General features: G+C 68.2%; 59 protein-coding genes (2 of these 59 running past the window's edge). 24 read left to right on the forward strand and 35 right to left on the reverse strand.

Annotated elements, in window-relative coordinates; genetic code table 11:
* The 4 genes from EV191_RS19390 to EV191_RS19405 all read right to left on the reverse strand — a co-directional run.
* Nucleotides 1–247, reverse strand: partial view of an SIS domain-containing protein gene (locus EV191_RS19390; protein WP_132878707.1) — the 5' end (the start) only. It extends 845 nt beyond the left edge of the window; the window shows 247 of its 1092 coding nt (coding positions 1–247); its start codon is at nucleotides 245–247; its stop codon lies off the left edge, out of view.
* A gap of 2 nt (nucleotides 248–249) precedes the next feature.
* Nucleotides 250–486, reverse strand: a complete 237-nt coding sequence (locus EV191_RS19395; protein WP_132878542.1) for a Trm112 family protein — start codon at nucleotides 484–486, stop codon at nucleotides 250–252.
* 122 nt (nucleotides 487–608) lie between these two features.
* Nucleotides 609–1982, reverse strand: a complete 1374-nt coding sequence (locus EV191_RS19400; protein ID WP_132878543.1) for a phosphomannomutase/phosphoglucomutase — start codon at nucleotides 1980–1982, stop codon at nucleotides 609–611.
* An 89-nt stretch (nucleotides 1983–2071) separates the two neighbouring features.
* Nucleotides 2072–2419 carry a DUF3499 domain-containing protein gene (locus EV191_RS19405; RefSeq protein ID WP_132878544.1) on the reverse strand — a complete coding sequence of 116 codons (348 nt, stop codon included), beginning with the start codon at nucleotides 2417–2419 and terminating at the stop codon, nucleotides 2072–2074.
* Between the two features lie 251 nt (nucleotides 2420–2670).
* Between EV191_RS19405 and EV191_RS19410 the strand changes: the two genes are divergently transcribed.
* Nucleotides 2671–3057, forward strand: a complete 387-nt coding sequence (locus tag EV191_RS19410) for a metallopeptidase family protein (protein ID WP_132878708.1) — start codon at nucleotides 2671–2673, stop codon at nucleotides 3055–3057.
* Nucleotides 3058–3087: 30 nt separating this feature from the next.
* On the opposite strand, the gene EV191_RS30370 is transcribed toward EV191_RS19410, so the two are convergent.
* Nucleotides 3088–6807 (reverse strand): glycosyltransferase family 2 protein, encoded by a 3720-nt coding sequence (locus tag EV191_RS30370; RefSeq protein WP_207894589.1) that lies wholly within the window; start codon nucleotides 6805–6807, stop codon nucleotides 3088–3090.
* A gap of 259 nt (nucleotides 6808–7066) precedes the next feature.
* Nucleotides 7067–7315, reverse strand: coding sequence for a WhiB family transcriptional regulator (locus tag EV191_RS19420; protein WP_165913025.1), 249 nt, complete (start codon nucleotides 7313–7315; stop codon nucleotides 7067–7069).
* Nucleotides 7316–7746: 431 nt separating this feature from the next.
* Between EV191_RS19420 and EV191_RS19425 the strand changes: the two genes are divergently transcribed.
* From EV191_RS19425 to EV191_RS19445, 5 genes are all read left to right on the forward strand, one after another.
* Complete coding sequence (locus EV191_RS19425) at nucleotides 7747–8523, forward strand: site-2 protease family protein (protein WP_132878546.1); 777 nt, start codon at nucleotides 7747–7749, stop codon at nucleotides 8521–8523.
* A gap of 73 nt (nucleotides 8524–8596) precedes the next feature.
* Nucleotides 8597–9586 carry a 2-phospho-L-lactate transferase gene (cofD, locus tag EV191_RS19430; RefSeq protein WP_132878547.1) on the forward strand — a complete coding sequence of 330 codons (990 nt, stop codon included), beginning with the start codon at nucleotides 8597–8599 and terminating at the stop codon, nucleotides 9584–9586.
* Nucleotides 9579–10922: a coenzyme F420-0:L-glutamate ligase gene (locus EV191_RS19435; protein ID WP_132878548.1), complete on the forward strand. Its 1344-nt coding sequence runs from the start codon at nucleotides 9579–9581 to the stop codon at nucleotides 10920–10922. Before cofD ends, EV191_RS19435 begins: the two co-directional genes overlap by 8 nt.
* A complete protein-coding gene (locus tag EV191_RS19440) occupies nucleotides 10919–11470 on the forward strand; it encodes an NUDIX hydrolase (protein ID WP_132878549.1) in 552 nt (183 codons plus the stop codon). The genes EV191_RS19435 and EV191_RS19440 overlap by 4 nt, the downstream gene beginning before the upstream one ends.
* Complete coding sequence (locus EV191_RS19445) at nucleotides 11470–11841, forward strand: GntR family transcriptional regulator (protein ID WP_132878550.1); 372 nt, start codon at nucleotides 11470–11472, stop codon at nucleotides 11839–11841. Before EV191_RS19440 ends, EV191_RS19445 begins: the two co-directional genes overlap by 1 nt.
* A gap of 21 nt (nucleotides 11842–11862) precedes the next feature.
* Here EV191_RS19445 and EV191_RS19450 read toward each other — a convergent pair whose 3' ends face one another.
* On the reverse strand, nucleotides 11863–12798 hold the full coding sequence (locus tag EV191_RS19450) for a DNA-3-methyladenine glycosylase family protein (RefSeq protein ID WP_207894590.1): 936 nt from the start codon (nucleotides 12796–12798) through the stop codon (nucleotides 11863–11865).
* Nucleotides 12791–13906 (reverse strand): mannose-1-phosphate guanylyltransferase, encoded by a 1116-nt coding sequence (gene manB / locus EV191_RS19455; protein WP_132878551.1) that lies wholly within the window; start codon nucleotides 13904–13906, stop codon nucleotides 12791–12793. Before manB ends, EV191_RS19450 begins: the two co-directional genes overlap by 8 nt.
* Nucleotides 13907–14210: 304 nt before the next feature.
* Between manB and EV191_RS19460 the strand changes: the two genes are divergently transcribed.
* Nucleotides 14211–14636 (forward strand): hypothetical protein, encoded by a 426-nt coding sequence (locus EV191_RS19460; RefSeq protein ID WP_132878552.1) that lies wholly within the window; start codon nucleotides 14211–14213, stop codon nucleotides 14634–14636.
* Between the two features lie 5 nt (nucleotides 14637–14641).
* On the opposite strand, the gene EV191_RS19465 is transcribed toward EV191_RS19460, so the two are convergent.
* The 7 genes from EV191_RS19465 to EV191_RS19495 form a co-directional block, all read right to left on the reverse strand.
* On the reverse strand, nucleotides 14642–15964 hold the full coding sequence (locus tag EV191_RS19465; RefSeq protein ID WP_165913014.1) for a heparan-alpha-glucosaminide N-acetyltransferase domain-containing protein: 1323 nt from the start codon (nucleotides 15962–15964) through the stop codon (nucleotides 14642–14644).
* 107 nt (nucleotides 15965–16071) lie between these two features.
* Complete coding sequence (locus EV191_RS19470; RefSeq protein WP_243659069.1) at nucleotides 16072–16959, reverse strand: glycosyltransferase family 2 protein; 888 nt, start codon at nucleotides 16957–16959, stop codon at nucleotides 16072–16074.
* Nucleotides 16960–17016: 57 nt separating this feature from the next.
* On the reverse strand, nucleotides 17017–17586 hold the full coding sequence (locus tag EV191_RS19475; protein WP_132878555.1) for a TetR/AcrR family transcriptional regulator: 570 nt from the start codon (nucleotides 17584–17586) through the stop codon (nucleotides 17017–17019).
* Nucleotides 17583–17957, reverse strand: a complete 375-nt coding sequence (locus EV191_RS19480; RefSeq protein ID WP_132878556.1) for a DUF4267 domain-containing protein — start codon at nucleotides 17955–17957, stop codon at nucleotides 17583–17585. Before EV191_RS19480 ends, EV191_RS19475 begins: the two co-directional genes overlap by 4 nt.
* Nucleotides 17958–17995: 38 nt before the next feature.
* Nucleotides 17996–18748 (reverse strand): ABC transporter permease, encoded by a 753-nt coding sequence (locus tag EV191_RS19485; RefSeq protein ID WP_132878557.1) that lies wholly within the window; start codon nucleotides 18746–18748, stop codon nucleotides 17996–17998.
* A gap of 224 nt (nucleotides 18749–18972) precedes the next feature.
* Nucleotides 18973–20103, reverse strand: a complete 1131-nt coding sequence (locus EV191_RS19490) for a glycosyltransferase family 4 protein (RefSeq protein ID WP_132878710.1) — start codon at nucleotides 20101–20103, stop codon at nucleotides 18973–18975.
* Between the two features lie 141 nt (nucleotides 20104–20244).
* Complete coding sequence (locus EV191_RS19495) at nucleotides 20245–21369, reverse strand: glycosyltransferase family 4 protein (protein WP_132878558.1); 1125 nt, start codon at nucleotides 21367–21369, stop codon at nucleotides 20245–20247.
* Between the two features lie 59 nt (nucleotides 21370–21428).
* Between EV191_RS19495 and EV191_RS19500 the strand changes: the two genes are divergently transcribed.
* From EV191_RS19500 to EV191_RS19515, 4 genes are all read left to right on the forward strand, one after another.
* The gene (locus tag EV191_RS19500; protein ID WP_132878559.1) at nucleotides 21429–22382 is read left to right on the forward strand and encodes a glycosyltransferase family 2 protein; all 954 of its coding nucleotides are present in this window, start codon (nucleotides 21429–21431) and stop codon (nucleotides 22380–22382) included.
* 31 nt (nucleotides 22383–22413) lie between these two features.
* Complete coding sequence (locus EV191_RS19505) at nucleotides 22414–24954, forward strand: glycosyltransferase (RefSeq protein ID WP_132878560.1); 2541 nt, start codon at nucleotides 22414–22416, stop codon at nucleotides 24952–24954.
* Nucleotides 24947–26029, forward strand: coding sequence for a glycosyltransferase family 4 protein (locus tag EV191_RS19510; RefSeq protein WP_132878561.1), 1083 nt, complete (start codon nucleotides 24947–24949; stop codon nucleotides 26027–26029). Before EV191_RS19505 ends, EV191_RS19510 begins: the two co-directional genes overlap by 8 nt.
* 78 nt (nucleotides 26030–26107) lie before the next feature.
* Complete coding sequence (locus EV191_RS19515) at nucleotides 26108–26980, forward strand: siderophore-interacting protein (RefSeq protein WP_132878562.1); 873 nt, start codon at nucleotides 26108–26110, stop codon at nucleotides 26978–26980.
* Here EV191_RS19515 and EV191_RS19520 read toward each other — a convergent pair.
* Nucleotides 26973–27785 carry a uroporphyrinogen-III synthase gene (locus EV191_RS19520; protein ID WP_132878563.1) on the reverse strand — a complete coding sequence of 271 codons (813 nt, stop codon included), beginning with the start codon at nucleotides 27783–27785 and terminating at the stop codon, nucleotides 26973–26975. The genes EV191_RS19515 and EV191_RS19520 overlap by 8 nt on opposite strands.
* Nucleotides 27786–27788: 3 nt before the next feature.
* Entirely contained in the window at nucleotides 27789–28775 is a 987-nt protein-coding gene (locus EV191_RS19525; RefSeq protein ID WP_132878564.1) for a helix-turn-helix transcriptional regulator, read from the reverse strand.
* 91 nt (nucleotides 28776–28866) lie between these two features.
* Here EV191_RS19525 and EV191_RS19530 point away from each other — a divergent pair, with 91 nt between their 5' ends.
* A complete protein-coding gene (locus EV191_RS19530; RefSeq protein WP_132878565.1) occupies nucleotides 28867–29289 on the forward strand; it encodes a DUF3224 domain-containing protein in 423 nt (140 codons plus the stop codon).
* A 47-nt stretch (nucleotides 29290–29336) separates the two neighbouring features.
* On the opposite strand, the gene EV191_RS19535 is transcribed toward EV191_RS19530, so the two are convergent.
* Both EV191_RS19535 and EV191_RS19540 read right to left on the reverse strand, forming a co-directional pair.
* On the reverse strand, nucleotides 29337–30863 hold the full coding sequence (locus tag EV191_RS19535; RefSeq protein ID WP_132878566.1) for a flavin-containing monooxygenase: 1527 nt from the start codon (nucleotides 30861–30863) through the stop codon (nucleotides 29337–29339).
* Between the two features lie 51 nt (nucleotides 30864–30914).
* On the reverse strand, nucleotides 30915–31466 hold the full coding sequence (locus tag EV191_RS19540; RefSeq protein ID WP_243659070.1) for a TetR/AcrR family transcriptional regulator: 552 nt from the start codon (nucleotides 31464–31466) through the stop codon (nucleotides 30915–30917).
* A gap of 107 nt (nucleotides 31467–31573) precedes the next feature.
* Between EV191_RS19540 and EV191_RS19545 the strand changes: the two genes are divergently transcribed.
* Nucleotides 31574–32494, forward strand: a complete 921-nt coding sequence (locus tag EV191_RS19545) for an alpha/beta hydrolase (RefSeq protein ID WP_132878568.1) — start codon at nucleotides 31574–31576, stop codon at nucleotides 32492–32494.
* A gap of 35 nt (nucleotides 32495–32529) precedes the next feature.
* Here the strand turns inward: EV191_RS19545 and EV191_RS19550 are convergent, their stop codons facing one another.
* The 4 genes from EV191_RS19550 to EV191_RS19565 form a co-directional block, all read right to left on the reverse strand.
* Nucleotides 32530–33327, reverse strand: a complete 798-nt coding sequence (locus EV191_RS19550) for a TIGR02569 family protein (protein WP_132878569.1) — start codon at nucleotides 33325–33327, stop codon at nucleotides 32530–32532.
* Nucleotides 33328–33474: 147 nt separating this feature from the next.
* Nucleotides 33475–34659, reverse strand: a complete 1185-nt coding sequence (gene moeZ, locus EV191_RS19555; RefSeq protein WP_132878570.1) for an adenylyltransferase/sulfurtransferase MoeZ — start codon at nucleotides 34657–34659, stop codon at nucleotides 33475–33477.
* Nucleotides 34660–34797: 138 nt separating this feature from the next.
* Nucleotides 34798–35805 (reverse strand): DUF3152 domain-containing protein, encoded by a 1008-nt coding sequence (locus EV191_RS19560; RefSeq protein WP_243659071.1) that lies wholly within the window; start codon nucleotides 35803–35805, stop codon nucleotides 34798–34800.
* A 244-nt stretch (nucleotides 35806–36049) separates the two neighbouring features.
* A complete protein-coding gene (locus EV191_RS19565; protein WP_341539626.1) occupies nucleotides 36050–37102 on the reverse strand; it encodes an alpha/beta fold hydrolase in 1053 nt (350 codons plus the stop codon).
* Nucleotides 37103–37262: 160 nt separating this feature from the next.
* On the opposite strand from EV191_RS19565, the gene EV191_RS19570 reads away from it, so the two are divergent.
* Entirely contained in the window at nucleotides 37263–37904 is a 642-nt protein-coding gene (locus tag EV191_RS19570; RefSeq protein ID WP_132878572.1) for a TetR/AcrR family transcriptional regulator, read from the forward strand.
* Nucleotides 37905–37985: 81 nt separating this feature from the next.
* Here EV191_RS19570 and EV191_RS19575 read toward each other — a convergent pair whose 3' ends face one another.
* On the reverse strand, nucleotides 37986–38933 hold the full coding sequence (locus EV191_RS19575) for an alpha/beta fold hydrolase (RefSeq protein WP_132878573.1): 948 nt from the start codon (nucleotides 38931–38933) through the stop codon (nucleotides 37986–37988).
* The gene (locus EV191_RS19580; RefSeq protein ID WP_132878574.1) at nucleotides 38906–39838 is read right to left on the reverse strand and encodes an AurF N-oxygenase family protein; all 933 of its coding nucleotides are present in this window, start codon (nucleotides 39836–39838) and stop codon (nucleotides 38906–38908) included. Before EV191_RS19580 ends, EV191_RS19575 begins: the two co-directional genes overlap by 28 nt.
* A gap of 63 nt (nucleotides 39839–39901) precedes the next feature.
* On the opposite strand from EV191_RS19580, the gene EV191_RS19585 reads away from it, so the two are divergent.
* Complete coding sequence (locus EV191_RS19585) at nucleotides 39902–40678, forward strand: TetR/AcrR family transcriptional regulator (protein ID WP_424565484.1); 777 nt, start codon at nucleotides 39902–39904, stop codon at nucleotides 40676–40678.
* Nucleotides 40675–40992 carry a DUF4873 domain-containing protein gene (locus tag EV191_RS19590; protein ID WP_132878576.1) on the forward strand — a complete coding sequence of 106 codons (318 nt, stop codon included), beginning with the start codon at nucleotides 40675–40677 and terminating at the stop codon, nucleotides 40990–40992. The genes EV191_RS19585 and EV191_RS19590 overlap by 4 nt, the downstream gene beginning before the upstream one ends.
* A 37-nt stretch (nucleotides 40993–41029) precedes the next feature.
* Here EV191_RS19590 and EV191_RS19595 read toward each other — a convergent pair whose 3' ends face one another.
* Both EV191_RS19595 and EV191_RS19600 read right to left on the reverse strand, forming a co-directional pair.
* Nucleotides 41030–41260: a DUF3107 domain-containing protein gene (locus tag EV191_RS19595; RefSeq protein ID WP_132878712.1), complete on the reverse strand. Its 231-nt coding sequence runs from the start codon at nucleotides 41258–41260 to the stop codon at nucleotides 41030–41032.
* A gap of 83 nt (nucleotides 41261–41343) precedes the next feature.
* A complete protein-coding gene (locus tag EV191_RS19600; RefSeq protein WP_132878577.1) occupies nucleotides 41344–42048 on the reverse strand; it encodes a ferritin-like fold-containing protein in 705 nt (234 codons plus the stop codon).
* 258 nt (nucleotides 42049–42306) lie between these two features.
* On the opposite strand from EV191_RS19600, the gene EV191_RS19605 reads away from it, so the two are divergent.
* The 3 genes from EV191_RS19605 to EV191_RS19615 all read left to right on the forward strand — a co-directional run bounded on the left by EV191_RS19605 (nucleotide 42307) and on the right by EV191_RS19615 (nucleotide 46351).
* Nucleotides 42307–44106 (forward strand): DEAD/DEAH box helicase, encoded by a 1800-nt coding sequence (locus EV191_RS19605; RefSeq protein ID WP_424565487.1) that lies wholly within the window; start codon nucleotides 42307–42309, stop codon nucleotides 44104–44106.
* 40 nt (nucleotides 44107–44146) lie between these two features.
* On the forward strand, nucleotides 44147–45394 hold the full coding sequence (locus tag EV191_RS19610) for an Rv3212 family protein (protein ID WP_165913015.1): 1248 nt from the start codon (nucleotides 44147–44149) through the stop codon (nucleotides 45392–45394).
* Between the two features lie 69 nt (nucleotides 45395–45463).
* On the forward strand, nucleotides 45464–46351 hold the full coding sequence (locus EV191_RS19615) for an alpha/beta fold hydrolase (protein ID WP_132878579.1): 888 nt from the start codon (nucleotides 45464–45466) through the stop codon (nucleotides 46349–46351).
* 43 nt (nucleotides 46352–46394) lie between these two features.
* Here EV191_RS19615 and EV191_RS19620 read toward each other — a convergent pair whose 3' ends face one another.
* The 6 genes from EV191_RS19620 to EV191_RS30135 all read right to left on the reverse strand — a co-directional run bounded on the left by EV191_RS19620 (nucleotide 46395) and on the right by EV191_RS30135 (nucleotide 50137).
* Complete coding sequence (locus tag EV191_RS19620) at nucleotides 46395–46760, reverse strand: hypothetical protein (RefSeq protein ID WP_132878580.1); 366 nt, start codon at nucleotides 46758–46760, stop codon at nucleotides 46395–46397.
* Complete coding sequence (locus EV191_RS19625) at nucleotides 46757–47563, reverse strand: RecB family exonuclease (protein WP_132878714.1); 807 nt, start codon at nucleotides 47561–47563, stop codon at nucleotides 46757–46759. The genes EV191_RS19620 and EV191_RS19625 overlap by 4 nt, the downstream gene beginning before the upstream one ends.
* 80 nt (nucleotides 47564–47643) lie before the next feature.
* On the reverse strand, nucleotides 47644–48264 hold the full coding sequence (locus tag EV191_RS19630) for a MarC family protein (RefSeq protein WP_279388446.1): 621 nt from the start codon (nucleotides 48262–48264) through the stop codon (nucleotides 47644–47646).
* A gap of 252 nt (nucleotides 48265–48516) precedes the next feature.
* Nucleotides 48517–49386: a PHP domain-containing protein gene (locus EV191_RS19635; protein ID WP_132878581.1), complete on the reverse strand. Its 870-nt coding sequence runs from the start codon at nucleotides 49384–49386 to the stop codon at nucleotides 48517–48519.
* 25 nt (nucleotides 49387–49411) lie between these two features.
* A complete protein-coding gene (locus tag EV191_RS19640; RefSeq protein ID WP_132878582.1) occupies nucleotides 49412–49975 on the reverse strand; it encodes a PH domain-containing protein in 564 nt (187 codons plus the stop codon).
* 18 nt (nucleotides 49976–49993) lie between these two features.
* Nucleotides 49994–50137 (reverse strand): hypothetical protein, encoded by a 144-nt coding sequence (locus EV191_RS30135; protein ID WP_165913011.1) that lies wholly within the window; start codon nucleotides 50135–50137, stop codon nucleotides 49994–49996.
* Between the two features lie 164 nt (nucleotides 50138–50301).
* Between EV191_RS30135 and EV191_RS19645 the strand changes: the two genes are divergently transcribed.
* Complete coding sequence (locus EV191_RS19645; RefSeq protein WP_132878583.1) at nucleotides 50302–50724, forward strand: NUDIX hydrolase; 423 nt, start codon at nucleotides 50302–50304, stop codon at nucleotides 50722–50724.
* Between the two features lie 136 nt (nucleotides 50725–50860).
* On the opposite strand, the gene EV191_RS19650 is transcribed toward EV191_RS19645, so the two are convergent.
* A complete protein-coding gene (locus EV191_RS19650; RefSeq protein WP_132878716.1) occupies nucleotides 50861–51952 on the reverse strand; it encodes a DUF2332 domain-containing protein in 1092 nt (363 codons plus the stop codon).
* A gap of 10 nt (nucleotides 51953–51962) precedes the next feature.
* Nucleotides 51963–52469: a MaoC family dehydratase gene (locus tag EV191_RS19655; protein ID WP_132878584.1), complete on the reverse strand. Its 507-nt coding sequence runs from the start codon at nucleotides 52467–52469 to the stop codon at nucleotides 51963–51965.
* Between the two features lie 125 nt (nucleotides 52470–52594).
* Here EV191_RS19655 and corA point away from each other — a divergent pair, with 125 nt between their 5' ends.
* The 4 genes from corA to EV191_RS19675 form a co-directional block, all read left to right on the forward strand.
* Nucleotides 52595–53671 carry a magnesium/cobalt transporter CorA gene (corA, locus tag EV191_RS19660; protein ID WP_132878585.1) on the forward strand — a complete coding sequence of 359 codons (1077 nt, stop codon included), beginning with the start codon at nucleotides 52595–52597 and terminating at the stop codon, nucleotides 53669–53671.
* A 61-nt stretch (nucleotides 53672–53732) separates the two neighbouring features.
* Nucleotides 53733–54419 (forward strand): metallophosphoesterase family protein, encoded by a 687-nt coding sequence (locus tag EV191_RS19665; RefSeq protein WP_132878586.1) that lies wholly within the window; start codon nucleotides 53733–53735, stop codon nucleotides 54417–54419.
* Nucleotides 54409–55257, forward strand: a complete 849-nt coding sequence (locus EV191_RS19670; RefSeq protein ID WP_132878587.1) for a ParB N-terminal domain-containing protein — start codon at nucleotides 54409–54411, stop codon at nucleotides 55255–55257. Before EV191_RS19665 ends, EV191_RS19670 begins: the two co-directional genes overlap by 11 nt.
* Before the next feature lie 252 nt (nucleotides 55258–55509).
* Nucleotides 55510–56841 carry the 5' end (the start) of an AfsR/SARP family transcriptional regulator gene (locus EV191_RS19675; protein ID WP_132878588.1) on the forward strand. Its footprint extends 1491 nt past the window's final position, so the window shows 1332 of its 2823 coding nt (coding positions 1–1332); the start codon lies at nucleotides 55510–55512; its stop codon lies beyond the right edge, outside the window.

Genomic DNA, 56841 nt, shown 5'->3' on the forward strand with positions numbered 1-56841 from the left:
GAACCGGGCAGCCAGGGCCGAGCAGCGCGGCGAGTATCCGGTGCACCGCGGGGGCTACTCCTGGCCGCCCGAGTAGCACCAGCGCGCGGGGCTTGCTGCCCTCCAGCGCGGCGGTGAGTCCCAGCCGCTCGGCCGTCTCCATGGTGGAGCGCACCTGGGCCCCGGCTCGCGCGACCGCGAGTAGCAGCCCTTCGGTGTCGGCCTCGGTGAGACCGGTCGGATCATCCAGTAGCGCGTCGTCGAACACGGTCAATCCTGCTCGTCACCGGATTCCGCGGCCGCCGGCTGCTCGTCGCTCGGACCGCCCGTGGCCTCGTCGAGCAACAACACCGGGATACCGTCTTGCACTGGAAAGATCCTGCCACAGGAGGTGCAGGTCAGCGCGTCCGCCTCGGCGTCAGTCGGGCTGCCGACGGCGAGCGGCGCGTGCTCCGGACACGGGCAGGCCAGGATCTCCAGCAGCTGCTGATCGAGCTGGACGGCCACGGTTCCTCCTCGTTGTGCGTTCCTTCGGCCTATCGGGTCTGTCCCCAATATGGCACCTATCGGCTACCCGTGGGCGGCCACCAACCGCAATATCGTTCAGGAATGCGGTTGCTCAGCGTGCCTCAGCCACGCACGATCGCCAGCACTTCATCGGTCAACGCCCGCACCGCCGGCACGTCGGCCGCCTCAACGTTGAGCCGCAGCAGCGGTTCGGTATTCGACGGACGCAGATTGAACCACGCGCCCTCCGGAAGCTGCACGGTGAGCCCATCGAGCTCGTCCACCTGGACGCCGGGCCGGGTGGCGAACGCCTCGCGTACCGCGCGCATCCGGTCCCGCTGATCGGTGACCGTCGAGTTGATCTCGCCCGATGCGGCGTAGCGGTCGTATCCGCCGGTGAGCTCCGACAGCGGGGTGGCCTGGGTGCCGAGCGCGGCGAGTACGTGGAGCGCGGCGAGCATTCCGGTGTCTGCCCGCCAGAAATCGCGGAAGTAGTAGTGCGCCGAGTGTTCCCCGCCGAAGATCGCCCCGGTTTCGGCCATCGCCTCTTTGATGAACGAATGCCCAACGCGCGTGCGCACCGGGGTACCACCGTGCTCGGCGACGATCTCCGGCACGGCCTTCGAGGTGATCAGGTTGTGGATGACGGTGGGCGACTGCTCACCGGCCGCGGTGGCCTTGGCCAGCTCGCGGGTGGCTACCAGCGCGGTGATCGCGCTTGGTGACACCGGCTCGCCGCGCTCGTCGACCACGAAGCAGCGGTCCGCGTCGCCGTCGAAGGCAAGCCCCGCGTCCGCGCCGAGCTCACGGACCTTTGCCTGTAGGTCGACGATGTTCTTCGGGTCGAGCGGATTGGCTTCGTGGTTCGGGAACGTGCCGTCCAGCTCGAAGTACATCGGCCGGACGTCCACCGGTAGCCCGTCGAAAACGGAAGGCACGGTGTGTCCGCCCATCCCGTTGCCGGCGTCCACCACGACGCTCAGCGGCCGGCTTCGCGCCAGCTCCGGCACCATGCCGCGCAGGTGCGCGGCGTAGTCGGCAAGCATGTCCCGCTCGGTCAGCGTGCCTTGCTCGCCCTCGTGGTCAGGGACGCCGGCGGTGACCTCGGCGGCGATCGTGTCCAGCCCGCTGTCCTGGCCGATCGGCGCGGCGCCGGCACGGCAGAGCTTGATGCCGTTGTACCGCGCGGGGTTGTGGCTCGCCGTGAACATCGCGCCGGGCAGGGATAGCTTGCCGGAAGCGAAGTACAGCATGTCGGTGCTCGCCAGGCCGATGCTGATCACGTCAACGCCCTGCGCGCGCACGCCGTCCGCGAACGCGGTGGCCAGCCCCGGCGAGGAGTCGCGCATATCCATGCCGATCACCACGGCGGGCGAGTCCGCGCGGACCAGTCTCGCGAACGCGGCGCCGAAGGCGGTAACGAGCTCCTCGTCGAGCTCCGTGCCTACCAAACCGCGAATGTCGTAGGCCTTGACGATGCTGGACAGCTCACGCACGTACGTCTCCCTGGGGTCACCTCGAGCAGTACGGGCAGAGCCTACTGAACCAGCCGCGCCGCGCTGGACTGGCGTACGCGCGGGTGAACTCAGTCGGAAGGGGTGGGCAGCACGCGAAGGTGGCCGCGCCGCCCGGAGCTGGCCTCCGGTTCGGGCTGCTCGACCGGGCTGTGCAGGCTGCCCGCTTCCCGGACCGCTTCGGCGAGCGCGGTCAGATCGTCGTTCGAGGGGTCTTCCGGTCCGAATTCCCCTTCGTAGCGGACTACTTCCCAGCCCTTGGGGACGGTAAGCCGGCCGGCATGCTGCGCACACAGGTCGTAGCTGTGTGGCTCACTGGAAGTAGCGAGCGGACCTACGACCGCGGTTGAGTCTGCGTAGGCGTAGGTCAGCGTCGCGACCGCCGCGTTCTGACAGCCGGTTCGAGAGCACTTCCGCACGCACCGCACAATCGCAGACGATAGCGCGTCACGCACGGCGGGCGTGGCAGGCACGCGGGAGTGCCCCGCGCGTAGTCTCTTCGCAGGGGATTCGTCGGCGGTATCGGCGAGCCGCCCGACCAGGGACCCGTCCAATCCTGGAACTGCTGTTGCCGAGGTGGAGATTGCCAAGGACCCGACGGAAGCGCTGGCCGCGCAGGGAGCGGCACGGCCGGGGGCCACGCGGCCCGTTGTACCCGGCGACGGTACCGATGGCCAGCACTCGCGCGGAGCGGTTCGACACCCTGGTGCTCGACGCGCTCGAGCCGATCGAGCTGCGCTGGCGCGATCAGTTGAACGCGCTGGACGTGGCGGTGGACGAGGTTCCGGAGGGCAAGCCGGGACGGTCGCGTTCGAGCTCGGACGATGCCGCCGCGGATGGGGTGCTTCGCGATGGCGCCGTACCGCTGGCGAAGCTGGTCCCGGCCGGCGTGGACAGCGCGGGTAGTCCGACCCGCGCGCGGATCGTGCTCTACCGCCGCCCGCTCGAACTGCGCGCCAAGGATGCCGCCGACCTGACCGAGCTGGTGCACGAGGTGCTGGTCGAACAGGTGGCGAACTACCTCGGCCTCGACCCCGACGTCATCGAGGGCAACTAGTCACCACCGCACGATCCCGCAAGATCGCGATCACGGGCGCGCGGGAGTTCGTCGCCTGCTTGGCACCATCGTGAGCACGGTGAACAGCACCGCGGCCGCCTGCGCCAGCAGGAAGACGGCTCGCAACGCCGAGGGCAGCTCGACGTGCACCTCCGCGCCCCTTGTCGGTACCTCGACCGCGACCTGGTTCCCCCAGGCCCGCACGATCGGCGCCTCCTCACCGTCGACGCTTGCCCGCCAGCCGGGCTCCTCGGCGGCGGCCAACACCAGCAGCCGCCCGCCGGCGCCATCCGAGGTGCGGACGGCGACATCCGGCGGCTCCGCGTCCACCGGCGCGACGGCGGTACCGGAGGTTTCCATCGATGGCGCGCCCCCGCGTACCGCGCGCTGTGCGAGCTCAGGGGAAATCAACACCGCGTTGCCGCTCACCGGCAGCAACCGCACCACGCCTCGGCCGTCCGAAGTAGCTGGAGCGTCGGCGGTGAGCTCGCCGGTCACGGCGCGCAGCCGCGCGGCATCGGCCTCGGTAGGCAGCACCACGTAGCTCACCCCGGATGCCGCCGCGAACGCGACCGCGTTTCGCGCTGCCTGCTCGTCCGTACCGCGCAGTCCCGCGTCCAGCTCGCGCAACCGCTGCGCGGAACCACCCGCTGGCGCGAGATCGTCATCGCCGAATGCGGGCAGCCGCGCCGCGACCTGTCGCACCGGCTCCTCATCCGCTGGCAACACCAGCACCGAACGCCCCGATTCGGCCAGTTCGGCGCGCAGCGGCTCGGCCAGCGTGTACCCGCCATCGCCGCGCAGTGCCCCACCACTTCCGGCGATCACGGTGTTCGCCGCGAGTCCGACTACCGCGAGGCCAGCAAGCGCCATGGCGATTCGGGGCAGCGACGGGGTAATCCGCCGCTGTGCCACGCCTGGCCGACAGCTGGCCACGACCGTCCACAGTAGACCTGTGCTGATCAGCAGCAGCGCCGGTCCTGTCCAGCCGTACGCGCTATCCCCGCCAACCACCGGCGGCACGGCGACCAGCACCAGTACCGCGAGCGCGAGCGCACCGAGCAGGACCAGCCCGAGTGCCGGCAGTGCCGCGCGGGTCGGCCGCAACACCAGCGCGGCCACGGCGGCGAGCAGTACCACTAGGCCGATGCCTTGCCAGCTACCCGCCCCGCCCGGATGCAGGCTCAACAGGTCGAACACCGATTGCCCTGTCTCCGGCTGATAAGCGCCGGGACCGTGCAGCACCAGACCTGGATCGCTGAGCAGCGCGACGGGCCATGGCAACAGCAACACGATGGGCAGCAATACCGCGATGCACAGCCCGGCGATCCGCCGCCCGGCATGTTCAGCGGGCGCCGGAACCACCACAAAACCGAGCAATATCCCGACAACCAGCACCACGTAGATCAGCGGCGAGAAGGCACCGAGCAGCGCCAGACCGGCCGCGCACAGCACCGCGTTCGACAACCAGGCGGCCGACCGGCGCGGCCGCAGCACGGCCGCGACTCCGGCAAGCACCAGCGGTAGCAACAAATGCGCGAACACCACGTCCGGCCGGCCCTGGGCCACCGCCGCGGTCGCCGTGGGCAGCAAGGCGTACGCCGCGGCGGCCAATGCGCGGATCCAGCGGTTGGCAAGCACCCGGCGCGCCGCCGCGTACGCCGCGAGACCCGCAAGCGGCGCGGCAAACAGCATCAGCACGGCTAGCGCGGTGGCTGGGCCACCAACCGGCGCGAACACCGCCCCGAGCACACCGAGCACGGCAAGTGACACCGGGGCGTTCGCCGAGGTGCCGCCAGCGACCGAATGCCACCCGGCCAGGTACTGCGACCACACCTCGGACAGGCCACCAACGGGCAACACCCGACCGCCCACGAGGTCCATCCCGAGCCGATCCAGGTTGGCGAGGACGGCGATCACCGTCAACCCGAGGAACATCAGCACTGGCGGGGAGAACAGCGTGGCGGCGAGCACCCGGCGCGCGCCCAGTTCGACGAACACCAGATCCGAGCTCGGCGACTGCACGCCGGGCGTGGGCCGCCGGACCTGGTGATCCGGACCGCCGCTCGACTCCGCGTCGGTTCCCGGCCGATCCGTTCCAGGCGAGTCCGTTCCAGCCCTGTCCGTTCCGGCCCTGTCCGGTACAGCCCTGTCCGGTACGGCGCCGTCCACGCCGGACGTGTGGGTGTCAGCCTCGTCCAGCTCGATCGCTCCCGCGGTTCGGGCCCGTTGCGCGGCAACCGGAACCGAGACGGTGATCGCCTGACTGTTCGGCCTCCGCAGCCCGATCCCGGTACCGCGTGCGGCCGTTCCGCGCAGTGCGCCGGCCGGTAGCGCGCTGGTCCCCACCTGCCGGCGGACCACGCCCTGTTCGGACTCCGGCAGTGTCCACACCGCACTCGCGCCGGCGGGTTCGGGAAGCCGGCCGAGTTCGTCACCGCGCTCCAGATTGCGCCGCACGAGTATCCGGACGCCGTTGCGAATGCCGTTGCGCAACCGGGTAAGCCGCGAGACGAACAGCCCGCTCACGGTTCCCGGTCGACTACTCACCCGACGCTGCTGGCGTCCGGCTCGCAACCATGCCCGGCCACTACACAGGTAGCGCAGCGCGTACAGTTCCGCACCCGCCCGATCCCGGTTGCCCACGAGGCCAAACCCGATCGCGCGCAGCAGCAGGAGTACGACCAATCTCGGCAGACCGAACACGAACGACATCCGGCCACAGTTGACCAGGAAGTTCCGCAAGCCATGCGCGCGACTGGCCGCAAGGGCGGTGGCGTTGGTGCCGGCAAGCGCGCCGGGCCGCCGGCGACCGGTACTCGTCGCGCGTGCGTGCCGCACCCGCGCGGTCGGCACGCACAGCACCAGGCTGCCAGCCTGGTTGGCCCGCCAGCCGAAGTCGATGTCCTCACCGAAAACCGGCAACCCTCGGTCAAAACCGCCGAGCTCATGCCAGAGCTCAGCGCGGATCAGCATGCCCGCGCTGGATACCGCGAGTACCTCGGTGCTGCGCTCGAAGTCCGCTCGATCGGCCGCGTCACCAGCGGTTTTCACTGACTCGGCGGCTGCCCCATCCGGTTCCGAGTCGACTGGTTTCCCGTCGTCAGCCGTGCCCCGCGCGGAGTCGTCTCGTCCAGGATTTTCTCCCTTGGGATCTTCGCCCTTGGGGACCTCCGGGGTATCGGTGCCGCGCAACAACCGCCAGTCCAGCGTCGGCGCGCTGATCCCGGTCTGCCGGTGCCCAGAGGAATCGGTGGACAGTCCGGCCTCCACGACGAGCCGACGATCAGTCCAGTCCAGCGCCAGCGGGCCAAGCACACCTGCAGAGGGGGCCAGTTCGGCGGTGGTCAGCAGCGCGGCAAGGCATTGCGGCTCGGGCGCGCAGTCATCGTGCAGCACCCAGATCCAGCTGTCGCTGTCTCCCCAGCGCTCGGTCGCCTGTGCCACGCCGGTGGCAACGGCGTCAGCGAAACCAGTGTCACGTTCGAGCTCGTGCACTCCGGCGAGCGTGCCGTCGGCTACCGCATCGGCGAGCAAGGTTCCGGTGTGATCACTGGAACCGTTGTCCACCGCGAGCACATGGCGGGGCCGCACGGCGAGCCGGCGCAGCGCACTCAGCACCCCACCTAGCCATGGCGCGCCGTCGTGACAGACCAGGATGGCCAACACCGGAACGGTCCGCACGGGTACGGCACCAACCGAACGGGCCGCACCGGCAAGTCGAGCTTCGGACGGATCGGCTGAGGGCAACGACCCCTCCCCGGGTTCAGATTCGTTGGTTCACCGAACGAGTCGCCCGGCAAGTTTCCGTGTCGTGACCGGGCTCTAGCTCAGCCGCGCCTAGCGCAACTGCCGCTGTAGCCCAGATCACTACGACACCTTAGAACCAACCGATCGTCACCGTGACCCGACCCGGGGCAACCACCGATACGAGTGATTGCCGGGGCCCGCTCGGCTGGTCGCGGCTTTCGCGCACACCACGACCAGGCAAGCGGCCTTCGCGAAACGATCAGACGGCGCGCTTTTTCAGCTTCCGTCGCTCCCGCTCGGAAAGACCGCCCCAGATGCCGAAGCGCTCGTCATGTGCCAGGGCATATTCAAGGCACTCGCCCCGAACCTCACAACCCTGACAAATTCGCTTCGCCTCGCGTGTCGATCCACCCTTTTCAGGGAAGAACGCTTCAGGATCGGTTTGCGCACACAGTGCGCGCTCCTGCCACTCCTGCTCATCTGGCGACTCGAACAGGTCCGTCAGCAGATCGAACTCTTTGCCGAGGTGCTCCCCCCACTCAGTCACTTTTCCGACGTCACTCCCTTGGGGTCCCGGTGACCCCTGCCAACTGTTTGCCACGTCCGCCTCCTCGCCTTCCGCACTCCCCGGTTGGCGGACACCACCCGCCGCCCCCTGTAGCAGCGAATGACACCACTGTGATTACACCCGCGTAAGCCGCTGCGGTCAAGCGCGGTACACGCGTATGGGGGACTTTGGACTCGCGACAGACCTGCGAATTCCCCGGTATGACTTGACTTTTCGATTTGCGATGGCCACACCGGATCGAAAAAGTCGAACTGTGACACCGCTTCTGGATCAGCAGACGATTTTCAAGATCCACTAGGGACGGTGCGCACGTCGGCGGGCCAACCCGGAGGCATACGGCGCCCACACGCACTGTCCGTAGAATATGCCGGGTGCACCGCTCCGCAGTTCGCCCGAGCCCGCTGTTCCTCGCGATTCTCGCGGTTGCCGTAGTCGGTGGCGTACTCGCCGCGTTCGGCGACATCAACAGCGTCTTCGCCCAAGAGTCCGACCCGCTGCTGATCGGCGGCATCGTGCTGCTCGTGCTCGGCGGCTGGGGCGTCTCGCTGTGTCTGCACGAGTTCGGCCATGCGATCTTCGCCTATCGCGGCGGGGACCGCGAGGTACGGCTGAAGGGTTATCTCACGCTGGACCCGCGCCGGTACACCGATCCGGTGCTGAGCCTGCTGCTGCCGCTACTCCTGCTCGCCGTCGGCGGCATCCCGTTGCCGGGCGGCGCGGTGTGGATCAACCACCACGCCCTGCACTCCCGGCGGGTCGAGTCCATGGTCTCGCTCGCCGGCCCGCTGATGAACTTGCTCATCGGCCTTCTGCTGACCACCTCGGTCGCGGTGCTGCCAATGCCTGCCGGCCTCGCCGCAGGGTTGTCCTACCTCGCGCTGCTGCAGGTACTCGCCTTCGTGCTGAACATCCTGCCGGTGCCCGGCCTGGACGGCTGGGGTGCGCTCGAACCACATCTGCCGTATGAGGCGCGCCGGTTCGGCGCCAAGGCACGGCCATGGGCACCGTTGATCCTGTTCGCCGTGCTCATCGGGATCCGCCCGGTCGGCGAGGTGTTCTTCGGGATCTCCGAAGCGGTATTCGGCGCCATCGGCGGCGAGGAACTGTTCTATCTCATCGGCGCGAACCAGTTCATGTTCTGGCGCTGAGTTCGCCAGTGCCGCGGAGCGGGAAGGATCTCACGACGCACCGCGCTGGTGGGCGACATGCGAGGATCAGCCCGTGAAGATCGTTGTCATGGTCGGCGGGGTAGGCGGCGCCCGCTTCTTACTTGGCGTCAAAGCCGCGCTTGGCCTACCGCCAGTCGGCGCGGGCGAATCCACCCACGAGGTCACCGCGGTGGTCAACACCGGAGACGACGTGTGGCTGCACGGGCTGCGGATCTGCCCCGACCTGGATACCTGTATGTACACCCTCGGCGGCGGAATCGATCCGGAACGCGGCTGGGGCCAGCGAGACGAAACCTGGACCGTTTCCGAACAGCTGGCCGCCTATGGCGCGGAGCCAACCTGGTTCGGGCTCGGCGACCGGGATATCGCCACGCATCTGGTGCGCAGCCGGATGCTGCGCGCCGATTACCCGCTCTCCGCGGTCACCGAGGCGTTGTGCCACCGCTGGCAACCCGGGGTAAGCCTGCTGCCGATGTCCGACGATCGCGTGGAGACCCACGTGGTGGTCGAGGAATCCGACGGTGGTCAGCGGGCGCTGCATTTTCAGGAATGGTGGGTCCGGCACCGGGCTGGCTTGCCGGCACGCGAGATCGTCCCGATCGGCGCGGCCGAGGCTACCCCCGGTCCTGGCGTGCTTGCGGCGATCGCCGGGGCCGATGCGATCCTGCTCGCTCCATCCAATCCGGTGGTGAGCATCGGCACGGTACTGGCCGTACCGGGGATCCGCGCGGCGCTGCGCGCGAGCACCGCCAAAGTGGTCGGTATCTCGCCGATCATCAACGACAAACCCGTACGCGGGATGGCCGATGCCTGCCTGACCGCGATCGGCGTGGACACCACCGCCGCGGCGGTAGGCGAGCACTACGGGGCCCGCACAAGCACGGAGAACGGCATCCTGGATGGATGGCTGGTGCACACCGGCGATCCCGCCGAGGTGCCAGGAGTGGCGGTGCGTTCCGTACCGCTGCTGATGTCCGATGTCCAGGTAACCGCCGAGATGGCGCGCGCCGCACTCGACCTTGCCGGAGTTGACCTTGGCTAATCATGCCGCGGAACGGCCACTGGAGATATTTCCGATCAACGGGCTGCCGGAATTCCGGCCTGGCGATGACCTTACCGGCACGATCGCCTCGGCGGCGCCATGGCTGCGCTCTGGCGATATTCTCGTGGTCACCAGCAAGATCGTGTCCAAAGTAGAGGGAAGGCTGATCAAGGTACCGGCCGACCCTGAGGCGCGGGCCGCCGCGCGACGCTGGCTGGTCAGCGAGGAGTCGGTACGCACCGTCGCACGGATCAAGCAGACCCTCATCACACAGAACAAGCTCGGCATCGTGCAAGCTGCCGCCGGCGTCGACACCTCCAATGTGGCCTCGGACGAGATCGCCATGCTGCCGGCCGACCCGGATGCCTCGGCGCTCGCGCTGCGCAACGGTCTGCGGGAACGGCTCGGCATCGAGGTAGCGGTGCTGATCACCGACACCATGGGGCGGACATGGCGAATCGGGCAAACCGACGCCGCGATCGGTTCCTCCGGCCTGCGGGTGCTGCACGGCTACGCGGGACAGTCCGACGCGCAGGGCAACGAACTGCAGGTAACCGAGATCGCGGTCGCCGACGAGCTCGCCGCGGCCGCCGATCTGGTCAAGGGTAAAACCGGCAACGCGCCGGTTGCCGTGGTCCGTGGCATGACCATCAGCGATGACGGCTCCGTGGCAAAGGACCTGATCCGCCCGCTGGACGAGGACCTGTTCCGGTTGGGCACCGCGGAGGCAACCGAACAGGGCCGCCGGGAAGCGGTGCTGCTGCGCCGATCGGTGCGCTATTTCGCGGACACCGAGGTGGACCCGGATGCGATGCGCAGGGCCGTTGGCGCGGCGCTCACCGCTCCCGCGCCACACCACACCCGTCCGGTGCGGTTCGTCTGGCTGCGCGATCAGGCGCTGCGCAAACGCCTACTCGCGGAGATGGAACACGCCTGGCGGGCGGATCTGCGCGCGGACGGCTGGGACGAGCAGCGGGTGGATCGCCGGATCAGGCGCGGCGGCCTGTTGCACGAAGCCACCGAACTCGTGGTGCCGTTCCTGGTGCGGACCGGTTCGCACGAGTACCCGGACGAGCGGCGCGCGACCGCCGAGCGGGATATGTTCACCATCGCCAGTGGCGCCGCGGTGCAGGGGCTGCTGATCGCGCTCGCCGCCGAGCAGCTCGGCTCCTGCTGGGTATCGTCCACTCTGTTCTGTCCGGATGTGGTTCGGGAAGTACTGGATATCGATCCGTCCTGGGAGCCACTTGGCGCCGTCGCGGTCGGTCATCCCGCCGACGGTGAGCTCAGCCCTCGGCCACCGAGGGAGTTGACCGAAGGGTTGGTTGAACTGTGAGTCTGCATGCTGATGCGCGGGCAAGGCTGACGAGCTGGGCGCCAACCCGGCGCGAACAGGAAGCACTGCGGCAGGCGTTTCTCGGTTTCCTTGCCGCGCGCCCGGATGCCTGCGCGCGGTCCTGCGAGCCCGGGCACATCACGGCCTCGGCGCTGGTGCTCGACGATTCGGCCGAGCGGGTGTTGCTCACCCTGCATCCGAGGGTTGGCAAGTGGATCCAGCTCGGCGGGCACTGCGAGCAGGAGGACCCCGGCCTGGTCGAAGCGGCGCTGCGCGAGGCTCGCGAGGAGTCCGGGATCGACGGGCTGCGGATCGATCCAGAGCCGCTGCACGTGGACGTGCATCCGGTGACCTGCTCGCTCGGGGTGCCCACCCGGCATTTCGACGTGCGATTCCTGGTGCGCGCGGCCGCCGGCGCCGAGCCGGTGCGCAGCGCCGAGTCCACTGATCTGCGCTGGTGGCCGGTGACGGAGCTGCCGGCGGATGCGGACACCGTGGCCGAACAGCTCGACCACGCGTGGGCGCGACTGGCCACGGCGGTGGCGTGATGCGGCTGCATATCGACAGCACGGACAGCACGCCACCGTATGAGCAGCTACGCCGCCAGCTCGCCAAGCAGATCAACGACGCGGAACTGGTGGCCGGCACCCGGTTGCCGCCGGTGCGCCAGCTGGCGACCGAGTTGGGGCTGGCGGCGAACACGGTCGCCAGAACGTATCGGGAGTTGGAGGAAGCTGGCCTGCTGGAGACCAAGGGCAGGGCGGGCACCTTCGTCAGTGCGGCCGGTTCGCAGAGCAGGCAGCGGGCGCGGCAAGCCGCCGAAGAATACGCGGCTACGGTGCGGGACCTCGGCATCGACGAGGACGAAGCCCGGCGCATCGTCGAATCCGCACTCACCCACGGTCGCCGCAATGTTTAGCGATCTTGTGGGCACGGGGCGCTAGATCGCGCGGTAGTCGCGGGGCGCGAAACGCGGACCGTACCGGGGTGGCGTGAACCCGCTCGCCTCGATGTAGCGCACGGCCCGCTGCCGCTGCGGCGCGTACGGCTCGAGCGCCTCGAGCATGCCCGCATCGTCCAGCCGCCGGCCAACCAGTGCATGCCCCACGGTGCTCGGCAAATGGAAATCCCCCACGCTCACCGCATCCGGATCACCCCAGACCCGCTGGGCGATCTCCGCAGCTGTCCACGGGCCAATCCCAGGCACCTTGCGCAACAGCGCGCGCCCCTGCGCGCCACCCAGATTCGCGGCCCGCTCCAGCCGGTGCGCGACCTGAGCCGCCGCGATCAGCGTGCGTCGTCGCGCACCGTCCACACCGGCCCGATGCCACTGCCAGTCGGTGATCCGCAGTAGTTCCACCGGTTTCGGCGGCACCCGCATACCGGCTGGTGCCGGCCCTGGCGCCGCGCAGCCGAACCGCCGGCACAGTTCCCGCCAGGAGCGTCGCGCCTCGGAGCCGGTGACCTTCTGCTCGAGCACGCTCGGTATCAGGACATCCCAGACCCTGCCGGTCGCGCCAAGGCGTAGCCCCGGCATCCGGCGGCGTGCTTCGGCAACAACCGGGTGCACCGGGGCAAAACCCGCGTCATCGTCGAAGGCGCCAAGCAGTCGCGGCACGTCGTCCACAACGGACTGCGCGCCGGCACCCCAGGCGCTGGCGCGTACCTCGGCACCATCCCGCCGCAGGGCGATCGTTGCCGCCCCTTCGGTCGTATTCGCGGTCAACCAGCAGGTCCCGCCGGCGGCACGCTGAAACGCCGGGTCCGCCCCTCCCCTGCGCAACGGCGCGAGCACGCTCGACAGGTCGAGTGGGAACGGCGGCGTCCAGACCAGCCGCGCATCCGGTTGATCGAGTTCGCGGCCGGCCTCAAACATCGGTGGAGAACCGGATACCGCCATCCGGTACCCGCACTCCCGGCCAGACCCGGGCACCAGCAAGCAGTTCACATCCCGAACCGAGTACGGCACTGTCCCCGAGCACCGCGTCACGGACCACCGAGCCAGCACCGACGGCGGCGCCGAACCCGAGTACCGAACGCTCGATCACCGCCCCCGCACCCACGTGTACGTCGTCGAACAACACCGCGCCGGTCAACCGCGCGCCGGAATCGACGGCACACCGAGCGCCCACGGTGCTACCCGCTTCGAGTACCGCGTCCTCGGCCACTCGGGCACTCGGCTCCACGAGCGATTCCCCCTGCGGGCCGGGTAGCGCCGCGCTCGGCGCCTGCCCGCGAACCAGGTCGGCCGAGCCACGTACGAAGGCTGCCGGGGTACCGAGGTCGAGCCAGTAGGCGCTGTCCACATAGCCTTGGACGCGCGCGCCAGCCTCGAGTAGCCCCGGGAAGGTTTCCCTTTCCACCGATACCCGGCGCCCTGCTGGGATCGAGTCGATCACCGAACGTCGGAACACGTAGCAGCCCGCGTTGATCTGGTCGGTTGGCGGTTGCTCGCTCTTTTCCAGGAACGCGGTGACCCTGCCGCCCGCATCCGTTGGCACACAACCAAATGCCCGTGCGTCGTCGACCTTCACCAGGTGCAGCGTGACATCGGCCTCGGCGCCGAGGTGCGTATCGTAAACGGCGCGCAGGTCCACACCGGAAAGAATATCGCCGTTGAAGACCATCGCGTGCGAACCGCGCAGCCGATCGGCCACGTTGCGGATCGCCCCACCGGTGTCCAGCGGCTCGTCTTCCACCACGTATTCCAGATCGAGCCCGAAGGCACTGCCATCGCCGAAATAGTCGACGAACACCTCGGCCTGGTAGGAGGTCCCGAGCACCACGTGGGTAATGCCCGCCGCGCGGATCCGGGAGAACAGGTGCGTGAGAAACGGCACGCCGGCGGTGGGCAACATCGGTTTGGGCGCGGAGAGCGTCAGCGGCCGCAGTCTGGTCCCCTTGCCGCCGACCAGTACCACGGCATCGAGCTCAGTGGCTATCGGATCGACCGCTGCGGGGTAACCATCCGGTGGCTGCGACATGCCGATTCGTCCTTTCAGATGACGGCTGGGCCCGGAAGGAATACTCTGGCAGATACCACACCATGGTGTGGCAGCGGACCCAACGAGGTTCGTGGGATGATCATTTGACCGAGCGTTCGACAATCGGACTCGGAAACTGGTTGTCGGCCGGTCGGCCAGCACAGCATGAATCGAGTTTCGGTCAACTGATGGTCGGATGGGATCGCCACGGCCGCGGCTAGCGCGGTCGAGACAGCCTCGGGTAAGAACAGGGTTGCGGGCAGGCCTCGAGCTACGACTCGAGCTGGACATGGGGAGGCCGGGGATGGACCCCCGACAGAGAGCGGACGCGGCGCTCGCTCGAGCACGTGCGCGCGGCGGCTTCGTCGTCACCCCGGACAACGCGGTTTCGCCGATGGACGCGGCGAATACCCAGAAGATCCCCCGGGCCGTCGTCGCGGCCGCTGAGGTGCGCGAGGATCCCGAACCCACCGTGGTGCTTCGCGATGGCGAGGAAGCCACCCAGCCGCGCGCGCTGTTCGACGAAGGCACTACCGAGCGGCGGCAGCATCCGATGGCTGGCACCTCGACCACCGTCGAACTGCCGACACCGCAGGAGCCGGTGATCGAGGAGCAGGACGGGCTGATTCCCACGGTCACTCGCGCGGAGGGCACCCGGCCGAACGTCGCGCAGCGGTTGGACGGCGCCACGGACACCCGTTCCAGGATGACCCGCCGCCTGGATGGTTGAGCGGTTCAGCCGCGAGCGGCACGGTCCACGGGGCCACGCAGCAACGCCCAGCTGGTCGCCTTGCCGGCATAGGTGAGCACGGCCTCGAACGGCCCGCGCCGGATGAGCAACCGGTACAGCCAGCACAGCGCCACGGCGCCAATCAGGAACCACCACATCGCCGTCCAGTCGTCCTCCGGTCGACCGACGAAGGCCAGCACCAGGTGATGTCCGGCGTAGGCGGTGAGCGCCAGCGCGCCGACCGAGGCGATCGGTGCCAGCAGCGGCCGCACCCAGCGGGCGATCAGCAGGCAGAGCGCGATGACCACGAAGGCGACGCCGATCCCGCCGAGGATTTCGAAGGTCGTGCCGGAATGCGGCGAGGAGGTCATCAGCCAGGTGTAGTCCGAGGTCGGCACCTTGCCCGCGGTGTACAACCGGGCGCTGCCGATAATCGCGTCGGTGGACCAGCCGAGGCTTTCCGCTGCCCGCGCGATGTCCTCGTCCAGCCTGCCCCGGAAACCGAACCCGTCCAGCAGCAGCCGCGAACCGCCATAACCCGCGACCACCAGCGCCGCACCCGTCGCGAGCAACCGGTACTGGTTGCGTACCGGGGTCCAGTCGATCCGGCCGATCGCCATTCCCGCGAAGACGAACGGCATCCAGGTGATCGCCGGGAAAGCCCCGGTGACCAGCAGCGCGGGCAACGTGTCGGAAAGTCCGGTGAGCGAGTTGAACGAGGCGACCTCGAAGGCCCGCGCCTCCCCGGGCGGATCAAGTGGCCACACCTGAGCGCGCCACAGGAACGAAACGACCGGCCCAAGCAACGCGGTGCCCACCGCGAGCCAGGCCAACGCCTTGGCGCGCAACCGCAGGAACGGGATGGCCAGCAGGAAGAAGAGGCCGTAGTAGACGAGGATCATCATCAGCGGCTGGGTGAGCACGATCAGCGCCACGCCGAGCGCGCTGACCAGCACCGCCCGCACCGTGATGCGAATCGTGACGTCCACCTGACGCCGGCCGGAAACCGGGCGGGTACGCCCGGACATCAGCGCGAGCGAGACACCGGCGAGTACCGCGAACAGGATCGAGGAACGTCCGTAGAAGGCGATCAACCAGTTGCTTGCCGGGTCGTCGTCGCCGGGATTCGGGCCGACGTGCGCGATGTACATGCCGAGCACGGCAAGGCCTCGCGCGACATCCATCGCGATCAACCTGCCGGTCGCGCCCGCGACACTGGCGACGGTTTCCGGTTTCTGCTGGCCTTCCTTGGCAACGGGAGTGCCCTCGGCCGCCGCCGCACGTTCGGACGACGGTGTGGCCGCGCCCGCCTGCTCGTCAACACTCATGACCCGCACACTCCTGGCATCCAATGCGGGCATTGGCCAGGCGCCCGGATTTTTCCGATTCCGCCGGGGTCCCTCAATGCGGCCGGCGCGTTCCGTGCGGTCGACTACTAGGCACGGTGGGAGAGCTTCAAGCGCGCGGCCAAACCCGCTTTGACCGAAAAGCGTACCGGTGCCCATTTCCATCCGGTATGCCGGTCCGCCAGATAGCGGTATGCGCTGCGATGATGCTCGGCGAGCATCCGGCGCGGTGCCTTAGCCGTGGACATCCCGCCAACGTGCATCACCGTGGCGGTCGGCACATAGATGTTCTGCCAGCCGGCTTTACCCAACCGATCGCCAAGATCCACGTCCTCGAAGTACATGAAGTATCGCGAATCGAAGCCCTGTACCGAATCGAACGCGGACCGGCGTAGCAACTGGCAGGAGCCGGACAGCCATTCCGAGCGACGTTCGATGACCGCGTTGTCGGACTGGCGGTATGCCCTTGTCCACGGGTTCGCCGGCCAGACCTTGCCGAAGACCGCGTGTCCCGCTCCCCTGCCGAGCGAGGGCAGCAGCCGCGCGGATGGGTAGGTGCTGCCATCCGGCTCACTGATCAGCGGTCCGAACGCGCCGCCACGCGGCCAGCGTTCGGCCGCTTCGCGCAGTTCGTCGAGCGAGCCGGCGGCGAACTCGAGGTCCGCGTTGGCGATCACGATCCAGCCGACTTCGGGGCCGAGTTCGGCTACGCCGCGGTTGATTCCGGCGCCGTAGCCAACGTTTTCCCGGTTCGTGACCAGCTTCGCGCCCGTGCGGCTGGCCGCCTCGGCCGCGGAGGGGTCGTCTGGCGTGTTGTCCGAAAGGACAACCCGTACCGGGCGGTTACTTGCCGGGCCCAGTGAATCGAGACAGGCGCCCAGTGTTTCGCCGCTGTGGTAGGTCACGATCACCACGGCGAGTTCATCGCCGTAGTTGGGTCCGTTCGAGGCTTGCTCGTCGGGGGTCGGTTCGCTCACGACCGGCCATTGTGCCCGGCCACGCACCGTTCGCATGGCCCACCCACCAGGTCCCGCTCAGGACCACAGGTGGGCGACGCGAGCGAGGTGCTCGTCGACACGGTCCGCCGGAATCCGTCCAGCCAGACGCAGCGTGGCGATTCCGTGGCAGCAGGCCCACAGCAGTTCGGTCGCGGAATCCGCGCGGTCTTCGGGGACAACGGTTGCCACCACGGCGCGGATCGCGGCGAACGAAGCGCGCAACTCGGCTGGCGTATCCGCGGAAGCGAACGGCAGCGTGCTCGGCAGCGTGAACATGGCCTCGTAGCGGCGTGGCTGCTCGGCGCCGAAGGCGATGTAGCGGTGACACAGCTGTTCCAGCGCCGCCGGACCGGTCGCGCTGGCCAGTGCGTTGATCTCCGCGGTAAGTGCCACGAAGCCGGCGATCGCGATCGCTTTGATCAACTCGTCCCTGCCGGTGAAGTGCTGGTAGATCACCGGCTGCCGGTAGTCGACGGCCGCGGCGACGCGACGGGTGGTCACCGCGGCCCAGCCATCCTCCTCCGCGATCCGCAGTGCGGCGTCCAGGATGGCCTGCCGCTGGGCAAGCTTCCTGCGCTGCCGGGGACTGTCCGGTCCGGTGGTCATGCGGCCGCCAGCAGTAGCGCGGCGCCGAACGTCATGACCACGGCGGTTGCCCCATGGATACCCAGTGCCGCCCAGCGCGGCCCGCCGGCCCGCAAGATCATCAGCGCGTCACCACCGGGAATGATCGCGAAGGCCAGCACCACGGCGCCAATTACCTCCACCGGTGCGATACCGAGTAGCACGCCGGCGACGACGCCGCTTGCCAGATCCCGCACGCCCTTGAGACGCAACCACGGCGTCGCCTCGCGCGCGGGCAGCACCGGAAGCCCGAAGCTCGCGGCGAACGAGCGCGGCGCGATCAGGTATCCGAGTCCGATCGCGAATATCCCCGCACCCGCGACGCCCACGATCAGCAGACCAACGGTTGTCATCGCCTCCACCTCGGTTTCTGTCAGTGAAAGAAATAATATCACTGATAGGACATCTGGCGGCGAAGCAGTGACCTCGCCACCAGTTCGATCACCACGGCGATGGCGAGGGCTTCGACGAGCAGCAGGGCGAGCAACACCACGAGTTGAACGACGCCCGCCTGCCAGGCGGGTGCGCCGGCGAGCAACATCCCGACGAACGCGCCGGGCAGTGTCACCAACCCGACGGTGCGGGTTTGATCGAGCGCGGGGAGCAGGGCGTCAGCGGCAGGGCCACGGACGAGTTCGCGGACCGCGGCCGGTTCGGCGAAGCCGAGCGCGAGTGCCGCCTCGAATTCACCGTGCCGATCGTGCAGCACGGCGAGCACCCGGCGGGCGGCAAGCGTCGTAGCGGTCATCGCCCCGCCGATGAGGATGCCGCCCATTGGCACCAGCGCGCTCCCGGCGAGTGGCACCGCGCCGGTTCCGAGCAGGATCGCGAGCGCCGGTACCGTTCCGGCGAGAATCGCGGTACACAGCCAGGTTCCTCGGCGGCCGGCCGCGGCGCGGGATGCGCAGGTCGCCGTTGCCACGATGGCCATAACGGCGAGGAAAGCGAAGGAAAGCGGCAGCGAGCCGAGGGCGAGCGCGAGTACGGCGGAGACCACGCCGAGCTGGATTACCGCCCGCAGCGCCGCGGTACCCAGCCGGCGGGGCGGCAACAGCCCGATCCGCCAGACCACCAGCGCCGCGAGCGAGATGAATACCAGGCAGACCACCGCCAGCGGCAGCCAGCCGTGGCTGACATCGACCATGTCGAGCAGTACACACCAGATCCGGCAGCCTCTGCCGCCACGATCACCCCAACCCAACGTTTAGCCCGCGAAACGCGTCCCACGGTCAACGGTTAGCCCGCTGAACGCGAGTACTTGCAGACGCTAAGCACTCAACGGTTAGCCCGCTGAACATGGCGCCATGTCAACGGTCAGCCTGCTAAACGTGGAGAGTGTGGGGGTGGGTGGTCTCGGCGCGCGGGTGTTCAGTGGCCGCGGCGGTGGATGATCGCGGCGCGCTCGTAGGCTGCGCGGTGCCCTTCCGCGCTGGCCGCCCAGGAAAACTCCTTCGCCCGCCGCAGCGCCGCACTGGCCAGCTCGGCCCGGCGGCCCGGGTTGTCCAGTAGGTCGGCGATCGCTTCCGCCACATCGCCCGCGCCCACTCCGCAGTAAGCCACCGCGTCCCCGCCGACCTCGGGCAACGCGAGCCGGCTCGTGGTGAGCACGCTCGCCCCGCAGGCCATCGCCTCGAGCACCGGCAACCCGAACCCCTCGCCAAGGCTCGGATACGCCACCAGCTCGGCGCCGCCGAGGAAGCCGGCAAGGTGCTCGAACGGCAGATACCCCGCGCGCAGCACCCGCAGCCGGTGCGAAACGGCATCCAGCGCCCGCTCCACCTGACTGTCCCAGCCAGGCTGTCCGGCGAGCACCAGCGCGGGCGGATCAGCTCGCCCAGCGCATGCCCGCGCGAACCCGCGAATCAGCGCGGGCACGTTCTTGCGCGGTTCGAGCGCGCCGAGGAACGCGACGTAGGGCATGCCACCGATCCCCAGCGCCGCCCGCGCCTCGGTGATCTCCGCCGGCGAGGGCGGATGAAACCGCTCGGTATCCACGCCATGCCGGACGATCTGCAACCCGTACGGGCGAGCGCCAGCCACCCGGCCGAGTTCCCGCGCGGTGGCCTCGCTCGGCACCAAACACAGCTCAGCCCTGGCCAAGGCCGTACGCGTCCACGTCCGGAAGAACCGCGCCTTCACCGAGGAGTGCAATACGGCATCGGTGAAAAACGTCGCGTCGTGCAGCGTGACCACCGAAGCCGCCGGATTCGCCAGCGGCAGCGTGTAGTGCGGGGAATGCACCACGTCGACACCCGTCCGGCGCGCCACCCTGGGCAGGGTCACCTGTTCCCAGGTCAACCGGGCGGTACGGGTAGCCACGGATTCCGGGGTGGGCACGATTTCCGCCCTCGGGGCCAACCGCTCGTAGAGTTCCGCATCCCGCGGCTGGCAGGCGACGGCCAGTCGCGCACCATCCGCGTCCAGCGCGCTGACCAGCGAGTCCACATAGCGGCCGACGCCACCACGATCCGCGGGAACCGCGGTGGCATCGATCAGCACCTTGGGCTCGATAATCGGCACCCCAGCAGGGTACGACCGCGGGCGACGCCGCTCACCCCAAACGATCGAACTCACCCCCTGCGTATTCCTGCAACCCACCGAAGGCTAGTGACTCACGCCACACCGCTACGGGATCCCGCATCAGCCGGCACGGGCTTCGTACAGCTCGCGGTGGACCTCCCAGACCGCACGAGCCGCGCCACGCCAGGTGTACTCCGCGGCCCTACGTTGACCTGCCCGAACCCGCTCGGCGGTACGGGCTGGCGCCTCCAGCACGCCGCGCAACCCGGCGGCTAGCCTAGCTGGCTCGCCGATCGGCACCGCCACGCCGTGGCCGCCGGCCACTTCCAGCAACGCCGGAACCGCGGAGTGCACCACCGGCACACCCACCGCCATCGCCTCGAGCAGCGGCAGCCCGAAACCTTCGGCGCGGCTCGGCACGGCAAGCACACTCGCCGCGCGCAGCACCACCGCCAACTCCGCGTCCGGCAGCGCGCCGAGCGGCCGCAGCCGGTCGGCGGCCAAGCCGTGCGCGGCGGCGAGCGCGCCGAGTTCGACGCCACCCCAGCCAGCCGGACCGACCACAACCAGCGGCAGCTCCGGCGCCTCCGGCAGGGCAAGCGCCGCGAGCAGCACGTCCAGGCCCTTGCGGGGTTCCACCGTGCCCACGGCAAGCACGAAACGTTCCGGCAATCCCAGCTTGCTGAGCACCGCCGCCCGTCGCTGTTCCGGAATCGGCGCACGCAGTGCCGCCGAAACCCCGTGCCCGACCACCCGCACCGGCGAGTCACCCGCCGCGTGCTTGGCAAGATCGGCGGCTACCGCCTCGGTAGGCACGACGACGGCGCTCGCACGCGCGGTCGCGCGGCCGATCATCCGCCGGTGCCACACAACGCCGTGCGGCGTCAAGGTCTCCGGATGCGTCCAGGGCACCGTGTCGTGCACGGTCACCACCAGTCCACGCCCCGCGCGCGGCGGCGGAGCGAGCGGCGTGGGGGCGTGCACGCTGTCCCCGCCTGGCCACCACGGTAGGCCACGTTGCCAGGCCGCGGCGAGCAACCGGCGCGGCAACGGCAGCACGCTCGGGCCAGACACCCCAGGGATCGTCGCCGGACCAAGATCGGCGTGCCTGGCAACCACAGAGCGCACCGTCCAGCCGGGCGGCGCGCATTCGGCAAGCTCGGCGAGCAGTTCCCCGGTGTATCGCCCGGTGCCACCAGGCACCTCGGCGAGTAGCTGCTCCGCGAGCACCACGAGCTCCGGCACCACTGCAGCGTAGCCCGCACCGCGACCAGCCACGGCGGCTGCCGGTAAATTCAGCCGCCATGACGGCCGGTACCCAGCAGAGCACCGTGATTGTGGTGACCTGGCGCGGCCGCAACCAGCTCACCGCGTGCCTGGACGCGCTCGCCAGGCAGAGTCGTCCACATCGGATCCTCGTGGTGGACAACGCGTCCACCGACGGCACCGCGCGGCTCATCGCCGAGCATCCGAGCAGGCCGGCGGTACTACGCACGCAGCGCAACCTCGGCTATGCCGGCGCGCTCGCCCGCGTACTGCCGACCGTGCGCACCAGATACGTGGCCTGGCTCAACGACGACGCGGTGCCGAGCACGGACTGGTTGGCGCGACTCGAGGACGCCCTGGACGAACACCCCTGCCTGGCCGCCACGAGCTCGCTGCTGCGCCGGCCGGACGGCGCGGTGCAGTCCGCGGGGGTACGGCTGACCGCCGACGGCCACGGCGCCGATGCCACGCAGGCACCGCCCGATGGCGACGTCTTCGGGTTCTGCGGTGGCGCGGTACTGCTGCGTACCGCCGCGCTCGCGGACGTACCAGGGGTTGCCGGCGAGTTCTTCTGCTACTACGAGGACACCGACCTATCCTGGCAGCTGCGCCTAGCCGGCTGGGCGATCCGCGCGGTACCGGCCGAGGTGGTGCACGCACACGGCAGCACGACCGCGATCGGCTCGCGCCAGTTTCATCGCTGGAACGAGCGCAACCGGTTGCTCACCCTGCTGCGCTGCGCGCCGGCCGGAGTCGCCGTGACGCAGCTGGTCCGCTTCATCGCGGTGACCGCCCTGCTGCCGATCAAACGGGTTCCGCCGGCGGCCAACTTCAGCGCGCGGCTGCGCCTTCGGGTACTTGCCGAGGTGTTCGGAGGTCTCGGCCGCGCGCTACGTACCCGTCGCCGGATCGGGTATCGGGCACGGCAACGGCGCGCCGAGGTATGGGCTACCTGGGCCGGGCGGGCCGTACCGGGACGAACGCTAGAGTGAGCGCACCGTGCACGCAGGAAGGGGAGGCTCCGTGACCCAGGGCGACGCGTTACCGACCGTGTCGGTGATCGTGGTCAACTTTCGCCGACCGGACGACACGATCGCTTGCTTGCACGCGCTGGGTGAGCAGCTTGACTACCCGTCCGAACTGCTGGACATCATCTGCGTGGACAACGATTCGGGCGACGGCAGCGCGGAGCGGATCAAGGCGCGGCTACCGGCTGGCGCGCGGCTGCTGAGCGCCCCGCGCAACCTTGGTTTCGCCGGCGGCTGCAATCTGGGCGCCAAGCAGGCCAAGGGCAGCGTGCTCGCCTTGCTGAACAACGACGCCCGACCCGACCGCGACTGGGTACGTGCCGCCGTGGCCGAGCTGCGTACCGACCCCACGGTCGCGGCCGTGGCGAGCAAGGTGCTCGACTGGGACGGCGCCAGGGTCGACTTCGTGGACGGCGGACTCACCTGGTTCGGCATGGGCTACAAGCGGCACGCGGAGACGCCGATCGCCGAACTGCCCTCGGCCGAACACGACCAAGCCAAGGATGTGCTCTTCGGTAGCGGCTCGGCGCTGTTCGTCCGCGCGGGAGCCTTCGCCGAACTGGGTGGGTTCGACGAACGGTTCTTCATGTTCTACGAGGACGTCGACCTTGGCTGGCGGCTCAACCTGCGCGGCTGGCGCGTCCGGTACGTGCCGGAGTCGGTGACCTATCACCGGCACCACGCGACGATGTCCGACGTGGACTCCGCCGCCTCCGGGCGGGAGACTTTCCTGCTGGAACGAAACGCGCTCGCCGCGCTGTACAAGAACCTTGGCCAGGACACATTGGACAAGGTGCTGCCCTCGGCACTGGCGCTGACCATCCGCCGTGCGACGGCTCGCGGCGAGCTGGACGCGCGGCAACTGGATCTGGAACGGCACACCGGGGCACCGGATTCGACGCCGGTCGAGCTACCACGCGAAGCACTTGCCGGGGTGCTCGCGATCGACCAGTTCGTGCAGCAACTGCCAGATCTGCGCGAGGCGCGGGACGTCGAGCAGGCGGCGCGCACCCGGACCGATGCCGATCTGCTTCCGTTGTTGCGCAACGCATTGGAACCCGCCTACCCACTCCCCCGATACCTCGAGGGGCACGACATCCTGGTCGAGGCGTTCGGGATCGCCGAGGCCTTCGGCAGCCGCCGCAAGGTACTGGTGATCACCGGCGACGCGCTCACCCAGCGGATGGCCGGTCCGGCGATTCGCGCCTGGAACATCGCCGAGGTGCTTTCCGCCGAGCACGAGGTCCAGCTGCTCACGGTCAACCCTTCGTGCGCGCCGCAGCCAGCGGCGTTCCCGGTGCGCGCCGCCGCGCGCAGGGAACTGGACGCGCCCATCGAATGGGCGGATATCGTGCTGCTGCAAGGGCATGTGCTGGAAATGGCGCCGGCGCTGAAAGCGGAACACTCGAACAAGATCGTAATCTGCGATCTGTACGACCCGATGCATCTGGAACTTCTCGAGCAGGGCAAGGGCGCGCCCGAGGATCGGCGCCACGCCGACCTGATCGGGGTGACCAAGGTGATCGACGCGCAGCTGGAGCGCGGCGATTTCTTCCTGTGCGCTTCGGAACGCCAACGGCATTTCTGGCTGGGCCATCTCGCCGCGCTCGGCCGGATAACCCCACAGCTCTACGATGCCGACCCTTCGATGCAATCACTGCTCGCGGTGGCCCCGTTCGGGCTGTCCAGCACGCCGCCGGCGCAAACCGGTCCCGGCATCAGGGGGAACATCGACGGCATCACCGACACCGACCACCTGGTCCTCTGGGCAGGCGGGGTGTACAGCTGGTTCGACCCGCTGACGCTGGTGCGGGCGATCGGCAAACTCGGCGCGCGCCGGCCGGACGCGAAGCTGGTGTTCCTCGGGATGCGGCACCCCAACCCCGAGGTGGCCACAATGGACATCGGCACCCGAACGAGAGAGCTCGCCGACTCGCTCGGGCTGACCGGCAAGCAGGTGTTCTTCAACGAGAACTGGGTCCCGTACGCGGAGCGGCAGAACTGGCTGCTGGACGCGGACTGTGGGGTGACCACGCATTTCGAGCATGTGGAGACGACCTTCGCGTTCCGCACCAGGGTGTTGGACTACCTGTGGGCCGGACTGCCGATCGTGACCACCGATGGGGACGCCTTCGCCGAAGTCGTGGCGCGCGAGCGGCTTGGTGTGGTGGTACCCGCCGAAGACGCCGATGCGCTCGCCGCGGCGTTGGAGAAAGTCCTTTACGACACCGAGTTCGCCAACGGTTGCCGGGAGCGGATGGTCGCGGTCGCCGAACGTTACGCGTGGCCGGCGGCCCTGGCGCCACTCGTGGAGTTCTGCCGGAACCCGCGACCGGCAGCCGACCGGCTGCCCGGCGTGACTCCGCTTACCGCGAGCAAACCACTGCGTGGCAAGGAAATGCTCCGCAGGGATATCGCGCTGGTACGCGAGTACCTCGGCGACGGCGGCCCGAGGGAACTCGCCAGGCGAGTGGGTGGACGGCTGCGCAAGCTTGGCGGCAGGACACTGCGGGCACGCGGGCGCGCCGATGGCTAGGCGCGGGCGACTCAAGGTGCTACTGGATGGCACCCCGCTGCTCGGCAGCCGCACCGGCGTAGGGCGCTACACCGCCTCGCTCGCCGAGGAACTCGCCGCGATGTCCGATGTAGACATGCGTGCGGTCGCGTTCACGTTGCGCGGCTGGCGAGCACTGCGCAAGGTCCTGCCACACGGCGCAAGAGCGCGCGGCGCGCCGGTATCCGCGCGGATGCTCCGGAAGAGCTGGCTACGCTCCCAGCTGCCGCCGGTCGAGATGTTCGCCGGGCTGACGGATGTGGTGCACGGGACGAACTTCGTGCTGCCGGGCAGGTTGCGCGCGGCCGGCGTGCTGACCATTCACGACCTCGCGTTCCTCGACGCCCCGGACGAGTTGCCGCCGAGCGATCACGAGCTGCCCACGCTGGTCGGCATTTGCGCGAAACGGGCGGATGCGATCTGCGCCCCGACGCACAGCGTTGCCGAGTCCATCGTGGACCGGCTAGCGGTACCACGGGAGAAGGTCGTGGTCACGCCGCTCGGCGTCGACCCAGCGTGGTTTACCGCGCGTGCGGCCGACCCGGTGCGCCGCCGGCTGCGGCTGCCGAAGGAGTACCTGCTCTTCGTCGGCGCGAGTGGCCCGCGCAAGAGTATCGACTGGCTGCTACGCGCCCACGAGTCCGATCCCGAGCTGCCGCCACTGGTGTTCACCGGGCCGGGCAGGTTCACCCCGAGCGAGCGCAGCATCAGCACCGGTTACCTGTCCGAAGTGGAACTGCGCAGCGTGGTCGCGGGCGCCTCGGCACTGGTACTGCCGTCAAGGGACGAGGGTTTCGGACTTCCCGTACTCGAAGCGATGGCCTGCGACGTACCCGTGGTGTGCTCGGATGTGCCCGCGTTACGCGAGACCTCGGGTGGCTACGCGACGCTGGTACCGCACGGTGACGTGCCGGCGCTCGCCGAGGGTTTGCGGGCGGCGGCACAGAGCGATCCGGCGCCGGCCGAGCTGACCGAACACCGAGCGCATGCGGCCGGTTTCACCTGGCGACGATGCGCCCAGGCCACTGTGGATGCTTACCGGAAGGCCCTCGGTTAAGACCACAGAGCCCCTTCCCACGAACGGCTGACTTTAGTTAGGCTTACCTAATCCAGCCGAGCAGGGAGGAGCTTGACGATGGCTGATGCAGATTCGACCTCCGTGGATACCGCGACGCGCAACCAGTACAAGTACCAGGTTGTCCGGGTGACCACGGTGCGCAGGCTGAGTCCGCATATGACCCGCATCACGTTCAGCTCACCCGAGCTGCGCGAGTTCCCGGCGAGCCTGCCGGACCAGTCGATCAAACTGTTCTTCCCGCTCGCCCACCAGTCGGTTCCCGAGGTACCCGAGCTCACCGACGATGACGTGCTCTCCTGGTACAAGCGATACCTGGCGATGCCGGACGAGATCCGCCCTTCAATGCGCACCTACACCGTGCGCTATCACCGTCCGGCGGTCGGCGAGCTCGACGTGGACTTCGTGTTGCATGGGGACACCGGGCCAGCGAGCAGGTTCGCGCTGGCCGCCCAGCCTGGTCAGCGGATTGGGTTGCTCGGGCCGAGTGGGCTGTACCAGCCGCCGCGGGACTGCGGCTGGCAATTGATCGCTGGCGATGAGACCGCGTTGCCGGCGATCGGCGCGATCGTGGAATCCCTTGGCCCCGAAGCAAAAGCATTGGTGTACGTGGAGATCGGGGACGAGCGCGATCGGCAGTGGTTCGACACCGCCGGGGATGTGCAGGTCACCTGGGTGAACCGGGGCACGGAGCCGGCTGGGCACAGCGATCGGCTGGTGAACGCGATCCGCGCCGCGCGTTTTCCTGGTGGCACGCCGTACCTGTGGCTGTCCGGCGAAGCCGGCATGGTGAAGTCACTGCGCAGGCATCTGGTGAACGAGCGAGGGATCGACAAACGACTGATCTCGTTCACCGGCTACTGGCGGGTGGGGCGCAGCGAGGAGCAGACCGCGCGGGAGAACGTGGCCGCGGCCTCGAACGGCGTCAGCTGAAGCTCGCCTCGAGCTCGTTGACCAGTGCGCCCAGCCGCCAGCGTGCCGGTTGCACGACCGCCATCCCCTCGGCGATCAGCGGCGCGGCGGTGATTGGCCCGACGCAGGCGGCGACCATTCCATCGCGGACCGCGCTCAGCAAGCCGTCGAGCCGCCCGGAGGTCCGCGCGATGTCGAGTAGACCGCTCGCCGCCGCGGCACTGGTGAAGGTCAGCGCGTCTACCCGACGATCGCGCACGCCATCAAGCAAAGCGTGCACCAACTCCGGCTGCCGCGGTGGTTCCCAGCGATACGGCAGTACCTGGAGCACCTCGGCGCCCGCGGCGCGCAGCGCGTCCACGTACTCCGGCAGCGCCACGCCGTGCAGTTGCACGACGACTCGCTTGCCGGCGAGGTCATCGGCCTGCACCAGTTCGAACAGCTCGGCGTTGCTCTCCGACTCGGCCGAGGCGTGCTCCCGGAGCCCAGCGCCACGCACCGCTCCCTTGGCCTTGGGCCCCCGTACGTAGATATCCGCTCGTTCCAGCGTGGCGAGCAACGCCTCGTCCTGCCCCCATTGGTGCGCCGCGTCCACCCAACCCCGCATACCCATGCCCGTGGTGAACACGACCAGGTCGACCGGTTCGGCAAGCACCCGCTCGGTGGTCGCACGCAGCCGAGGATCGTCCGGCAAGGGCACGGTGTGCATCGCGGGCGCATGCCACACGCTGGCGCCCCTGCGCTCCAGCGAGGTACACAGGTCGGCTGCCCGACGTTCCGCGGTCACACCGATCATGCGACCCGCAAGCGAACTGGTCTCCACCATCCGCTACCCCTTTCCACCAGCGGCACCGTACACAGTGGCCAGCGAGCCAATCCGGTCCGCCAATAGTGCCCGCAACTCCTCGGGTTCGAGCACTTCGGCGTCCATACCGAAGCGCAGGAACTCACCCACCGCATGCCGCACGGACTCAACGGGCAGCGTGCACCGCACCCAACCTGCCGCATCCGGTTCCGTCGCGGTCTCGGCCAGCGCCCTTGCCGCGATCGGTCCCAGGTAGAAGCCTACGAGGGACTGACCGAAGGGCGACAGCCGGACAACCGCATGTGCCGGGTAAAGCCGCCGCGCGAACCGTTCCGACCAGTCTGCCCAGTAACCAGCCAGGTCGAACTCGGCCGGGCGCTCGAATCCTTCGTCGAGCGATTCGAGCGACAGCACCCTGGCGACTCGATATGTCCTCGCCGTCCCCGCGGAATCGGCGACGAGATACCAGGAGCCGCCGTTGAGTACCAGCCCGAGCGGGCAAACCTCCCTGGTGACTTCGCTGTCGTCCCAACGTCGGTAGTACAAGCGCAGCCGCCGCTGTCCCCACACCGCATCGGCGATCGGCGCCAGCCGCGCTGGCCGCTCAATCTCCCGGAACCAGCCGGGTGCGTGCAGGTGGAATCGCTCCTGGATCCGGCCGGCCCCTTCGCGCAGCGGTTCCGGCAATGCGGCGAGCAACTTCAACTGGGCAGCGCCGAGTACCGCGCCAAGCCCGAGCTCCGCCGCCGGTCCAGGAAGTCCCGCGAGGAAAAGGGATTCGGCCTCAGCGCTGGTCAATCCGGTCAGCCGGGTGCGGTAGCCGCCGAGGATCCGGTACCCGCCGTGCGGCCCGCGCTCCGCGTAAACCGGGACTCCTGCCGAGCTGAGTGCCTCGATATCGCGGTACACCGTGCGCACGGACACCTCCAGCTCCGCGGCCAGCTCCTCAGCGGTCACCCGACCGCGGGTCTGGAGCAGTAACAGGGTCGAGACCAGTCTGCTCGCGCGCATACCGGAAAGATTATGTCACGTACCTGACATGATCTGACAGGTATATCCGTTGTACTGCGCCTTGATCGAAGGAACAAGCAAGGAGCAGCAGATGAACACCGAGGCCAGCACCAGCATCGACATCACCAGCTGGGACGAACACAACTACGACTCCGGCGACGAAGCCACACCACTGGCCCGGGCCGTAGTGACCGGCAATTACACCGGCGATCTCGTCGGCGCGGGCAGGCTCGAACTACTACTCGTGTACTTGGCGGACGGCACCGCGAGCTACGTCGGACACGAGCGAGTGGTCGGCATACTGCACGGCAGGCAAGGAAGCTTCGTACTCCGGCACACCGGCACATTCCACGCGGGCGCGGCTCATACGGACTGGGAAATCGTGCCGGGCTCAGGCACCGGCGAACTCACCGGTCTCGCCGGCTCCGGCGGTTACCAGGCGAACGAGGGCAGCACGATCCCCACAGCGCGCCTCACCTACGCACTCACCTCCAGCACCCCGCACGATTCCTAAAGGTTGCGATTCAGCGGAGGCCTACGACCGCGACATACTCGCGAACCTTAAAGAACGCGGTCACCGAGGGTATCGGAAGTGGCTGGGACGGTTCGGTAGGCGGTGAAGTCCGGAACTTTGGTTCGCCGGTTGTACTCGGATACCAACCCCGGCCAGTTCGCGGAAACCCGCCCATTCTCCTCGCGATACCAACTGGCACAGGACGCCCAAACGGTATCGGTAAGCCGGCGCTGCATCTCCCGGTCGAACCGTTCGGCCACCTCCGGCGAAACCTCCACATAGGACCTTGGTCGCGCGGCGAGGCGGTGCACCAGTTGCCGGATATAGCGGGCCTGTCGCTCCAACATGTACAGAATCGAACCCGAACCGAGGTTCGTGTTGGGGCCATACATCAGAAACAGGTTCGGGAACTCCGGCACGGCCATACCCAGGTACGCCCGCGCGCCCCCTGCCCAGACCTCCCGCAACGAACGCCCGCCGCACCCGTAAACCTCCATCGGCGCGAGAAACTCGTGGCTGGCGAAACCCGTGCCGTAGATCAGCACATCCGCCGGATGCTCGACGCCATCGGCGGTACGCACGCCACCAGGGGTGATCTCCGCGATCGGCTCGGTGCGCACCGCCACGTTCGGCTGCCGCAGCGCGGGATAGTAGTCGTTGGCGAACAGCACCCGTTTACAACCGAACACATAGTCCGGCGCGAGCTTCGCCCGCAGCAGCGGATCGGCGACCTCCCTTGCCAGGTGCCGCAAGGCCCGTCGCTTGAGTAGCGCGGCAACCATCTTGTTGCCGGCCACCGCCGACGCGCCCAGCTCGAGGAAAGCCCAGAAGTACAGCCGCTCGGCCAGTTGGGTCACCGGCAGCCGGGCGTAGAGCTTCTGCTGCCATGCGGAGTACCGCAGCTCCGACTTCGGCAGCACATACGGCGCGGATCGCTGGTACAACGTCAGGTGCGCGACGTGGGGCTGGATCCGCGGCACGAACTGGATCGCGCTCGCCCCGGTACCGATCACCGCGACCCGCTGCCCGGCCAGCTGACATTCGTGGTCCCATTGGGCGGAGTGAAACGCGGGGCCGGCGAAATCACCCACGCCAGGGATATTCGGCCACGCCGGCCTGGACAGCTGCCCGGTCGCCGCGACCAGTACGTCCGCCCGAAGGCGCGCGCCGTCCGCCGTTTCCAGCCACCAGCAAGCTTCCTGCTCGGCGAACCGTGCCACGGACACCTCGGTATTGAGCCGGATATGCCGGTCGAGCCCATACTTTGCGACGAGGCCACGCATATAACCATGGATCTCCGCGCCTCCCGCGAAACGGTCCGTCCAGTACGGCTCTGGCGCGAACGAGAACGAGTAGCACGGCGCGGGCACGTCGCAGGCCGCACCGGGGTAGGTGTTTTCCCGCCACACACCGCCAAGTTCAGCGGCACGCTCCAGGATGGTGAATTTCTCGAATCCGGCGCGCAGCAGCTCGAGGGCCATCGCGATGCCACCGAAACCGGCACCGACGATCACGACGGATGGTTGCGCGCGCACCGCACCGCGCGCGGTGCGGTGGTTCGCGATTGGCGTCATCGCGGTCCCCAATCGGCGTCGATCGGCTACCGGAAGCGTAGTTGCCGCGAGTCAGCTTTCCAAGCGCTCGACAGGTAGCGCGCTCCATAGCGCGAGCAGCGTCTCGGCCGCGTGGTCCTGGTCATCGGCCGCGAGCACCACCCGATGCACCTGCGCGTCCAGCCCGTGTACCAGCAGCGCCGCGGTCAGCTGGTGGTCCGGCCCACCCACCCGGAAGCGGCGTAGTTGCGCGGCAAGCAGTTCGGCCGCGCGGTCGAGTAACCGGCGCAACCGGTCCGCGCCATCGGGCGTACGCGGGGTGTACTCGTAAAGCAGGGTATGCGTACTCGGATGCTCGGCATGCCCGGCAAGCACCGTGCGGATCACCGCTCGCGCGGTATCCGGCCAGGACGCCGCGGCATCGGTGAGCCCGGCGAAGAAACCTTCCAGCCGTTCGGTCAGATGCTCGAGGTGCCATTCGGCGAGCCCGTAGAGCACCGCCTGCTTGTTCGGAAAGTACTGGTAGAGCGAGCCGACCGAAACACCAGCCCGTTCGGCGATCCGATTGGTGGTCGCGTCCAGGCCCTCGCGGTCGAAAACCTGAGCAGCCGCTTCCAGGATCACCTCGTAGGTGTACCGGGAGCGCTGCTGGCGGGGCTTCTTCCGTGGGGTACTGATAGGTCGTCCAAACGCGAGTTGCCAGCGGGTTCACCAAGCCCAAGACTAGCAGGATGACCAGCGATTACCTGCGATTCCTGCCGGCCGACGCATTGCCGAACCCGTTGCCGGAGCCGACGTCGACCAGCTGGCACTGGCGGGATATGCGCGCGCACGTGCTGCGCGCGGGTGACCCGGCGGCACCGTGCCAGGCGATCCTGCTGCACGGCGCCGGTGGTCATGCCGGCGCGCTGTGGCCGGCCGCGGCGATCCTGGCCGGCGCCGGTTTCCGCGTGGCCATGCCTGATCTGCCAGGGTTCGGGCGTACCTCCGTGCCCGATCGCGGCGCGCTCCGCTACCCGGACTGGACGGCGTTCGCCACGGACTTCGTCCGAGCCGAACAGCGCTCGGGTACGCCCATGCTGGTGGTCGGGGCGAGTATGGGCGGCATGCTTGCCTACGAGGCGGCATGCCGTACCGGCGCCGTGCACACCGTGCTCGCCACCTGCCTGCTCGATCCGCGCGGCCGCGAGGTTCACGCGCGGATCGCCCGGTTCCCGGTGCTCGGCAGGTACGCCGGACCGCTGCTCCGGCTGCTCGCCGGTCCGCTGGCCGCGGCCCAGATCCCGCTGCGCGCGCTGGTGAAAATGCGGGCGATCAGTAACGACCGCGGCCTTGTCGACACCGTGGTGGCGGACAAGCTCGGTGGCGGCAACGCGATGCCACTCGGCTTCCTACGTTCCTATTTGGACTCCAAGCCGGCGGTGGAGCCGGAACAGGCGACCGGAACGCGATTCGTCCTGGCGCATCCCACCGAGGACCACTGGACCCCACTCGAGTTGTCCACGAGCTTCCTCGATCGGATCAATGGCAAGACGGAACTGGTGTTGCTCGAGGGAACTGGTCACTTCCCCATCGAGTCTCCTGGTATCTACCAGCTCAGGGACACCATCCGGCGACTGTTCGCCGATATGACACCGTCATCAAAGTCGTGAATGGACAGAAGCGAGCACTGCGGACGAGACCTGGCTCAGAGTCTGGCGGTAACCAGATGCGCGGCGTTGTCCAGGCCACGCAACGAATCCTCGGTCGCGGAAGGATGCAGCGCGTTCACCGCGAGCCGGAACAGCAGCGCCCGTAGCAGGCACTGTGGCCATTCCGGCAGGTGGTCCCAGCGGTCGGCGAGGCTCGCATCGGCTCCGCCCCAGGCAACCGCGTCGACCACGACCACCGCGGCGGCCCACTCCACTGGGCGCCAGTACGGGGTGAAGTCCACGATCGCGGGTGGCGCGTTACCAGCGAAGAGCACGTTCCCGAACAGATCGCCGTGTACTACCTGCTGCGGCAGTACGATGGTGCGCCGGGAGGCGGCGAGTACATCGAACAGTCGACCACCGCGTGCGGTGTCCAGCGCGACATCCTCCTCGCCGAAGGCGGCCCGGTCCGCGCGGGAGAACACATCGTTCCGGTTGTCCAGAAAGGCCGGCCGGGCAAGCCGGGAGGCCGCCTCGTGCAACCGCAGGGACACCGCGACGACATCGTCGTAGCGCGGTTCGAAGCGGCCAGCGACGTAGCGCATCGCGGTCCAGCCACCGATCACCCACCGGCCGTCGGTGGAGCGCAGCGGTTGCGCGATCCGTACCCCGGGAGCATCAAGCGAATCCAGCGCCTGGGCAACCCAGGCCGCTTCGGAGGTGTTCACCACCGGTTTGAGTGTGATATCGCCGCAACGCCATACCGGACCGGCGCCGATCAACTCGGGTTCGGCACCCCGCGCGCCAAATGCGGCGCACACATGCGGTGGCGGCGGCTCGGGTCTCGCACTCACACCCGAGACGCTACCGCGACATCCCGGCACATGTGGCACCGCCACGGCCCGCGCGCCGGAATGTCAACCCGGAACGCCACCCCCGTAACCGCATTTCCCCTAGAGATTGCGGTCACGGGGAGTGAACGTGATACCGGAACGGAGTGCCTAGTACGTCGGCAGGCTGGGGTCGACGTCCTTCGCCCAACCAAGCACACCGCCGCCCACGTGCACCGCGTCCGCGAATCCCGCCTTGTGCAACGCGGCAAGGGCTTCCGCGGAGCGGCCACCGGACTTGCAGTGCAGCACGATCGGCTTGTCCTGCGGCAATTCGGCCAGCGCCGCGCCGGACAGGATGCGGTCCTTCGGGATCAGCGTGGCGCCCTTGATGTTCACGATCTCGTACTCGTGTGGTTCGCGAACATCGATCAGCGCGAAGTCCTCACCCGCGTCGAACTTGGCCTTCAGCTCCTTCGCGGTGATGGTGTGCCCCGCGGCTGCCTGCTGGGCATCCTGCGAGACCACCCCGCAGAACGCCTCGTAGTCGATCAGCTCGGTGATCTTCTCGGTGCTCGGATCCTTACGGATCTTCACCTCGCGGTACTTCATCTCCAGTGCGTCGTAGACCACCAGCCGGCCAAGCAGCGGCTCGCCGATTCCGGTGAGCAGCTTGATCGCCTCGTTCACCATGATCGAACCGATGGACGCGCACAACACGCCGAGCACCCCGCCCTCGGCGCAACTCGGCACCATGCCCGGTGGTGGCGGCTCCGGGTAGAGGTCCCGGTAGTTCAGCCCCTGCCCGTTCGGCGCGTCCTCCCAGAAGACGCTGACCTGACCTTCGAAACGGAAGATCGAACCCCAGACATAGGGCTTGCCGAGCAGCACCGCCGCGTCGTTGACCAGATAACGGGTGGCGAAGTTGTCCGTGCCGTCCAGGATCAGGTCGTAGTCACGGAAGATGTCCAGCGCGTTGTCCGAGCTCAGATGCGTCTCGTGCAGGTTGACCTGGACGAACGGGTTGATCTCCGCGATGGATTCCTTGGCCGAACGGGCCTTCGGCTTACCGATATCGGACTGGCCGTGGATCACCTGGCGCTGCAAGTTCGACTCGTCCACCTCGTCGAAGTCCACGATCCCGAGCGTGCCCACACCGGCAGCGGCGAGGTAGAGCAGCGCCGGCGAGCCGAGCCCGCCCGCACCGATCACCAGCACCTTCGCGTTCTTCAGCCGTTTCTGACCGTCCATCCCGACATCCGGGATGATCAGGTGGCGGCTGTAGCGCTCCACCTCTTCCTTGGTCAGCTCGCTGGCTGGCTCAACCAGTGGCGGCAGGGTGTTACTCCCTGACATCTGCTCCTCCTAGAGCGCTGGGCGTCGAAGCGATCTGGAAAATCACCTGTTACCGCCGTACAACGCGGGCGGGTATCGCTGTCATCCACGATATCGGGAGTGCCCGCTCACTCTCGCAGTGTGGGAGCACCCGGGTAGCTAGCTGGACGGGCGCGAACCGGGCACCGGCCAGGCGTTCGGCCGGCATGTCTTGCCGTCCTTGGGTACCGCCTGGCGGTTGATCGGGTCGTCCGTGTTCAGTTTGGCGACGTAATCGTTGGCCACACCGAACGTCTGCTGCATCATCACCGGCGCGAGGTCGCCCTCTGCCTTACAGCCCTCGTGGTTGTTCCCGAGCGCGTGGCCGACCTCGTGGTTGATCGCGTACTGCCGGTAGAGCAGCATGTCGCTGCCGAACGCCTCGGCACCGCGTACCCACCGGGCGTGGTTGATGACCACCCGCTCCGAGCTGCTGCGCCAGCACGACGTGGGGTACGGGATGGAGAACCCGCAGACATCAGCCCGCTTGGTCGTCTCGTGGCTGGTCAGGCTCACCCGGAAATCGGGGTCGGGACCGCTCGCGTCCACCCGGCGCAACTTGATCGACCCATCGCCGATCCAGCTCTTCTCGTTCGCCAGCGTGCCGTCCACCATCTGCGCGAACGCCTCGTCACCGCCGTAGTCGGCTTCGTTGAGGCCGTCCTCGATCTCGACGGTGTAGGTGAACTCCTCGCTGCCCTTGCCAACTGGCTCACTCGTACCAGGAACGATCCGCCACGTGCCGTTACCAGCCGAGGTGTAGGGCGCGCCGTCCGGAAGTTCCGCGGTGGGGATGTTCAGGTTCGCCGGCTTGCCGCGCCGCTCGGTCGCCTGCGGGCCCTCGGCCTGCGGACCGACGGATGATTCGGCGGACTGCTGGCCGGATTCGTCACCCGTGGTCGCGGTGTCCACCCCCACCAGCACGGTGACGACGAGCAGGATCGGCAGGGCATACACCCGCCAGCCGTAGGTCCCCGCGAACCGGCGCCAACCGTTCGGCTTCTTGGGTGGACCGCCACCGGCAGCCGAGGCTTCGCGCGGGGCTGGCCGCCAGGAGGCGCGCAGCGGTTCGCCGGCTTCGCCCTGCGGTCCGGACGACCGGCGCGCTGGTTGGCGCGGGCGGCTCACCGGTCGCTCGCGCGGCGATCTTTCGGGTTCGCGCGATTCTTGCTCGCGGCGCGGGGGCGCATGCTCGCCTCGCGGGGACACCTGAGTGCCACTCCCACGAGTCTGTGGCCTGCCCACGCCTACCCGTTCCCTTCTCGCCACCCACCGGCACCCGACCGGCGGACCATCGCTGCCGGTGTCAAGCGTGCCATATTCGTTACTCCAGTTCAGTGAGCGCCTGGCGGATGGCCGGCAAATGCGCCGGTCACCAGCTGCCGTTCCGGTGTGCCTCCCACATCCCGAGCACGCCGCGCGCCACCATCGCCGGCCGTTCCATATGCGCGACGTGACCGGTACGGGCCAGCATCAGCAGGCGAGCGCTTGGCAGTGCCTCGGCGGTGCGACTGGCCTTGCGCGCGGTGATCACCCGGTCGCCGGCACCCCAGACGACCAGCGTGGGCACTCGCACCTTGGGCAGCACCGACCACAACGAGCTGGCACCTGGGCGCAACCAGCTGCGGATGATGTCGGCCGTACTGCGGTTCATGGCATCGCCGGCCCAGCGCTGCCGTAGCCGGATCGCGTTCTCCTGCTCGGCTTCGACCAGCCGGCTCTCCGGAACCACCGCTGGATCGTGGAAGCACAGGCGCAGCACCTGCTCCACCCGTTGCCTCGGGGTCAGCGCGAGCAGCTTGCGGCGCGCGGAGCGGCCCACTACCGGCAGCATGGCCAGCGGCAGCCGGGGATCGGAGATCCGGCTGGGCAGCGGCCGCAGATCCGGTACCGCCGGTGAGATGAGGGTGAGCGTGCGCACCAGATCCGGCCGTTTGGCCGCGAGCAGCACGCTGATCGCGCCGCCCATGGAATTGCCGAACAGGTGCACCGCAGGATCGTCGAGGCCGTCCAGGAAGGTTTCCAGCGCGGCGGTGTGCTCGGCGAGGCTGTAACCAAAGCCCTCGGCCGGTTCGCTCAGCCCGAAGCCGGGAAGGTCCACGGCCAGGCCGTTGGCCCTCGGCGCGAGCGCCGCGGCAAGGTCGGTCCAGTTGCTCGCGGAGCCGCCGAGGCCGTGCACGTAGACCGCGGTGGCACCGTCATTACCTGGGGTGACACGTACGTGCAGGCGAACATCGCCGACCGTACGGACGTCGCCTGGCCACGCGGGGCGATGCGGATCAAGCGTGGGCAGCTCCGCCGTGGACATCGGCACATGCGTGAGCGCGGGTGGCCGCCGGGACCGGCGTACCCGCGTGTGCGGCGCCCGCTCGCCGGGCGGGGTACTCGAGGCGGCGTCGCTTTGAGTCATCTCACGCTGTGTCATGGCTCCAGAATGCCGGATCTCGCGGGCGCGTGAAGCACACTTGAGGCAATGTGTCCGGGCAGCGCCGCGCCCTCCCTTCGGTGGATACCGGCGAGTAAGGTCGGACCAGCCGGCGGGATGATGACCTCACCCGCAGCGGTGACAATGATCAGGAGGGACTATGACGGACACGGCGCAAGCCGGCGTCGGCCAAGCCAGTCGTGGCATGCGGTTGCCGCGTACCGCTCGGCGGGCTCAACTGCTTGAGGCGGCGCAGCACGTTTTCGTGACGAACGGCTACCACGCCGCGGCGATGGACGACATCGCCGACCGCGCCGGAGTCAGCAAGCCCGTTCTGTACCAGCATTTCCCCGGCAAACTCGAGCTCTACACCGCGCTGTTGGAGACGCATGTCGACGAGCTGGTCGGCAGGGTCCGGCATGCGCTGGCCTCGACGACGGACAACAAGCAGCGGGTACGCACCACGGTCGCCGCGTTCTACGACTTCGTGAACAGCGAGGGCGAGGCCTACCGGATGATCTTCGAATCGGACCTGCGGGGCGAACCGGCCGTGCAGGCGGCGGTGGACCGAGCGACGAACGAATCGGTGGATGCGATCACCGAAACGATCATCGCGGACGCCGGGCTCGACGTGGAACGGGCCAGGCTGCTCGCCATCGGGTTGGTTGGGATGAGCCAGGTGAGCGCGCGGTCCTGGCTGGCGGCCGACCGTCCGGTGCCGCGCGAGGACGCGATCTCGCTGATCGCCACCCTCGCCTGGCGCGGCATCGGCGCCGGCTTCCCCCTCCAGCACCCGCAGTAGGCCCCGCTATACCGCGGTTAGCCCGCTAACCGCGGTACTACTTCAACGGTTAGCCCGCTGAACGGAGTTCCAGTTCAACGGTTAGCCCGCTGAACGCGAATGCCGGATGCGGGCGATGTGCGCGCGGATCAGATCGTGCACCTCCGCGGCGCGCTCGTAGGGCAGCATATGCCCGGCCTTCGGGTAGCAGACGAACCGCGCGTCCGGCAGCTCACGAGCGATGATCCTGGCGTGCCCGACCGGGGTGAGCAGATCGCGACTGCCCACCAGCACGGTGCTCGGCACGCCCGCGAACTGGGCAAGCGCCCTACGCCGCTCGTGCACGGCGAACGACCGCCGAAACCCGGACATACTCGCCGGGTGCACCCTGCCGAGCTGCGCGGTCAGCGCGGCCACGTCCCGGCGAGCCGCGCCCGCGCCGAACACCAGCCGGCGAACCATCGGCCGTAACGCGGCCGGCCTTGCCAGGAAGTGCTCCCGGTTGGTCCGCCCGAGCACCGCGGTTGCCGCGTTCTCCGCCCGCACTACCGCACCGCCCAGCGGCCCAGGCAGACCGAGCGTGATCCGCGCGAGGCTGCACGGGGTGGTCGACACGAACACCGCGCCGGCCACCCGCGCGCGCACCAACTCCGGGTACCGCTCGGCGAGCGCCATCATGGTCATCCCGCCCATCGAATGCCCGACGAGCAGCAATTCGCCTTCCGGCGCCCGCTCAGCGATCAGCCCCGCGGCGTCCTCGGCCAGCTGGTCGATGGTCGTGGTGTCCCGTGGCGCGGGCGCCGATCCGCCGTGCCCCCGATGGTCGTAGCGCAGCACCCGCACGGACTCGGCATCGGCCAGCCCGTCCACCACGCGATCCCACACGGTGTGATCACAGGTCCAGCCGTGCAGCAACACCACCGTCAGCCGCGCGCTCTCCGGCCCGTCCTGTCTGACCCGCAGGCCCACCCCGTCGCTGGTCACGAAGCGCTGGGCGGGCGGCGGGGCCGGCCGGCTGCGCGCTACTTGAGCAGATACGACTTGCGCCATAGCCACATGAAGGGTTTGCCGACCAGGCCAGCCTCGGTCAGGAAGCTCATCACGCGTTCACCCGACCACCGCACGGTCTCCTGGTAGTGCGGATTCGCCAGGGCGACCTTGCGGGCATCCCTCGGTCGCAGTCCCACCGACTTGTACACCCGCGGATTGATGATGGACCGCACCACCGCGAACGAAACCAGCGCGATCACCAAGCGCTGGTAGAAGAGCTCCACCTTGCCCATCCCCTGCATCCCGCGCAGCACTTCCTCGCGGGCGAAGGTGACGTGCCTGGCTTCCTCGAGCACGTGAATGCGGTTGACCATGCGCACCAGCGGCTGCACGTTCTCGTCGTTCATGGTCTCGCGCTGCAGCCGGTCCAGCGTCTCCTCGGCAACCAGGATGGACCCGTACATCGCCGGCCCGTAAGCGATCACCGGCAGCAGCTTGGCCAGCCGGCGCAGGCTCCGGATCGGCCCGTAGGCCGGCGCCCCGACCCTGGCGACCGCCTTGGCGAACATCGTGGAATGCCGGCATTCATCGGCGATCTCGGTCAACGCGTATTGCGCGTGGTTGGTCGTCGGATCACACCGGTAGAACTCCTTGAGCAGCATCTGCATGAGGATGACCTCGAACCACAGGCCCACGCTCGCGGTGCTGGCCAGCTCGTGCTTGCCGAGTTCGATCCGCTGCTCGGGGCTGAGCCGCTCCCATAGCTCGGTGCCGTACAGCGTGACGCGGTGTTCCGGCTGGTAGTACTTGCCCTCGGCGAGCGGAGCCTGCCAGTCGATATCCACGTCGGGGTCGTAGAACTTGTCCGCTGAGGACTTCAGCAGCCGCTCGGCCGTCTTTTCCCTGCTCGGCGTTTCCTTGGCCGGTTTTGCCCTGCCACCCGCCTTAGCCGTGACGTTGGCCATCGCGCTGGCCTCCTCTGCTTGCTGGAGTATCTGTTACTTGAGGTAACGGTTACTAGTGGTAGCATGCGACGAATGAGCAAGCCTGTCAACCCCGACTCGGAGGCGCGCCGACCAGCTCCGGACGCACGTAAGGAGCGATGGCGCAAGCACCGGCAAGCACGCAGGGCGGAGTTCGTCGACGCGGCGATTCGCGCGCTCGGCAAGCACGGTCCCGACGTGGGCATGGACGACATCGCGGCCGAAGCCGGGGTGACGAAGCCGGTGCTGTACCGGCATTTCACCGACAAGGCCGATCTGTACCTTGCGGTCGGCCACCGTGGCACCGAGCTGCTTTTCCAGCGGCTGGTCCCGGCACTGAACACGGAGACGGCCCCGCGCCCACGCATCAAGCAGAGCCTGACCGCGTTCTTCAGCGTGATCGATGAATTCCCGAACGTGTACCGCTTCATCACCGGGCGACACCTACCGGCGGAATCGGATGTGGTGCACGAGGACAAGGAGATGATCGCGGCGGCGCTTGCCACGCTGCTCGGCGACTACATGCGGGCGTTCAATATGGACTCCGGCGGCGCCGAGCCGTGGGCACACGGCATCGTCGGCCTCGTCCAGAACACCGCCGACTGGTGGCTCGACCGGCAGTCAATGAGCAGGGAAGCGGTCGTCGACTACCTGACCCAGATCATCTGGGCCGCGATCGACGGGATACTGCGCGACGCGGGAGCCACCGTGGACCCGGACGCGCCGTTCGAGCTACCCGGCGAGGCACATCTGCACGCGGTACCGGAACCAGCCGAGACCGAACGAGAGACCACGCGATCTTCCGGAGGGGCCAGCGCATGAGCGACGAACAGGAACACGAGGAAGAAGGCTTCGCCGGCGAGGCGACGCTACTGCTCGCGGACTCCGAGATACCGGTGCGAGTCGAGCTGCGCGGCTACTTCCAGCCGATCGACGGCCGCTATCACTGGTACGGCCGGATAACCCAGAACGAGCGGGTCAGCGAGCTCGCCGAGGCTGGTTCGAAGGTTGGCCGACTACGCACCCCGCAGGGCGAGGCCGAAGCGAAGCTGTCCGACCCCGACCCATGGGGGCGCTATCGGGTGGCCGGGATCAGCACACCGCCGTTCGCGGTGGATCTGATCACCGAGCCGTAGAGGTCGAGCCCTAGAGGTACTGACCTGGTGGTGCAGCTCAGCTGCCGACCGCGAAGCCCACTCGGCGGGATTCGGTCGGCACGATCTCCACGAAGGTGATCCGGGATGCGGGTACCAGCAGTCGGCGCCCCTTGTCGTCGGTGAGACTCAGCATTTCGCTCTTGCCGCCGAGTGCGTCCGAGACAAGCGATTCGATCTCCTCGACCGACTCGCTGCTCGTCACTACGAGCTCCCGCGGGCTCTCCGCGACGCCGATCTTGATCTCCACGCTGACCTCCGATTTAGCCGGTTGACTCACAAAGAGCCCGCTTCCGCGAAGCGGGCTCCCAGCCAGGTTAACCGAGCATCACCTCAGCCGAGGCCAAGGGCGACCATCCGCTTGGTGTGCCGCTGCTGCAACCGCCGAAACAGCGCGGCCACCCCGGAAAGGTCGCCGGACCCGGTCACGATCAACTCGGCCAGCCCGTCCCGCTCGGCGACCACGTACTGCGCCTGGGTCAATGCCTCACCGAGCAGCCGGCGGCCCCACAGTGCTAGCCGGTCGCGCTGTTTCGGTTCCTGCTCGCAGGCGGCCAGGACCTCGGTTTCCGCGAACGCGGAGTGGCCGGTGTCGGCGAGCACCCTGAGCACCAGTTCCCTGGTCTCATCGTCAAGCCAGTTAGCGATCTCGCCGTAGAGATCAGCGGCCAGCCCATCCCCGATATAGACCTTGACCAGCGATTCCAGCCAGGATTTTGGCGCGGTGGAGGCGTGGAACCGGTCGAAGTGCCCGATGAACGGCCGCATCACCTCGGTCACCTGGTAGCCGCGGTTGGCCAGGTAGTCTTCGAGCGACCGGTAGTGGCCGATCTCCGCGGCAGCCATCGAGGCCAGCGCGGCCCGGCCGGCCAGGGTGGGCGCGGCACGCGCGTCCTCGGCGATCCGGTCGAACGCGGAGAGCTCGCCGTAGGCGATCACGCCGATCAGATCGAGCACCCCGGTCGCGAGCCCGGCACCGGCTTCCTGGTCGTGCGCAGCGGTTTCGCCGGTGGACGGCGCGGCATTCTGGTCGCTCATAGCTGCGAGCGTAATCGTATCCCCGCGCCGAATCCGCACCCGCGACACTCGCCACATGCACAGTTGACCACTGTGGACGGGTGAACAGGTACAATGACTTCGTAACGGCCCCGCAGATGACGCTTGGGCCGGGGAGATCGCGGCTGGTCACTGCCGCGCCGTGATCGAGAAAGTGTGCGCGCACACCTCGCCGACATTCCCGCGCGCTGCCTGGTCACGGACCGGTACGTACGCGCGGTCGAGTGCCTCGACCGAGCCGTGCGTGCTGGTACGAGAGAGGCGATCACACTGACCGCAAGCACAACCGATAACAACAAAGCGGATACGCCGGACGATCCCATCGCGCTGGAACACAGCGAGACCGGCGTTCCAGCGACCGACGATTCGCATCCATTGCGGGCCGGCGAAGCAGCACAGCCGGAATCACCCACCTTCGCCGAGCTCGGGGTACACGCGGACATCGTCCGGGCCCTCAACGAAGCCGGCATCGAGCGAACCTTCGCGATTCAGCAGCTGACCCTGCCGCTGGCGCTGGCCGGCGAGGACGTCATCGGCCAGGCCCGCACTGGTATGGGCAAAACGCTCGGCTTCGGCGTGCCGCTGCTGCATCGGATCACCACCCCGGGGGACGGCACTCCGCAGGCGCTGGTGGTGGTACCCACTCGCGAGCTGTGCCTGCAGGTGACGCACGACCTCACCGACGCGGGTAAGCACCTTGGCGTGCGGGTCGAGGCGATCTACGGCGGCCGGCCCTACGAGTCCCAGACCGCCGCGCTACGCAACGGCGTGGACGTGGTCGTGGGTACCCCTGGACGGCTGCTCGACCTCGCTGAACAGCAGCAGCTGGTACTCGGCAAGGTCCGCGCGCTGGTGCTCGACGAGGCCGACGAGATGCTCGACCTCGGCTTCCTACCGGATATCGAGCGGGTGCTGCGCATGGTGCCGGAGCAGCGGCAGACGATGCTGTTCTCGGCGACGATGCCCGGCCCGATCATCACGCTCGCCCGCACCTTCCTCACCCGCCCGACACATATCCGGGCCGAGGAGAACAACCAGGGTGCCGTACACGAACGCACCAAGCAGTTCGTGTACCGGGCACATTCGCTGGACAAGGTCGAGCTACTCGCCAAGGCGCTACAGGCCGAAGGTCGCGGGCTGTCCATGATCTTCACCCGCACCAAGCGCACCGCGCAGCGGATCAGCGACGACCTCGCCGAGCGCGGTTTCGCGGCCGCCTCGGTGCACGGTGACCTCGGGCAGAGCGCGCGCGAGCAGGCCCTACGCGCCTTCCGCACCGGCAAGATCGACGTGCTGGTAGCGACCGACGTCGCCGCCCGCGGGATCGACGTGGACGACGTCACGCACGTGATCAACTACCAGTGCCCCGAGGACGAGAAGACCTACGTGCATCGCATCGGGCGTACCGGCAGGGCCGGTAAGACCGGCGTCGCCGTCACCCTGGTCGACTGGGACGAGGAACCGCGCTGGAAGCTGATCAGCGACGCGCTCGAACTGGACCGGCCCGAGCCGGTGGAGACCTACTCCACCTCGGCGCATCTGTTCACCGACCTGGACATACCCACCGATGCCAGCGGGCGCCTGCCGCTCGCCAAGCGGACAAGGGCCGGGCTCGGCGCCGAACCCGAAGAGAACCTGGACGGCAAGCGCGGCCAGGCGAAACGGCGGCAATCCCGGTCCAGGCGGCGGTCCAGGGGCGGTTCACAAGCCAGCCAGGCAACCGGCGAAGGCACCGGTGAGCAGGCGAACACCGACGAGGGAACGTCCGGCCCGCCGCGCCGCCGCAGGGTGCGCAGGCGCGCCGGCCAGCAAGTGAACGAGACCGGCGCGGCGAGCCCAGCCGAGTCGACCGACGGCGGCGCGGAGCAGCGTCCGGCCAGGCGCCGGCGGCGGCGCCGTGCCGGTAAACCGGTGGACGGCGCGGACGGTACCGTCGCGGTATCAGCTACCTCGGGAACGGCCGCACAGTCAGCCGCGCCCCAGGTGCAGACCAGCAACGGCACAGTCAACAACGGTGCCGGCCCGGCGACGGCGGACTGATCCCCGCCGCGCCAGCCGCATCCGCACGGGAGCACAGCGAGTGGCGCCACGGCACCCTTTTCGACGCAGGCGGGATTTCGTCATCGCCGGCGCGCTCGCCGTGCTCACCGTGCTCGGCGGCACGCTCGTCTGGCTGGACAGCGACTACCGGGCGACGACGTCCCAAGTCGCGAACAGCGCGCCGGATCCGGCAGCGGTCGAACAACCGGATTCGGTACCGCCAACCGTCGCCGAGGTGTGGCGCGCGCCGAGCCCAGGCACTCCGGAGCCAGTGGTAGCCGGACCGGGCGTGGTCACCGCTACGGACAACGCGGTCGTCGGCCGCGATCCACTGACCGGTGCGCAGCGCTGGCGATACGCCAGGGATATCCCGTTGTGCACGGTGGCCGCGGCTGGTTCGGATGTCATTGCGGCACACCGCAAATCGGTGGCGCGCGAGGACGACCGGTGCGGGGAGATCACCGCGCTGGATCCGGCGACCGGCGAACGCGTCGCGCAGCGCAACGCTGATACCGAGGTCGGTACCCGGCTGCTTTTCGACGGCGGGCATATCACCGCAACGGGCAAGCGAGTGCTCTACACCTGGCGCCAGGATCTGGTCCAGTCCATGGAGTACGGCGAGATTCCGGCTCAGGTGAACCCGCAGCGCCAGCCTCGGCAGGGTTGCGTTTTCGGCACCGTGGCGGTGGACGACGGACGGATCGGCGTCGTCGGGCGTTGCCCGAACGATTCGGGTGATCGACTGAGCCTGTACCGGGCGACGAGTGGGGCGGATAACGACGACGACGCGCCCGTCGAGTTGTTCAGCGTGATCGTCGGCAACCGGCAGCACGGCCAGCTCGTGGCGGTGAGCGACGAGCGCTCCGCCGTCGCGCTGCCCGCCGAGGACGCGCTCGTGGTCTTCGACGACGAGGGGCGGCGCATCGCGGAGCACTCGCTCGATGGTGATACCACCGCGCTGGAACGAGATCCGGCCGGCCGCGCGGTCGCCGCGCGGTCCAGTACGACCGCCGTGCAGTGGTTCACCGGCAGTCAGGTGATCTCGCTAGCCAAACCCGACCTCACTCCACAGTGGACTTTGGATGGCGCGCGCGGGCTGGGCACCGAGTTCGCCGGCAGGACACTGGTTCCCGTGGACGACGGGATTGCCGTACTGGACCAGCGCTCCGGCGAGCGGCTCGGCACGCTACAGGTGGACCGCGGTGACTACACCGGCGATGTCACCGTGGACAGCGTGGGCAGCGTGCTGATCGAACAGCGCGGCGACACCATCGTCGCACTACGTTGATCCGCAGTTCTGGGATCAACGGTTCTGGGATACGCGGTTCTGGGCCGCTTTCGGGCAGACTTGGTAGGTATGGAGCCGACCCCGACCGGACTCACCGAACAACTTGCGCCGCATCATGCCGAGCGCGTCGACCTCCCCGGCGCACACGGGCCGATCGCGGCGTTGCGCGCCGACCCCGGCCCCGCGGATCGCGGGGTGAGCGCGGTACTGCTACCCGGGTACACGGGTTCCAAGGAGGACTTCGCCGAACTGCTCGACCCGCTCGCGGCGGCCGGTTTCGAGGTAATCGCCATCGATCTGCCCGGTCAGTACGAATCGCCTGGTCCCATCGAGGAGCACGAGTACCTGCCGGGCGCGCTCGGCCCGGTACTCGCCGAGGTACTGGCGAAGCTCTCCGCCAGTGATCGGACGATCTATCTGCTCGGGCATTCCTACGGCGGGCTGGTCGCGCGCGCGACCGTGCTTGCTGGTGCCGAGGTCGGCATGCTGGCACTGCTGGATACCGGGCCGGGCGGGCTACCCGCTGGAGGACGTCGGGAACTGCTGAACGCGGCCGAGCCGCTGCTGCGCGAACAGGGCGTGCTCGCGGTACAGGAGATTCGCGAGCAGATCGCCGCGCAGGCGCCCGGCTGGGCGACGCGGCCAGCCGGGTTGAAACAGTTCATGCGCGAGCGATTCATCCGGTCCACGGCGGCGGGCCTACTCGGGATGGCGAACGGTCTGCGTACCGAGCCGGATCGGGTCGCGGAGCTCGCCAGCAGGCTGCGCCGGGATGGCACGCGCTGCCAGGTGATCACCGGAGCGAACGACGACGCCTGGCCGGTACCAGATCAGCGGGCGATGGCCGCGCAACTGGGCGCGAGTTTTGATCTCATCCCCGAAGCCGGCCACTCGCCGAACGTCGAACAACCCGCGCGGCTGCTCGAGGTACTGCTCGGGCACTGGCTGGCCGGGTAGCCGAGGCCCGGTTAGGACCGGCCCAGGTCAGGACCAACCCAGGCTAGGACCACCACAGCAGCCAGAGCGCGCCGATGATCACCGCGAACACGCCGAGGATGCCCACCGCGCGGGTCAGCCCGGAACCGCGATCGGCCATCCGCTGACAGGCGATCGCGAGCGCCGCCGCGGCCAGGTGCCCAACCACGAAGTTCGCGCCGGAGCCTTCGAAGCCTTCGGTGAACGAGAACACCTGCACGCCGAGCACGAACAACGCCAACACCGCGAATCCGAGCGCGAGCGATCCGGACAGGCCGCGCAGCACCGCGCTCGCGCGGCCTTCCTGCCGCCGCTGTCCGCTGTCCCTTTCTGGTTTGGGCAATGGCGTGGTCTGCGACTCCGCGGCCGGCACGCGGCGGTATCTGTTCACTCGGCCAACAGCTCCCACGGCTTGGCCGCGGGCGCGGCGTCCTGACCGACCGGGCAGCTCGGGCGGAAGTCGCACCAACCGCAGTGCCGACCCGCGGTGGCGGGAAAGACCTCGTCCGGGTCGCCACCCGCGGCGAGGGTGTCAACGGCCAGCTGCACATCGGCCGCGGTTTCCTCGGCCCTGCCGCGCTGGCGGCGTAGTGACTCGTCGGTGTGTTCCCAGGAAGCGATCTCGCCGGTCGGCACGTGATGTAGCTCCACCCGGTTGGCCGGTTTGCGCAAGGTACGCCGCGCCGCGATGGCATAGAGGGCAAGCGCCTGCGAGCCGCGGGCGTCGTCCTCGTTCGGCGCCCGCCGACCGGTCTTGTAGTCGACAATCACCAGCTCGCCGGACCGTTCGTCGATCCGGTCCACCCTGCCTTCGGCCACGATGGTGCCGGTCGGCGCGGAGACCCAGCGTTCAAGGCCGACCGGTTCGAACCCGGTGTCGTGCTCGTCGACGTAGTCGGCGACCCAGTTCCGCGCCCGCCGCCGGTACTCGCCAGCCTGTTCGGTATCGGCGAAGCCTTCGTCGGACCAGTTCTCGGTGACCAGTTCGGCCGCTCGCGCGGCGGTGCGACGCCGGGCGGGCAACTCGAACAGCGCCCTGAGCGCGTTGTGCACCACGGCGCCCAGCGTGCTGTGTGCCCACCCGCCAGTGCGCCGTGGCGTTGGCCGGTCCAGGTAGGCCATCCGGTAGCGCCGTGGACAGTCCGCGAAGGTGGACAGGCGCGCCGGCGAGACCTTGATCAATCGCTGCGGCATGCTGTCGAAGCCGAGTTGGGCGTGCACGTCGTCCACGGTACTGCCGATGGGCGCAGTGGTGTCAGTGCGGGCACCGTGCGTTATCCGCCCGCGATGAACCCGCGAACGGAGTCCGCGATCAGCTGCACCGCGATTGCCGCGAGCAGCAGCCCGGCGACCTTGGCCAGCAGCAGAATGCCGCTTTCCTTGATCAGCCGGATCACCAGCGGGGAGAAGCGCAGCGCGAGCAGCAACACGATATGTACGGCGAGGATCGCCGCGCCAACCGCAAAGTACGCGCCCAGGTCACCGCCGGCCGCGCGGACGAACACGATGGTCGCCGCGATCGCGCCGGGTCCGGCGAGCAGCGGTGTACCGAGTGGCACCAATGCGACATTGACGTCCTCGGCGACGTCGGGGCTGGCGGTGTTTCGCCCGGTGAGCAGGTCGAGCGCGACCAGTAGCAGGAGCAACCCGCCGGCGCCCTGCAGGGCGGGTACGCCGATACCGAGGTAACGCAGGATCGCCTCGCCGCCGATCGCGAAGGCGGAGATCACCGCTAACGAAACGAGCACGGCCTGCCAGGCCGCCCGGTGCCGGGCCTTGGGGTTGCGGCGGCCGACCAGGGACAGGAACACCGGCACGGTGCCCGGCGGGTCCATGATCACCAGCAACGTGATCATGGCTTCGACGAACAGTGCGGTGTGGAAGATCCCGTCCACGACACCCCCTGAAGCCCGAGCCCGCAACGCCGGCAGCCCCCCACAACGCTGGCAACCCTAGCCCCACCCACCCGGCCACAACCAACGTTTAGCCCGCGAAACGCGCTCCAGAATCAACGTTCAGCCCGCTGAACGTTGATTCTGTTGTACGCGCTAAGCACTCAACGGTGAGCCCGCTAAACGCGCCGAAAAATCAACGGTCAGCCTGCTAAACGCGTTAAATGCGCAGGTGAGGGCAGGGGGCAGGGCAGGTCAGCCGACCAGCACTCGGCTGCCGTTCGCTTGGTCCACGAGTGCCGCGAGCATCTCGGGGTCGGTCGTTTCCTGGCCAAGCGCGATCGTCTTGTTCTCCCCGTGATAATCACTCGAACCGGTTACCAGCAAACCGAGCTTGTCGGCCAGGTCGCGCAGCTGCTCACGGGCAACCACGTCGTGGTTCGGATGGTCCACCTCGAGGCCGCCCAGCCCCGCTTCGGCCAGCTCCGCGATCACCTCGGCGGTCACGGTCGGCCCGCGCCCATGCGCGAAGGCGTGTGCGAGCACGGTCACCCCGCCCGCCTCGCGGATCATCTCGATGGCCGTATACACGGGGGTATCCGTCCGCCGCACGTAGTACGGGCGTCCACCGGCCAGGTACGAGGCGAAGGCTTCATCCACGTCCGCGACCAGTCCGGCACGCACCAGCGCCCGCGCGAGATGCGGTCGGCCAGCCGGCGCGTCCGGGGGCAGTTCGGCCAGCAACTGGTCCGCGTCAATCGGCAGGCCATCGGCGGCCATCCGCTCGGCCATCGCGTGCAACCGTTCCCGACGCTCGCGGCGTAGCCGACGCTGCTCGGCAACCAGCGCGGGCGCGGCGGGGTCGAAGAGGTAGGCAAGCAGGTGCACGCTGCAGGAGCCACCGCGACCGTCGGCGGAGACGCAGGACAGCTCGGCGCCCGGAATCAGCCGCAGCCCCGGTGGTAGCGCCGCCTGGGCCGCGGCCCAACCGGCCGTCGTGTCGTGATCGGTGAGCGCGATGGCGTCAAGGCCAGCCCGGACCGCGGCGTGCATCAGTTCGCCGGGGCTGTCCGTCCCATCCGAGGCCGTGGAGTGCGTATGCAGGTCGATTGGCACACGAACCAGTGTGACCGATGGGCCACGACCGGCCTCAGCGGACCGCCTTGCGCTTACCGCGCGCCGCCCGCTGCGCCTTGATCATCGAGAACCGCTCGGCCTGCGCCTTCTTATCGCCGAAGACCAGCTCGGAGATCGTGTCGTAGAACTCCTCGGGCCGTGGCAGGTACTCGATCCGGTTCAACGCCTGGATCTGTCCGGCAGATTCCACGACGGTGGTGCCGTAGCCGAGCATTCGCCCCATGGCGCTTCGCTCGTAGGTGAGGTCGGTGACCTTGCTGATGGGCATCATCAGCACCTTGGTCGTGAACACCCCGGTAGTCATGATGAACCGTTTGTCGGTCACCACCAACCGCTCCACCCACCATGCGACGACCACATACGCAAATCGCAGCAGCACAAGCAACGCCGCATACCACAGCACGTTCTGCATGATCCACATCGACGGCGGCATGAGGTACGAGACCATCACCGCGACGGCCAGCAAAGCGACCGTCTCGAAGATCTCCCACCCGAGGCACGCCCAGTGCCGCCGAATCCTGATGACCCGTCGCTCGGTGTCGAGTAGGTACTCGTCAGGATCCCGTGGTGCGAACATAGGCTTATTGTGACCCGCTCAGCCCGAGAACACCATCTGCACGAACGTAATCAGCGATTCCGCCGCGTCCTTGAGCGTGTCAAGCAGGATGTTCACGATCCCAGCTACCGATTGTGGTTGTGTGATCAAGAAGAATGCGAGTAGCCCGACCCCCGAAATCACGAGGACCTTCTTCATCTTCACCGCGATCAACCCCGTCTCTCGTGCACGCCCGCGTAGCGCCTACTTACAACGTTGTACCGCACCGGACCGCACAACGGGAGAGAAGTCCCTGGTTCGGGGCAGTACCGCGTACTACGGATGAGCAGAAGCTACCGTACGTGTTCATGTCCGACGGTTCGACCTCCCCCATCCGCAGCGTTAGTGGGACCCTCTACGACGCCGCCGGCCGACTGCTGCTTGCGCGACGTGGGCGAGGACCCGCCGTGGGATTGTGGTCGCTACCCGGCGGGAAGGTCGAATCGGGCGAATCCGACACCGATGCGCTGACCAGGGAGTTTCGCGAGGAAACCGGGCTCGACGTGACGGTCGGCACGCAATTGCTTACCGTCGATCGACGTAGTGCCGGCCGACACTACCGGATAAATACCTACCGTTGCTCGGCCGCCGAGGGCACGCCGCGAGCCGGCGACGATGCCAGCGCGCTGCGCTGGGTGGATGGTCACACGCTCGACGAACTCAACGCCGCCGGAGCGCTCACCGAAGGTCTGTGGCAGCTACTCGCCAAACATCACGCACTACCCGACTGAAGACGCCCCACTGTCCCATCGCCAGCCCCACTAGCACCCTCCTGACCAGCAGAAACAACGCGTTTAGCAGGCTGAACGTTGATTTTTGAGCGCGTTTAGCGGGCTAAACGTGGTCCGCGGGCGCCGTGTGGGAGCGCTAGAGCCAGAGCAGGCGCTGGCCGTCCTCGGCGGTGCGGGCCAACACGGACACCTTGGCCTCGCCGGCCTCCCAGCGGGTGAGCGCCAGCGTCCCGCTGAACCCCGAACCGGCGGCCTCGGCGAGATCGGGCCGGTCCGGCAGCACCGCGTCCAGGCCGGAGCGGTACGGCGCACAGTGCACCCAGTACACCGAACGGCGCGCGGCGAGCTCGGCCAGCGCCGCGACCACATCCGCGCCGCCAACCAGCGAGCCGGTATTGAACACCACCAGCGGCAGCTCGGCGGGAACCCGCCTTGCCGCCCCGGCCAGCTCGCCCGCCAGATCCCCCCGAACCAGTTCGGGGGGATCGCCCCGCTGCATCCGCGCGGCCACCCCGAACAACCGCAATCGCTCCGGCTGATCCGCCCAGATGCACGATTCCAGCCAGCCGTAGGCATCCTCATCGGCCAGGTCCACCGGTGCGGGGTCCAGCCCTACCCGCGCGCCCACCCGCACGCTTTTCGGTGGCTTGGGCAGCTGCGCCCCCTCCGCCAGCTGCACCGCACAGTGCAGGCCAAGCGGGCTTTTCGCCGGCCCAGCGGTCAGCTGACCATCCGCCTCGGTCTGGTAGCGGTACGCGTAACGATGCAGTCCGAGCAGCAACCCCGCGCCACAACCCAGCTCGAGCAGCCCTACCGGACCACGCACCTGTTTCGCCGCGGCCGCCACCGCGGGGTACAGCAGCGCCGCGCGCCGCACCTCGGTGCCGCGCGCGACCCGCGCACGGACCAGCTCGCGCATCCGCGTGGCGCGCTCGAGTACGAACTCACGAAACATCGGCCAGGTCGCGCCATCCACCCCGTCGGTGCCGCCAACCGAGGGGTAGTACCTGGACATCGGGTGGAACGGCTCCGCGTAGACCAACCGGTGCGCCGCGGCGAGCAGCAGCTGGCCCGCCTCCTCGGGCACCGCCACCTCGGTGAGCAGGCCAACAACCTCCGCATCCTCGGCGGCCTGGGTCGCAAGGTGCTCGTAGAGCGGCGAAACACCCGCGGCCTCGTCCGCCGCGAAAGCCAACAACTGCCCGCGCAACTCGGCTAGGTCCGGCATACCTGGTTCGTCACTCCAGAATCGGTTCGGGTCGACCTGGCTGTTCGCCACCACGCGCCTGGCCGTAGGCATGCGTGGGCACCATCACCTTACGACGGAAGGTGCATACGACCGTCCCGTGCTGGTTGTATCCACGGGTTTCCACGTAGACCACGCCGCGGTCGTCCCGCGACTTCGACGGGGTCTTGTCCAGCACCTCGGTCTCGCCGTAAATGGTGTCGCCGTGAAAAGTCGGCTTGATATGCCGCAGTGACTCCACTTCGAGATTGGCGATCGCCTTACCCGAGATGTCCGGCACCGACATGCCGAGCAGCAGGGAGTAGATGTAATTGCCGACCACGACGTTCTTCCCGAAGTCCGTGGTCTCCTCGGCGTAGTGGGAGTCCATGTGCAACGGATGGTGGTTCATGGTGATCAGGCAGAACAGGTGATCGTCGTACTCGGTGACCGTTTTCCCTGGCCAGTGCTTGTACACCGCGCCGACCTCGAACTCCTCGAAATAGCGTCCGAACTGCACGTTTCCTCCTACCCCGCGCACCGCCGCGCGGCCAGGTTCGAGTAACCGCCAAAGGCAACAGTGTTGTACGAAAGGGCGTACCCTGACCACCGGTTGTGTGATTGCGCTCGCCGAGGAGGTCACGGATGCCCGCCCTGCCCTCGCTCGGTGGCCGCCGCCGGCGCAACACCCAGCGGTTCACCGCGCCGCCCCCGGCATCGCTCGCCGACTACGTGGTCGACTGCGCAGTCTATGTCGATGGGACGCGGCTACCTGGGCGCTGGACGCATACCCAGGCGGTTGGCGAGGTTCGCCGGCGCGGCGAAGGCTTCGTCTGGATCGGACTGCACGAACCGGATGCCGACCAGATCCAGGGCATCGCGGAAACCTTCGGTCTGCACGAGCTGGCCGTCGAGGACGCCGTGCACGCCCACCAGCGGCCCAAGCTGGAGCGCTACGAGGACACGCTGTTCATGGTGCTCAAAACGGTGCGCTACGTGGAACACGAGTCACCGACAACCGCCAGCGAGATCGTCGAAACCGGCGAGATCATGGCGTTTCTCGGCACGGATTTCATCGTCACGGTGCGGCACGGCGAGCACTCCGGGCTGGCCAGGCTGCGCCAGGAACTCGACGCCGACCCGGAGCGGCTCGCGATGGGCCCCGCCGCGGTGCTGCACGCCATCGCGGACACCGCGGTGGACAGCTATCTCGCGGTGAGCTCCGCTATCGAGGACGATATCGACGAGATCGAAACGAACGTCTTCGCGCCGCGCAGCGTGATCAGCGCCGAGCAGATCTACCTGATGAAACGCGAGGTGCTCGAACTACGCAGGGCCGTCGCACCGTTGGCCACGCCGCTGCGCCGGCTCGCCGAGGGCTACACCCGACTGGTGCCCGATGACGTCCGGTCCTACTTCCGGGACGTTGAAGACCATCTGGCCAGGGTCGCCGAACAAGTGGCCGGTTTCGACGAACTGCTCACCACGCTGGTGAACGCGACCCTCGCGAAGATCACCTTGCAGCAGAACACCGATATGCGCAAGATCACCGCCTGGGCCGCGATGATCGCCGTGCCTACCGCGGTCGCCGGGATCTACGGCATGAACTTCGACTTCATGCCCGAGCTGCACTGGAAGTTCGGCTATCCGCTGATCGCACTGGTGATCGTGACGGGCTGCCTGGTCATCTACCGGGTGTTCCGCAAGAACAAATGGCTCTAGCCGGAACCGCCGCCAGCCTGAACCGCCGCCGTCCGTGCACCCGCGAACTACGCTGAGCGCTATGCCGCGCGTGTTGGTCGTCGCCGACGAGATCGTCCCGAGCCTGTGGTCGGAGCAGGTACGCGACTACCGGGTTGATCTCGTTCTTGGCGCCGGCGACCTGCCGTTCGACTACCTGGAATTCCTCACCACGGCGCTGGACTGCCCCGGTGTCCTCGTACCCGGCAACCACGATCCGGATCTGAGCGGGTTCACCGTGCACGGCGGACTTTCGCTGCGTGATGGGTTCCCGATGCCATGGCCGGGCCCGGCCGGCTGGCTGAACGCGGATGGCCGCGTGGTGGATATCGGCGGGCTTCGGATCGCTGGCCTCGGCGGTTCTATCCGCTACAATGATGGTCCAAACCAATGGACCGAGCGCCAGCAGGCCCGCCGCGCTCGCCGGCTCGTCCGCGCGGCTCATCGGCGCTACCGCAAGGACGGCCAACCGGTCGACATCCTGCTTACCCACTCGCCACCGCGAAACGTCGGTGACCGTACCGACCGACCGCACCGCGGATTCGAATGTCTACACAAGACGGTGGACATCTTGCGGCCAGATGTACTGCTGCACGGCCATATTCACCCATACGGTGAACGCCTCGCGGAGCACCACCTGGGCGATACTCGGGTAGTCAACGTTGTCGCCCATCGCTTGTTCGAGATCCGCTCTGGGCAACCCGCGCGGGAGGTGCACCGTGCCAAGTAACACCGGTTTTCCCCGCGCCGACGCGGAAAACGACTTCCTGCGGGTGCGCCGCAGGCAAGTCCTGTCCCGGCTCGGCGCCTGGCTGCGCAGGGCGCCGGACGACGTCAACATCATGTTACCGTTCGACGAGGTGGTCAGCGCGCTGGGACTACTCGGCGAACGCAGCCTTGGCCGGCAAGTAATCGGACTCGATTCGATTGCCGGCAGCGTGGATCGGGGCCGCGAGTTCGACCGCCGGTTCCGGCCGACCACGGCTCGTTCCCGGCAACGCTGGGAGCGGTTGGCGCTCGCTCAGCGCAGAGGCGAAGCGATTCCGCCAATTGACGTCTACCGGGTTGGCGAACTGCATTTCGTCAGCGATGGGCATCACCGCGTTTCAGTCGCGCTCGCGCTCGGCATGACGACCATCGAAGCGTTTGTCACCGAGGTGCAAACGAAGTTGGACGCCAGCGGGATCCGCTACCGGGGCGATCTGATTGTCAAGGATTACCGGCGGATCTTTCTGGACCGCGTACCGCTGCACGGCCAGGCCCGCGCCGCCGTGGTGCTCTCCGATCCGTGGGACTACGCCGAACTTGGCGAGCACATCGAGGCGTGGGGATTTCGCCTGATGCAGGACGAAGGCACGTTCATCGACCGGACCACTATCGCCAGGCGTTGGCACGACGAGGAATTCGTCCCCGTGGTCCGCATGCTGCGGCAGGCGGAAATGATCGGGGAACGCACCGAGGCCGAGGCGTATATGTGGGTATCCGGGGAACGCTACCGGCTGATTCGCACGCACCGCTGGGACGACGACGTCATCGCAGCGGTGCGCGCCCAAGGACGCTCTCAGTAATCACCGAGCATGTTCTTGTCACGCGCCAAATCCCGCGCACTGCGTGGATTCGGCCACGTGGACCTCCTCTCCGGTGACCGGATATGTACTGGCAATCGCGATACCCGCGGCGTCTGGCGTGGAACGGCGAGCATCTACCCATCAGGATTCGGGTTTGCCGCATCAGTTCGGTAGCGTCTGGGTAGCGCGGCACCGGCAGCTGGCCGCGCGGGCGGATACTCGTTCAACCGGATAGCAGGCGAAGGGGTGTTAGTGGACTTCCGGATCCTTGGGCCGGTTGAAGTGTGGCAAGCCGAGACCCAGATCCCGATCAACGCCGCCATGCAGCGCGCGGTACTCGCCGTACTGCTCGCCAAACCCGGCACGGCTGTGTCGATGGACACGATCGTGGACCAACTGTGGGGTTCGAATCCGCCGGATAGTGCTGCTGTGACAGTAAGAAACTATGTGCAACGCCTACGCAAGCGGCTCCCCGAGCAGGTGTTGGAAACGGCGGCACCTGGCTACCGGTTGAACATCAGACCGGAAGCCGTCGACGCGCACCGGTTCAGCACGCTCAGCGAGCAGGCCCGCGGCCTGATCCGGGAGAATCCGGCGAAGGCCGCCGAACTGTTCGCCTCGGCACTGCGGCTATGGCGCGGCAGCCCACTTGCCGATCTCGGCGATGTGCCGGTCCGGATACTGCAGGCGCCAAAACTCGAAGAGCTCTACCTGTACACGCTCGAGGATCGGTACGAGGTTGCGCTCTTACTCGGCGAGAGCATGCAGATCGTGCCCGCGCTTGCCGACCTCACCGACAAGTACCCGTACCGGGAACGCCTGCACCGGCAGCTGATGCAAGCGCTTTACCGAGCGGGGCGCGGATCCGAAGCTGTCGAGTGCTACCGCAAACTACGCCGCGCGCTCGTCGACGAACTCGGCGTTGAGCCGGGCAGCGAACTCCGCGAACTGATCAAGGCGATTACCGACAACGCGGCGGAACCAGCCACGCCGCGTGCCACGGAAACGAAACCGGGCCCAGCGCCGAAACCCGTCGAGCTGCCCCCGCCGATCGCCACCTTCGTCGGCCGCCAGGACGAGCTAGCCGAACTGCGCGAGCACTTCACGCGCACCGAGCACGGTGGCCCCCCGGTGTGTTTCGTGCACGGCCCCGGCGGCGCCGGAAAGTCCACACTGGTCGGTCAGTTCGCACACGAACACGCGGACCAGTACCCGGACGGGATCCTCTACGTCGATCTCGGCGGCTCCAGTCCGAACGCGCCAACGCTGAACGCGACCGAGGTGCTTGCCACCCTGCTGCGTTCACTCGGCGCCGGTGACACCCCTACCGACGACCCGCTGGCCACGGTTCGCGCTTACCGGGCGCGGCTACGCGGCAGGCGAATCCTGATCATCCTGGACAACGCCGCGCACATCAGCCAGCTGTCCACCGCGCTGCCGGACGAACCGACCTGTGCGGCGATCGTCACCAGCCGCAACGCGCTCGTCGGACCAAGCGGCTCACTACATCTGCATGTGGACGCGCTCAGCGATACGGACGCGGTGGACCTGCTCGGCCAGGTCGCCGGTCAGCGCAGAATCGTC

Source organism: Tamaricihabitans halophyticus, assembly GCF_004340875.1.
Lineage (GTDB): Bacteria > Actinomycetota > Actinomycetes > Mycobacteriales > Pseudonocardiaceae > Tamaricihabitans > Tamaricihabitans halophyticus.

Coding starts and splice junctions, on each gene's coding strand:
- EV191_RS19410 (WP_132878708.1), top strand. CDS start 2,671: ATGGCCAGCACTCGCGCGGAGCGGTTCGACACCCTGGTGCTCGACGCG.
- EV191_RS19445 (WP_132878550.1), top strand. CDS start 11,470: ATGCGGCTGCATATCGACAGCACGGACAGCACGCCACCGTATGAGCAG.
- EV191_RS19450 (WP_207894590.1), bottom strand. CDS start 12,798: ATGTTTGAGGCCGGCCGCGAACTCGATCAACCGGATGCGCGGCTGGTC.
- manB (WP_132878551.1), bottom strand. CDS start 13,906: ATGTCGCAGCCACCGGATGGTTACCCCGCAGCGGTCGATCCGATAGCC.
- EV191_RS19460 (WP_132878552.1), top strand. CDS start 14,211: ATGGACCCCCGACAGAGAGCGGACGCGGCGCTCGCTCGAGCACGTGCG.
- EV191_RS19465 (WP_165913014.1), bottom strand. CDS start 15,964: ATGAGTGTTGACGAGCAGGCGGGCGCGGCCACACCGTCGTCCGAACGT.
- EV191_RS19475 (WP_132878555.1), bottom strand. CDS start 17,586: ATGACCACCGGACCGGACAGTCCCCGGCAGCGCAGGAAGCTTGCCCAG.
- EV191_RS19480 (WP_132878556.1), bottom strand. CDS start 17,957: ATGACAACCGTTGGTCTGCTGATCGTGGGCGTCGCGGGTGCGGGGATA.
- EV191_RS19485 (WP_132878557.1), bottom strand. CDS start 18,748: ATGGTCGATGTCAGCCACGGCTGGCTGCCGCTGGCGGTGGTCTGCCTG.
- EV191_RS19500 (WP_132878559.1), top strand. CDS start 21,429: ATGACGGCCGGTACCCAGCAGAGCACCGTGATTGTGGTGACCTGGCGC.
- EV191_RS19510 (WP_132878561.1), top strand. CDS start 24,947: ATGGCTAGGCGCGGGCGACTCAAGGTGCTACTGGATGGCACCCCGCTG.
- EV191_RS19515 (WP_132878562.1), top strand. CDS start 26,108: ATGGCTGATGCAGATTCGACCTCCGTGGATACCGCGACGCGCAACCAG.
- EV191_RS19520 (WP_132878563.1), bottom strand. CDS start 27,785: ATGGTGGAGACCAGTTCGCTTGCGGGTCGCATGATCGGTGTGACCGCG.
- EV191_RS19525 (WP_132878564.1), bottom strand. CDS start 28,775: ATGCGCGCGAGCAGACTGGTCTCGACCCTGTTACTGCTCCAGACCCGC.
- EV191_RS19530 (WP_132878565.1), top strand. CDS start 28,867: ATGAACACCGAGGCCAGCACCAGCATCGACATCACCAGCTGGGACGAA.
- EV191_RS19535 (WP_132878566.1), bottom strand. CDS start 30,863: ATGACGCCAATCGCGAACCACCGCACCGCGCGCGGTGCGGTGCGCGCG.
- EV191_RS19545 (WP_132878568.1), top strand. CDS start 31,574: ATGACCAGCGATTACCTGCGATTCCTGCCGGCCGACGCATTGCCGAAC.
- moeZ (WP_132878570.1), bottom strand. CDS start 34,659: ATGTCAGGGAGTAACACCCTGCCGCCACTGGTTGAGCCAGCCAGCGAG.
- EV191_RS19565 (WP_341539626.1), bottom strand. CDS start 37,102: ATGACACAGCGTGAGATGACTCAAAGCGACGCCGCCTCGAGTACCCCG.
- EV191_RS19570 (WP_132878572.1), top strand. CDS start 37,263: ATGACGGACACGGCGCAAGCCGGCGTCGGCCAAGCCAGTCGTGGCATG.
- EV191_RS19575 (WP_132878573.1), bottom strand. CDS start 38,933: ATGGCGCAAGTCGTATCTGCTCAAGTAGCGCGCAGCCGGCCGGCCCCG.
- EV191_RS19580 (WP_132878574.1), bottom strand. CDS start 39,838: ATGGCCAACGTCACGGCTAAGGCGGGTGGCAGGGCAAAACCGGCCAAG.
- EV191_RS19585 (WP_424565484.1), top strand. CDS start 39,902: ATGCGACGAATGAGCAAGCCTGTCAACCCCGACTCGGAGGCGCGCCGA.
- EV191_RS19590 (WP_132878576.1), top strand. CDS start 40,675: ATGAGCGACGAACAGGAACACGAGGAAGAAGGCTTCGCCGGCGAGGCG.
- EV191_RS19600 (WP_132878577.1), bottom strand. CDS start 42,048: ATGAGCGACCAGAATGCCGCGCCGTCCACCGGCGAAACCGCTGCGCAC.
- EV191_RS19615 (WP_132878579.1), top strand. CDS start 45,464: ATGGAGCCGACCCCGACCGGACTCACCGAACAACTTGCGCCGCATCAT.
- EV191_RS19625 (WP_132878714.1), bottom strand. CDS start 47,563: ATGCCGCAGCGATTGATCAAGGTCTCGCCGGCGCGCCTGTCCACCTTC.
- EV191_RS19640 (WP_132878582.1), bottom strand. CDS start 49,975: ATGTTCGCACCACGGGATCCTGACGAGTACCTACTCGACACCGAGCGA.
- EV191_RS19645 (WP_132878583.1), top strand. CDS start 50,302: ATGTCCGACGGTTCGACCTCCCCCATCCGCAGCGTTAGTGGGACCCTC.
- EV191_RS19650 (WP_132878716.1), bottom strand. CDS start 51,952: ATGCCGGACCTAGCCGAGTTGCGCGGGCAGTTGTTGGCTTTCGCGGCG.
- corA (WP_132878585.1), top strand. CDS start 52,595: ATGCCCGCCCTGCCCTCGCTCGGTGGCCGCCGCCGGCGCAACACCCAG.
- EV191_RS19665 (WP_132878586.1), top strand. CDS start 53,733: ATGCCGCGCGTGTTGGTCGTCGCCGACGAGATCGTCCCGAGCCTGTGG.